Origin of the sequence: Sphingobacterium thermophilum (assembly GCF_039541675.1) — a bacterium.
In the GTDB taxonomy this organism is placed as follows: Bacteria; Bacteroidota; Bacteroidia; order Sphingobacteriales; family Sphingobacteriaceae; genus Sphingobacterium; species Sphingobacterium thermophilum.
The window spans coordinates 230,687-288,357 of sequence record NZ_BAABGR010000006.1; the positions used below are offsets into that span (position 1 = coordinate 230,687).

A 57,671-nucleotide genomic window follows, 5' to 3' on the forward strand; every position below is an offset into this window, starting at 1 on the left:
GCCCATCAAGTTATTGTCCTTGCTGACTCTAGTAAATTTGGGCGTAAAAGTTTCGGAAAGATAACGGATTATTCGCAGATAGATGTCATCATCAGCGACGACATACCGAAGCCTTATTTGGACCGATTTGATTCTTTAGGGATTCAGACTATCATTTGTGGAAAAGGATAATGCGGCACTTCATAAACACAAAAAGTGAAGGAATTTCCTTCGCTTTTTGTGTTTATATCTTTATGGATATTAGAATTTTGTTCCTATGGTAATTAAAGCGTTTGTTTTATTGTGCTTTAAGTTGGCGATAGGCTCATAAATTCCTCTGTCTATCCAGAAATTACTTAAAGTATAAGGAGCCACACTATAAGAATTATAGTTGTGAACCACTGCGAAATCCAGATAAGCCGAATTACTCAACTTAATTCCTAGTCCCAAGCTTGCATTAAGGTTGGTCTCTTCGGAGCCTTTGAATGCGTTGCCGAAGTAGTTGAATCCGGCGCGGCCACTAAGGATATTATTAAATAGATATTCTCCTCCGAGTCTAAGATTCCAAGTACCTTTCAACGATTCTTTAATGCCATTATTAATTTCTCCATACACATCCGCTCCATATTTTACAGAATAAGTGGTGGTATTATATGCCACGTATTCTATTTCTGCAGTTAAAAGGCCTCTGCTGTGAAATTTGGTAGCTCCCACAGAAAATTTCCACGGAGTATTCATGTAATATTCGCTTTGGCTTGAATACAGGTTGGATTCATAAGAACTTAAAGGTGTGGAAGAGGTGGCATCTTCGTAAAAATCCACATCAGTAAAAGCTTCCGTTGACTCATTAATGGTAAGCCAAGTAGGTGTTGTAACTGTCAAACCAAAATTGATGTCCGCGGTAGGTTTATAGATTAAGCCTAATTTGAAATCTATACCTTTGCCTTCTGTGTTTTGCCAATACTCGTCGTATAGCTCATAATTCTTGTCACCAAAACGTTTGTAAGTGTTCGAATTAGGATCTGCAAATGGTGAGTCCGGATTGTCTTGGGCTACTTCATTAGCACGTTTAGTCCATCCGTATTCTTCGAAAACTTTTGTTTTATCGTATTGAAAGAAGGAAGTACGAATACTCGCACCTATATACAGATTATTGTTGTAATTGGCTCCTAAACTAATAGCTATATTGCTGTGTGCTCCTTTTGTGAAAAGATCATTGTATTGATCTTTATTGTCTCTTTCCACCGCAAGAGGGAAATACCCATTTTCTGGATTTGCAAAAAGTTCTACCAGATTAGAATTTTTAAAGTCTGAACGGAAGGTGGCGTCGTTTTCCATTAGGTCCGTAAGGCTATTCACATAGGAAGATTCATTGTTTACCCCGGAGTATTGTAACGTATTGTTGAAATTTTGCTTTCTGTTATAGCTAATGCCGAAACCAAAGCTTTGCCAGCCTCTATAGTTCTTGATTTGATTAATGGTAGGTAGTGCGAGGACGACCCCAGCCTGGGAGATGCCGAAATGACTCTTTTTACTGGTTGAATTAGAGCCTAGGAAGCTTGTTCCGTTACTGTTGTGCATATAATCGAATGTGATACTAGCATCCGACCGCGAAAAGAAGCCAAGACCTGCCGGGTTACCGTTGATGGAAGAAATGTCTCCACCAAGTGCGGTCTGGGCATTTCCTAACGCTTTAAAACGTGCTGAACCCGAGTTGTCATCTCGAGAAAAGGTAAAAGCATCGTCTACTGATTGTGCCCAAGAGGTCTGATAACCGGCCCCTAAAGATAAGGCTAGCAAAACAACGTTTTTGATGTTCATATTTTTTTTACGTAGATATAATGAAGTATTTAACAGCCAGATGCAATAGATCTGGCTGTCTTTATCATATAGTAGATTATTATCTTCTTGTCGATCTAGACGAAGAGCCCGATGAAGAAGAGCTTGAGGAGCTTCTTCCGGAACTAGAAGAGGTAGAGCTAGACGAACCTCCTGTAGAGCGTGATGTAGGGGTGTAGGTAGGTCTGCTATCCGAGCCATTGCTTGAACGGCTTGGAGGTGTCGTAGGTCTTACACTTCTGTCTGGCGTAGTGCTTCTTGAGCTACCTGACGTCGTAGATCTGTTTGAACTGCTTCTGTCCGAAGTGGTACTTCTTGGTGTAGTCGTACTTCTATCCGATACTGTTCTGGAAGTCGTCGAACGACCTTCTGAACTTCTGGACGATACGCTTCTGTTTACAGTACCCTCGTTACGGCGTGTAGAGCGTGAGGTAGTGACGATACGACCGTTTTGATCTCTATTCACACTGCGTGATACGGTAGCACGATTAGAGGACGTTGTGCCACGACGATTGTTGACAGTCAAACGAGTGTCGTAATTTCCTCTGTTGAGCGATCGTGTAGAATGGTAGGTAGGTCTTGTTACTACATGGCTATATCCAGGTCCGTAACCATAGCCATAATACGGATGTCCCCAATAGTTATAGTAGGAGTTATATCCCCAGTAAGAACCATAATAGTAAGGGTATCCCCAATTCCAATAGAACGAATAGTAAGGATAAGACCATCCGAAGCCATACCATCCCGCATTCCATCTCCAGGAATTCCATGAATACCATCCTAATCCATAGCCCGGATATCCAAACCAAGGATCAAAAAAGGGGTCGAAATAAGTAAAACCAGGAGCGGCATAGTAAAATCTGTTGATACGGTTAGCGTATTCCAGCTCTTCATATCCGTCCTCATACTCTTCGTCAGAATATTCGTCAGCGTAATAGCTACTGTTATTTTGGTTATTGTATTCCTCATCCGAATAATAATAATCCGGACTTTGGTATACTGTTGGACGTTCAGTATTAGCTTGACGGTTATTATACACGTCATCCTTATAGGCAATCTGTCTGCTTGTAGAACAAGAGCTGATTGCCAAGGCTGCTGTTATCGCTAAACAACTTATTATGGTTCTCTTCGTTTTCATGACACTTTATGGCTATGTGTATGGATAATCCAATGTCTTTTTATTAACTTAGACGCGTATTTTTGAAAAGGTTTAATCCTCGTTCAAAAATATAAATATTTTTTTCACTACCGCACTTTTTTGGTTGCATAGTGACCTTTTTTCTGAAATACAGTCATTAAATAAGCAAATAAGGAAATGAGTAAAGGAATAACAAGCAGAAGTGAGGATTACTCACAGTGGTACAACGACTTGGTAATTAAGGCTGATTTGGCAGAATATTCAGCTGTACGGGGATGTATGGTCATCAAGCCTTATGGATACGCTATTTGGGAGAGAATGCAGTCCATCTTGGATAAGCGTTTTAAGGAGACGGGACATAGCAATGCTTATTTTCCTTTATTTATTCCTAAATCCTTTTTTTCTAAAGAGGCTTCCCACGTAGAAGGTTTTGCTACAGAGTGTGCTGTGGTGACACACTACCGTCTTAAGAATGACGGCACCGGTAATATCGTGGTGGATGAAGATGCCAAGCTGGAAGAAGAACTTATCGTGCGCCCAACATCAGAGACTATCATCTGGAATACCTATAAAGGGTGGATAGAGTCCTACCGTGACCTTCCTATTCTAGTGAACCAATGGGCCAATGTGGTGCGTTGGGAGATGCGTACGCGATTATTCTTGCGTACAGCCGAGTTTCTATGGCAGGAGGGACATACAGCACATGCTACCGCGGAAGAAGCTATAGCTGAAGCCAAACAGATGTTGGAAGTATATGCCGAGTTTGCCGAAAAAACATTGGCAGTACCTGTTATCCGTGGTCGCAAGACTGAAAACGAACGTTTTGCCGGAGCGTTGGAAACGTTCACTATCGAGGCATTGATGCAGGACGGTAAAGCCTTACAGGCCGGAACATCCCACTTCTTGGGGCAAAATTTTGCCAAAGCTTTCGACGTAAAATTCACTTCTAAAGAAGGCAAACAAGAGTATGTATGGGCAACCTCATGGGGTGTTTCTACGCGTCTGATGGGAGCTTTGATTATGGCGCATTCGGACGACAAAGGGTTGGTATTGCCTCCACGTCTGGCTCCAATACAAGTGGTTATTGTGCCTATTTACAAAACTGACGAAGAGAAGGCTAATATTGACGCTTATGTAGAAAAGTTGTCGGCAGAACTGAAGGCCAACGATATTTCGGTTAAGTATGATGACCGTGATACACAACGTCCTGGATTTAAGTTTGCCGAATGGGAGCTTAAAGGGGTGCCTCTGCGTGTGGCTATCGGTGCTCGCGATATGCAGAATGGTACGGTAGAACTAGCACGTCGTGACACGCAAACCAAGGAAACGGTGTCGCAGGAAGGTCTGAGCACACGAATCGTGGCTCTTCTTCAGGAAATCCAAGAAACGATTTACCAAAAGGCTCTTAAGTTCCGTGATGAGCATATCACAGAAGTAAACTCTTACGAAGAGTTTAAGGAAGTGTTGGAAACCAAAGGGGGCTTTATCTCTTGTCATTGGGATGGTACAGTAGAAACGGAAAAACGTGTAAAAGAAGAAACCAAAGCTACCACCCGATGTATTCCTTTAGACTTCCAAGAGGAAGAGGGAGTATGTATTTTCACTGGCAAGCCTTCGAAAGGTCGTGTGTTATTCGCCAAAGCTTATTAATAAATATATCTTTACGATATTGGGAAGAGCAAAGAATTTTTCTTTGCTCTTTTTGTTTAACTTCGTCATATGAAAATTCTGATATTAGGTTGCGGATGGGTAGGAGAAGAGGTTGCCAAAAGCTATAAGAAAGACGGGGTGGATGTTTATGTGACATGCACTTCCGAAGAGAAGAGACAGCGTCTTGCCGCTATGGGGTGGAACACTGCTGTGGTCGACTTCGACCAAGAGGAAAGAATTCCTCATTTTCCGGCAAAATTTGATTTCGTATTAAATAGTATTCCCGCGAGTTCCAGAAGTTCGGAAGAAAAGGTGTTTGCCCGATTTCGAAGAGTAAGGAAGTTTTTGGAGGCTATTTCATTTCGCAAGCAGATTTTTCTGAGTTCGGTAGGTATTTATCCGGATGAGGATGGCGTTTTTGAGGAATCCTATTCCGAAAAATTAAACTTGCGTTTACTTGGCGCGGAGCAGTTTGTATCCTTAAACAATACAGTGATTTATAGGTTGGGAGGGCTGTTTGGCAAAGAGCGCATTTTTGCCAAATACTTTCAGCACAAGATATGTACGACGGGAGAGCAACCGGCCAACTTTGTACACGTGGATGACGTGGTCGGGCTTATTTTATCAGGTTTTGAGAGCGAGTTGAAATCTACCCTTTATAATATCGTGGCCCCCGAACATCCGAAGAAAAAGGAAGTCATCCTGGCTTCAGCGAAAAAATATGGATTTGCTTTGCCTTCTTCTTTGGTGGCGGACCCATCTTTTCAGAAGATAGTCGATGGTTCTGCTATAGTACGTGATTTGAATTACAGTTATCTCTTTCCGTCTCCTTTAAATTTTTAGTGTCATGTTGGATTTTAACCTCAAAGAGTTTTTGGATAAGAAGGTCCTCCAGTACAATCGTCCAGGCTTTATAGACCATGATCCGGTTTGTATTCCTCATCTGTTTGAGAGAAAGCAGGATATAGAGATTATGGGTTTTTTTGCCGCGGTGTTGGCTTGGGGACAGCGCAAGACCATTATCAATAAGTGTAGAGAGCTTGTGGAGCGTATGGAAGGGCAACCTTATGAATTTATTCTTACCCACAGAGAAGAAGATCTTAAGAGGCTTTTAGGGTTCAAACATCGTACGTTCAATGATACAGACTTGCTATATTTCGTTTCTTTCTTTCGTTATCATTATAGTCGTTTTGAGTCATTGGAAGATGCTTTTCTCATAGGTCAGGAAGATGTGGCGCCAGACGCTATTTCAATTGAAAAGGCTTTGAACGAATTTAAAAATTACTTTTTCTCCTTGCCGGATTATCCTTTGCGTACCAAGAAACATATCAGTTCTCCAGCACAGAAATCTACCTGCAAGCGATTGAACATGTTTTTGCGCTGGATGGTCAGACATGACGAGCAGGGAGTGGATTTCGGTATTTGGAAAAGGATATCTCCTTCGCGGCTTATATGTCCATGTGATGTTCATGTGGAGCGTGTTGCACGAAAATTTCATCTCATAACCATGGATAAGGTAACATGGAAGACCGCTGTAGAGCTCACGGACAACTTGTTACAGCTGGATGCCCAAGATCCGGTGAAATATGATTTTGCATTGTTTGGTCTGGGGGTAGAAGGAGAGATGTAGTGAATGTATTCCTATAAATTAGAATAAGTGAGAAGAGCAGGCTTTTGTTGAAAATGCCTGCTCTTTTATAATAATTTAAACATTTCTCTATGAGGGCCTATACCTGGGATATCGAATTCGTCCGACATGTATTCGAATCCCAGCGATTCGTAAAAAGGAAAAGCGACCGTTCGGGCGTTGAACCAAAGATAGTCTATGTCCAGTTGTTTTTTCAGGTGGTCTATGGCTGCGTTTAGCAATTCGGCAGCATAACCTTTCCTTCGGTGGTCAGGATGTGTGGCCATACCGCGGAGTCTGTATGCCGGTTTTGGCAGCTTTCCGTGGTCCTCCTTCATGCAGGTTAGAATACATACTAACTGATTGTTGTCATCGAAGTATCCGAGATGGAAGGTGGTAGGCAAGAGGTCGTGTTCGAAAAGGCATTGTTCCTCCGGCAGTCCGTTTCGGAGTACCAAGGAACGTAGAGGTAAAGTTTGCTCGGGACGTATAAAACGTATCATCTGGTGCTTAATATAGCTAAAATGTCAACTAATCTGTTAGAGTACCCAAATTCATTGTCATACCAGCCTACAACTTTCACTAGCCCACCTACTATAGAGGTAAGCTTGGCATCAAAGATGCAGGAGTAAGGGTTATTGATGATATCCACCGACACTATAGGGTCTTCGGTATAGAATAACACACTTTTCAGGTCATTGGCGGCGGCCTGTTTAAAGGTGTTGTTTATTTCCTCTACTGTAGTCTTTTTTTTCAGCGTACAGGTAAAATCCGTCAAGGATCCGTTGAGTACAGGGACGCGAATGCCCGCACCACCCAGCTTGCCTTCCAGATGGGGGAAGACGTTGGTGATAGCTTTGGCAGCTCCTGTGGTGGTAGGAATGATGGAGGAAGAGGCTGCTCTTGCCCTACGCAGGTCGCGGTGAGGAGCGTCGTGCAAATTCTGATCTCCCGTCATGGAATGTACTGTGGTGATATAGCCATCCTTAATTCCCCAGTTTTCATCCAGAATTTTCACGAGTGGAGCTACATTGTTGGTTGTACAGGATGCATTCGAAAATAAAGGGGCAGACCAATCGAATTCTTTGTCGTTGATTCCTAGTACTACTGTGGGTATATCCTTATCTGGTGATGGGGCGGAAACGACCACTTGGTTGGCGCCGGCAGCAAGATGTAATTCTGCCTTATCTTTGGCTGTAAAACGTCCTGTGGACTCTATTACCACGTCTATGTCGAGTTCTTGCCATGGTAGCTTTTCCGGATCTTTTTCTTTCAGCACCAGAATCTTGTTTCCGTTGATGATGATATGCTGTTCGTCGCAGCCTACCTCACCCTGGAAGGGGCCGTGTACGGAATCATATTTAAAAAGATGGGCTAGGGTTGTGGTATCCGTTAAATCATTAATAGCAATGACGTCGATATCGCGCAATCTTCTGTTGAACAAATTGCGGAGCGTATGTCTTCCAATTCGTCCAAAACCGTTAATTGCTATTCTCATTTCTTTGTCTTATTATTTAGTATAGTCTGCTATTATTTTATCAATACTTCTGCTACCATCCCAATAGGTTTGCAGTTTACCTTCTGCCGTATAAATGTAGTTGGCAGGAAACTGCTTTGGTATGTGTATCTTCTGAATGAATTCTTGGTTTCTGTCGTACAAGACTTCCACATTAGGTTTACCAACCAACTCTTTGGCAAAGGTTTCAAGGAAGTTGGCCATCAATGCAGGGTCATTCATAGACACAAAATAGATGTTTATGTTTTTTATTTTGCTATAGTTCTTTGCTAGTTGTCCCGCTTCGACCTGACAGTGACTACATCCCGGATCAAAAAGGATAAAAGCAGTCTTCTTTCCTTTAGGAATATCTTGTTTGGTGAATGAGATACCTGATTTTACTTTATAAAATTTGAACTCAGGAATACTCTGTGCCGGTTCTTTTTGGGGAAGCTCTGGTGCTTGTTGTGGCTGCGTTGAAGGTGCTTCCTGAGAATATGCTGATTCCTGATATGTAGCAGTATCTTGGTTTTCTGTGTTTTGACTGTTTCCCGAATTTGAACAGTTGGTCAATCCTACCAGTGCACTTAAGAAAAGTGTAGAGATAAACATTTTTTTCATTCTAAAAAGTTGTGTTTACACAAATCTATAAAAAATTATTATCCATAAAGGTATGGCTTTTATTTATGATGAAATTGTGATAAAAAAATGGCTGCCCTCAGGGCAGCCATTTTTTTTATAACTTTTACAGTGTTGAAGTATTATGGCGTTACAACTTTTGGTTGTGCTGCTTTAGGTTTAGCGATGTCGCTATTGTTTTTCGCAAGATCGTAAACGGTAGGAGCTGCCAAGATAATAGAAGAATATGTACCCACTATGATACCTACTAAGATAGCGAATGCAAATCCTCTGATTACCTCACCACCAAAGATGAACAATACTACTAACACAAAGATGATTGTCAAAGATGTGATGATAGTACGGCTTAGGGTAGTGTTGATAGCGTGGTTTACCACATCTCCGAAATTTTTGTGTGTGCCGACAGCTTTGTTGATATCTTCACGGATACGGTCGAACACCACCACAGTATCGTTTACGGAGTAACCCAATACCGTTAAGAATGCTGCCACAAAGTGTTGGTCAATATCCAATGAGAAAGGAACGATACCATCCAAGATTGAGAACAATCCTAGAAGGATGATAGCATCGTGCAGTGTAGATACTGCGGCTCCAACAGAATATTGCCATTTGTGGAAGCGCACTAAGATATAGATAGCGATAATAATCAATGAAAGAATACCGGACCATATTGCTCTTTTAGAAATGTCTGAAGCGATCGAAGGACCCACTTTTTGCTGAGACATGATTTCATGGCTGTTGCCCGAAATTTTTGAAAGACCTTCGTTTAGTTTTGCCAATACTTCAGCATCTGCTTCATCCGAAGTTTCGTGGATATGGTAAGTGGTTGTCACACGTACTTGGTTAGAGCTACCGAACGTTTTAACCTCAGTATTGGTTTGGAATACGTCGTTCAAGTTTTTACGCACTTCTTCCAAATCTACAGGTTTTTCATAGCGTACGGTGTAAGTACGTCCACCTTGGAAATCTACTCCTAAGCTGAACCCTTTAGTGAAGATAGAGATCAAGGAGATCGCTACAGCAACTAAAGAGACAATGTAGAAGGCTTTACGTTTCTTAATGAACTGGAAGTTGGCACCTACAAGGGTGTTTGCCGACCAAGGGAAAGAAACGTTGATCTTCATATCTCTTTCTAACATGAACTCGAAAACAAGGCGAGAGATGAAGATAGAGGTGAACAGTGAGGTGATGATACCGATCATCAAGGTCGTTGCGAAACCTAAGATAGGTCCTGAACCGAAGAAGAATAAAACTACACCTACTAAGAAGGTAGTAATCTGTGAGTCAAGGATAGAAGGCAAAGCGTGTTTGTAACCGTCTGCAATTGCCTGACGTATAGACTTGCCGTTACGCAACTCCTCACGTACACGTTCGTAGATAAGCACGTTGGCATCCACGGCGGTACCCATGGTCAATACGATACCCGCAATACCAGGAAGGGTTAATACCGCATTCAGTGATGCTAAGATACCCATCAAGAAGAACACGTTGAAGATTACGGCGATATTTGCTGCCCAACCGGCTCTGTTGTAATAAGCCACCATGAAGACCATCACCACGATGAATGCGATGATCGACGAGCTGATACCGGCGTCTATAGCTGCCTGACCTAAGGAAGGACCCACGATAGCTTCTTCTACGATTTTCGCCGTAGTAGGAAGACGACCAGACTTCAATACGTTTGCTAGGTCCTTGGTATCTTCGATAGTGAAGTTTCCTGAGATTGAAGAGTTACCTCCTGCGATTTCAGACTGTACAGTAGGTGCTGAATACACTACGTTATCCAATACGATGGCGATAGCTTCTTTGTTTTGAGATGCTTTTGCAGTGATTCTACGCCACTCCTTAGCACCGTATGAGTTCATACGCATAGTAACTTCTGGTGCGTTGGTTTGTGGGTTGAAGTCATCTTTAGCGTCTGTGATTACGTCTCCCGCCAAAGCGGCGCCCCCATCAGGAGTGCTAGGTTTGATAGCGTATAAAGCTAAGAAATTTTGTGTGCGGGTTTCCGGTTTTACGGCCCACAACAATTTTACGTTAGCAGGGATTAAAGCTTTGATTTCAGGTCTTGCCAAGTAAGCGTTTACCTTAGCCGTATCTTTCAAGGCGGCGATACCTACTTGAGGACCTGGAGCCAACTGTTGTTGACCGTCAGCAGTCTGATAGATTGAAGGCATCAAAACGCTGAACAATGGGTTTTGTGCAGCAAGGTTGGCCACGGCGGCAGCCGAATCAGACTTCGCTTTGTTGCCTGCTAAGTTTGCCAACAAGTTGTCCTTCTTTGTAGAATCCGCTTTTGTTGAATCTTTAGTTGCAGCATTGTTGTCTTTCAATGAAGCTGCCAACGTTCTGTTGATTGTCTCTAAAAGAGGATAGATTTGAAGGTTATCATGAGTTTCGTAGAATTCTAATTTTGCCGACCCTTGTAAAAGTTTTCTTACACGTTCAGCATCATTTACTCCAGGCAATTCGATTAAGATACGGTTAGTACCTTGTTGGATTTGAATGTTAGGAGATGCTACACCGAACTTGTCAATACGTGTGCGAAGTACTTTGAAAGAGTTCTGAATAGCGTTATCCGCCTCTACTTGCAAGAATTTTTTTACTTCGTCGTTTGTACTGTTGTTTTTGATAAAGTTAGCGTTGTCTTTAGTTGCGAAAAACGAAGCTAGGGTAGCAGTAGCGCCTGAGGCTTTATACTCTTCGATAAACAAATCCACAACGTATTTGTTGCTGGTTTTGCTTTTCTTTACTGCTGCATCCAATGCGGCGTTGAATTTCTCATCCTGTGGATTGTTTGCCAGGTTACGGATAAGCTCTTCCAGTGATATTTCCATGGTAACGTTCATACCACCTTTTAGGTCAAGACCTAATGGAAGTTCCTGTGCTTTACATTCTCTGTACGTGTATTTGGCAAAACCCAAATTGTACACGACTTCTCCGGCGATGGAATCCAAATACGCCTTTTCTTTCGCAATGTCGCCACCGGCATATGCGGCAGCTTCTCTTTCTACCTTTCGTGTAACAAACGTAAATGATAGTGCGTACAGACAGGCTAGTGTCAATACGGCTACCAAAAATTTAATCAGCCCTTTACTCTGCATTTTTTTAGTCTTCTATTAGTTTGATATAGTTTATGATTTTATTGCAACGTAATGATAAAAATATTTAACAAGTTTCGCAAAGGTATAAAAAAAATGTAGAAAGAAAACAAATACGTTTTTAGAAGAGAAGGAGTTTGTAAATGGCTGAAAATATTGGGATAATAAAAAAGGGAATCCTCAAGATTCCCTTCTAAAAAAAATAATTTTTTTTATTTCAATACATATTTAATACCGAATGTGAAGCCATCACCTGTAAAACCACTATGGTTGATTAAGCCTAAATATGGTTTATAGTCTAAGTGAAGGGCAAACGGAATAGTAGGAATTTTGTATTCTAAACCTACTTGAGGGCGTAACCCTACGAAAGTTTTGTCTCCAGGTACATCTTCTGTAATGAAACCTACCTGAGCACCCACACCAGCATACCAGTGTAGACCTTCAGCACCGCTGATTGGTCTTTCATATTGCCAGTCTGCACCTAATGACACCCAGCTGTTACGGAAAGCTGCTTGCAATTGTAAGGCTTGAGGACCGTTTAAAGCCGTTTTGTATTGGATACCTACGTTGGCTCCATCGTTACCGTCAAATACTACACCCAATGCAGATCTGAAAGGGGCTTGTGCTTTAGCTTCCGACGCGCCGAATGTTAAAGCGGCAACTGCGATTAATGGTAGAAATAATTTTTTCATATACTATTAATTTAAGTGTTAATAGAACCTTCATATATTCGGGTTCGGTTTCCGTTACAGCAGCAAATATGTTGCCAATTCTATATTTATATATTTTTTACGGTTATATAAAATTGTTACGATTGCTTTAAAAGTTTATATTATAGCGTTTTAGCTCAATTTTATTTTGTTAAATTTTTTATGAATCAATAAGAATAACAGCATAGTATTATAGAGGTGGAGAGGAGAGAATAGCATATCAGGATTAACTTTTTTTGCTTTTGTTTTCGGGTAAAGTCAAAATTTATTATCATAAATTGAAAAAAATGTATTATCTTTGTCCGGCAAATAGAAAACCCATTTAAGGTATTTGCCATGCAATTAGATCCACAAAAATTCATAGCTGAAGGTCTTACATACGACGATGTATTATTAATACCAGCTTACTCTGAAATCTTACCTAGAGACGTAGATACGAGTACTTATCTTACTAAAAAAATCAAACTAAATATTCCTTTGGTGTCTGCCGCAATGGATACGGTTACCGAATCCGATTTAGCTATCGCTATTGCGCAGGCCGGAGGTATTGGAATGTTGCATAAGAATATGACGATAGAGCAACAGGCTGCCGAAGTGCGCAAAGTAAAGCGTTCGGAAAGCGGCATGATTCAGGATCCTGTGACTCTATCGGAAAATGCTACGGTAGGTGATGCGTTCAGCATCATGCGCGAACACAAAATTGGTGGGATTCCGGTGATAGATAACAACGGAAAATTGGTAGGTATAGTAACCAACCGGGATTTACGTTTCCAAAAAGATATGAGCAGACCTATAAATGAGCTTATGACCAAGGACAATTTGGTAGTAGCTCCTATGGGTACTAACTTATTAAAAGCAGAAGAAATTCTTCAAAATTATAAAATCGAAAAGCTTCCTGTTGTCGATGAGAACTATATATTAAAAGGGCTTATCACCTTCAAGGATATCCAAAAATATAAACACTATCCTAACGCTGCGAAAGACGAGCACGGTCGTCTGTTGGTAGGTGCTGCCGTAGGTGTTACGGTAGATACTATCGAGCGTGTTGATGCCTTGGTAGCTGCAGGGGTGGATGTCATAACCATTGATACGGCGCACGGACATTCTTTAGGCGTTATCAATAAGCTTAAAGAGGTGAAAGCCAAATATCCAGACCTACAGGTTATCGTAGGTAATATTGCCACAGCAGAGGCGGCAAAGGCGTTGGCTGAAGCGGGAGCTGATGCCGTAAAAGTGGGTATAGGTCCTGGTTCTATCTGTACTACACGTATTATTGCCGGAGTGGGAGTTCCACAGCTATATGCTGTTTACCAAGTTTCACAAGCTTTGAAAGGTAGCGGCGTTCCGGTGATTGCTGACGGAGGTATCAAGCAGACCGGTGACATTGCCAAAGCTATAGCTGCCGGTGCGGATACTATTATGGCAGGATCATTGTTTGCCGGTGTGGAGGAAGCTCCTGGAGAAACTATCCTGTTGGAAGGACGTAAGTTCAAGTCTTATCGTGGTATGGGATCTGTTGAAGCTATGGAAAAAGGTTCTAAAGACCGTTATTTCCAAGATGTGGAGGCGGATATCAAAAAATTGGTACCAGAAGGTATTGTGGGACGCGTACCTTATAAAGGAACCTTAGCGGAAGTGGTTTATCAATACATTGGAGGATTGAGAGCTTCGATGGGTTATTGTGGAGCTCCGACCATTGCTAAACTGAAAGAAGCGAAATTTATCCGCATCACTGGTGCCGGGTTGAGAGAGTCGCATCCTCACAATATCCAAATCACTAAAGAAGCACCAAACTACAACAGTAGAGGATAATATTCATACTATATTACTTTTAAAACGTATAGAACAGGTTTCTATGCGTTTTTTTATGAGTCAAAGCCAAAAATTATTACCTTAGTGGGTCTGAAATTTTTTGTTAACAATATACTGCTAAACTTTAATTATTTATTATGGGAAAAGGAGATATTAAAACAAAAAGGGGTAAGCTAACCAAGGGTACTTACGGAAAAACAAGACCATCAAAAAACGCTAGAAAGAAAAAAAAGGCAGAAGCTAAACAAGAGCAATAAGAAAGTACAAAAGCAGTCTGATAAGGCTGCTTTTGTTGTTTTTTGGATTATATTTTTTTATCAAAACAGTTGTTTTGATTTTGTTTTGATAAAATATAGCTTGTATTATTGCAATTATTGTATATTTTTGAGCTAGATAATATTAAGAGTATTAAAATATAATCCTTTCTGATGAAATTAAGTCAAAAGCAAGTAGTCTTCGAAAATGAAGTTTTGACACGTTTTGAGCTGTTTAAAAGTTTATTTTTGACGCTACCTTTTCAACGTGTAAAACATACGGGAACCTTACTGCCTTTTTTTGCTTCGCATTGTGAGCAAGGAGTAGAGCAGCACTTGGCCCCAGAAGAAATTATAGATTCCTTCTTCGGGCAGTATGAACAATATGTTCAGGAAGAAGATCGTATAGACCTGTTGTTCCGTATAGTACAATATATTGAGCGTCAGGTGGTATTGTTCGATGCGGTGGAGGATTCTTCTTTCCAAGCTTTAGAGAAGACTGACGAAACCGCTGGTTTGGATTCGCTTTTCAAGTTGGCGCAGTCCGACAAGAAGTTGAAGAATCAGATCGTGGAGAAGCTGAAGGACTTCTCCGTACGATTGGTGCTTACCGCTCACCCTACACAATTTTATCCGGGGCCTGTGTTAGGGATTATCAATGACTTAATTGAAGCTATCAAAAAGAACGATATTCAAAATATCCATCTGTTGTTACAGCAGCTTGGAAAAACTCCTTTTATCAATAAGAACAAACCTACTCCGGTAGATGAGGCGGTAAGTCTAGCTTGGTATCTGGAAAACGTATTCTATAAAGTCACTTCCAACATACATTCGAAGATTGACAGCGAGCTGGAATTGCCTTCGGATGATGTAAAGCAGCTTATCGAGCTGGGATTCTGGCCGGGTGGTGACCGCGACGGTAATCCTAACGTTACAGTGGAGAGCACCAAAAGGGTAGCTACCATGTTGCGTACTATTCTGTTCAGATGTTATTACCGCGATTTCCGTTTGGTGAAACGCAGGATAACGTTCCGTGGAGTAGAACAGTATCTTGAGAATCTTCAAGAGCTGTTTTACAACAACAGTTTCAATCCGGTGGAATGTCCAGTGGATGAGACTGCCAAGATTTTAGAAAATCTACATAATATTAAAGAAGTATTGCTGACCAGTCATAATGGTCTTTTTGTGGAACTGGTAGAAGATCTTATTCGTAAGGTCAACACTTTCGGATGTTATTTCACCACGTTGGACATACGTCAGGACAGTTCAGTGCTGCGTAATACGCTACAATATGTGGTTGAGAAATATGCAGACAAAACCGGTATTCAGGCTGCAGATCTAGAGAAAGAAGAAGCTGAAAAACAGAAGGCCTTTATCTTCAACGAAGAACTTTTGGACTATGAAGAGGATGCCGACCCTCTGGTGAAAGATACTTTAGGAGTCATTCGCCTTATTAAAGATATTCAGAAGGCGGGTAGTGAGCGTGCGGCGCAGCGCTTTATCATTTCGAACTGTCAGCAGGCGTCGGATATTTTAGGGTTGATGCAGCTGTTTTTATGGCAGGGATGGAAAAAAGAGACGTTGACAATAGATTTTGTTCCTCTCTTTGAGACGGTGGATGACTTGGCACGTGCCCGTAATGTGATGTACACCTTGTATAATAATGAGGCCTATGCGGAGCATCTGAAGCGTAGAGGAAAGCGTCAGACTATCATGTTGGGGTTTTCGGATAGCACGAAAGATGGTGGTTATCTGATGGCTAACTGGTCTATTTATAAGGCAAAGGTAGAGCTTACGGCTCTGGCAAGACAATATGATATTGATCTTGTGTTTTTTGACGGGCGTGGAGGACCTCCAGCACGTGGAGGTGGCAAGACGCAGCGTTTCTATGCGGCTATGGGCTCTGAAATTGCCAACAAGCATATTCAGCTTACGATTCAAGGACAGACAATCAGTAGTCAGTATGGCTCTTTGGATACAGCACAGTACAACATCGAGCAGCTGTTGCATGCCGGTCTGATATCCGAAATTAAGCCCAACAGCAGCGACACACTGACCGAAAAGCAGAAGAGTGTAATCGACGATCTAGCTTCCGAGAGTCATCGCAAGTTCATGGAGTTGCGTAATCATCCTAAGTTCCTGAAATACTTGGAAAAACTTAGTCCGCTGAAAGCGCTGTCGTCGATCAATATCAGCAGCCGGCCGGTAAAGAGAAATTCGGATAAGGAGCTGCGTCTGAAAGATTTGCGTGCCATTTCTTTTGTGACGGCGTGGAGCCAGCTCAAACAGAATATTCCTGGCTTCTATGGCGTAGGAACGGCTTTGGAATGGGCTGAAGAAAACAACCTTTGGTCATATGTCAAACAGCTGTACCAGAATTCAGGATTTTTCAATACCCTGATCGACAACTGTATGATGTCTATGACCAAATCCAACTTCGATATAACTTCTTATATGAAAGAAGATAAGGAATTTGGAGATTTTTGGACTATGCTGTATGAGGAGTACGAAAAGACAAAAAAATATCTGTTAAAGCTAAGCAATGCTGAAACCTTGATGGAAAATTATCCTATAGAGCGGGCCTCCATCTTGGCTAGAGAGAAGATCGTATTGCCATTGCTCATTATTCAGCATTATGCTATCCGCGGAATAGAATCCAAAAGATTCAGTGAGGAGCATCAAGAAGTGTACAGAAAGTTGATAAGTCGCACAATCTATGGAGTAGTAAATGCAGGAAGAAATTTAGCATAATACTCTTTGGAAAGAATTAACAACTTTAGCATTTATTTTATATTTTTGTGGTCGATAAATTGATAAATCATGAAATTAAATACATTATTCGTTGCGGCTTTATGTGCAGGTTCAATGATGACTTCATGCGTTCATGACACTGCAAAGCAAAATCAATTGAAATACACTCATACTACATTAGTAGACGGCGATGCTTACTCTTTCTTTCAGATAGTAGGAGAGACAGCTCTAGTAGGTGTAAAATCTGCGGAAGAAGCTGAAAAATCTGGAGATGCTAAAGCGGCAGAGGTGGCCGGAAAGGTAAAAGCTTATTATAGTGAATTGATTCCTGTGTTGGATTCTATCGCTACGGCATATCAAATTGATTTCCCTATCAAGGGTATTCCTCAATTGCATGAATCAGCGCATGCGGATTCTGCTGCTGTAGATTCATCAGCACATGCTGCACATGCACATGCTGCTCACGGCCATGGCGACTATATTCACCACGCACAGCATGAGTTAGCAACAGTAAAATTCAAATTGACTCAGCTTACCCGCAATACAAATGCTGAGTTGCAAAAATTTGCTGAAGCGCAATTGGAAAAAGTTTCTGCATTGTACAAAGAAATTGGCGGAAAAGAGGAAGAGCACGCTCATCATTAATCTGATTTGAGCTCTAAATATTTGAGGCGTCACTAGAGTGACGCCTTTTTTGTTTTTGATAATTTCATATTTCACATGCTTTTCCTAAGTGTTTTGTTATATTTTTATAAAAATGATTTATATTTTATTAAAATTTCAATAAAAATTAAAAAATGTTATGAATTTGTTTTTTAAGACTATAACTTTGTTGTGTTAAATAATAAAAGGAAGAACTAAAAAGCGTATAATTTATGTGTGGTATTATTGGAGCATTTGATTTAGTGCAAGAAGAGGCTAAGATTAGACCTCAGGTATTGGAAATGTCAAAAAGGATCAGACACCGTGGTCCAGACTGGTCCGGTATATTCAGCTCTTCAAAAGCTATTCTTGCGCACGAACGTTTAGCCATTGTGGATCCAAAGTCAGGAAGTCAGCCTTTATATAGCCCTGACGGAAATGTAGTATTGGCTGTAAACGGAGAGATCTATAATCATCAGGAACTGCGAAAATCATTACCACAATATAATTTTGCGACAAATTCGGATTCGGAAGTGATACTTGCCTTGTACTTGGAAAAAGGCGTTGATTTTATTGAAGAATTGAACGGTATTTTTGCTTTTGCATTGTACGATGCACGTAACGATTCTTTCCTTGTAGCACGAGATCATATGGGCATCATTCCGTTGTACTACGGCAAGGATGCCTTGGGGCAATTTTTTGTTGCATCAGAGCTAAAATCTTTGGAAGGATTCTGCACTAATATGGATCAATTTCCTCCGGGCCATTATATTTACAGTAAGGAAGGTCTTACACCTAAAAAATGGTATGAAAGAGATTGGGAGTCCTATGATGTCGTAAAGGATAACCATACCAGCATTGATGAGTTACGTGCAGCCTTGGAGGCTGCTGTTCATAGACAGCTGATGTCTGATGTGCCTTATGGCGTACTGCTGTCCGGAGGCTTAGACTCTTCGGTAGTGGCAGCCGTAACGAAAAAGTTTGCTGCCAAGCGTATCGAGTCTGGCGACAAGGAGGATGCTTGGTATCCGCAGCTTCACTCTTTTGCCGTAGGACTTAAGGGAGCTCCGGATTTGTTAGCAGCTAAGAAGGCTGCCGAGCATATAGGAACTATACACCATGAAGTGAACTTCACCATACAGGAAGGTCTTGACGCTATACGCGATGTGATTTATCACTTGGAGACCTATGATGTCACTACAGTACGTGCTTCAACACCCATGTATATGTTGGCACGTGTCATCAAATCTATGGGCATAAAGATGGTGCTTTCGGGAGAAGGGTCAGACGAATTGTTTGGAGGGTATCTCTATTTTCATAAGGCACCAAATGCTAAGGAATTTCATGAGGAGACTGTACGAAAGCTGAAAAAGCTGTATCTATACGATTGTTTGCGCGCCAATAAAGCTTTGGCGGCATGGGGTGTGGAAGGAAGGGTTCCTTTCTTGGATAAAGAGTTTATTGATGTGGCCATGCGTCTGAATCCTGAAGATAAGATGATCAAAGACGGTCGCATGGAGAAATGGGTGGTTCGTAAAGCTTTTGAAGATTATCTCCCTGAAAGTATTGTATGGCGCCAGAAGGAGCAGTTTTCCGATGGGGTAGGCTACAGCTGGATAGATACCCTAAAAGCTCAGGCAGAGTCTTTGGTGTCGGATGAAGAATTTGCTAGTGCTGCCGAGCGTTTCCCTGTAAATACGCCTAAAAACAAGGAAGAGTACTATTATCGTTCGATTTTTGAGTCGCATTTCCCTTCGGAGGCGGCGGCCAAGACTGTACCTTCGGTGAAGTCCGTAGCATGTAGCACACCGGAAGCTTTGTTGTGGGATGCTTCTTTCCAAAACTTGAATGATCCTTCAGGCCGTGCTGTGGCGAATGTGCACCACGAAAGCTATGAAAAAGCAAAAATAGAGATTATATAGGACAGAAGAATAATCATAAAGATTGTAGGTTTGAGTGTGTTACGAAGAATTTTACTTTAGGTCTTGTAAAGAATATTTTAAAGTATTATCTTTGTGGCGTAGAAAAACCTACAAGAGACTCCTGAATAGCTCAGCTGGTTAGAGCATCTGACTGTTAATCAGAGGGTCGCTGGTTCGAGCCCAGCTTCAGGAGCATAATAAAGTCCGATTTTCATTTGAAAGTCGGACTTTTTTTATGGTGTAGAGAAGCGTTAACTTTCTTAGTTTTATCTTCATGCAGAAATATCTTTTTCTGAATTACCATTCATTAGCGTAGCTACCATGACATCCCCTGTTACATTGGTTGCGGTGCGCAACATGTCTAAAGGTCTGTCTATGGCAAAGATCAATGCTATTCCTGCAGGATTTACACCAATAGATTCTAAGACAATAACCAGCATCAATATGCCTGCTCCTGGTACTGCTGCAGCTCCTATGGATGCTAATGTTGCGGTAAGTACTATGCTTAATTGCTGGGCAAGAGTAAGATCATAGCCCATCACCTGCGCGATGAAGACGGCGGCTATCCCTTGATAAAGACAGGTACCGTCCATATTTATAGTTGCGCCTATGGGTAAGACAAAGCTTATTACATCTTTCCGTAGTTTCAGGTTTTCTTCGGCACATTCCATGGTAACGGGAAGGGTGGCCGCACTGGAGCTTGTAGAGATGGCTAGTAGTTGTGCCGGTAGTATGGCTCGGAAAAAATCAAGCGGATTCCTTTTTCCAAATAGGAAAATAATAGAGCCATAAATGCCATACACGATAATCAGTAACCCTAAGATTACGGTAACAGCATACATACTGAGTGCTTTAAACATATCGGTAGATGGGGATTCCACGATAAGGGTGGCTATAAGAGCAAATACGCCGTAAGGTGCAAAGAGCATCATGATATCCACCACTTTTAAAACTACAAGGTTGGCAGCATCAGTAATCTTCTTGAGTGGTTCAATTTCGGAAAAAGGAAGAGAAACCATGGCTATGCCAATCAAAAGGCTAAAGAAAATTACTTGAAGCATATTGCTGTTGGACGACATGGCACTGAAAATATTTTCAGGAACAATATCTACAAGGACCTGTAAGGGGCCTCTTTTTTCTTGTATTTCATTGACCTGATCAACCTTTTGTTGTATTTCTCCGCCAAAAGAGGAAAGCATCTCCTGCCTTGTATTTTCATTTAAAAAGGTGCCCGGTTGGATGAGGTTAACCAATATAAGTCCGATGGATACGGCAATGACGGTAGTTGTGATGTAGATAGCAAAGGTTTTAATACCCATACGGGACAGCTGGGTTACATCTTTCAAGTCCGAAATACCCTTGATAAGGGAAACAATGATTAGCGGTATGGCTATTAATTTTAGGAGGTTGATGAAGATTGTTCCAAAGGGCTTTATCCAATCCAGAACAAACGATTTTCCTTCGTTGAACTGAAGGCATAGGATACCTATTGCTATACCTGCTACAATACCAATTAATATTTGCCAGTGTAGAGCTAGTTTTTGTTTCATTGATAAATTATGCTGAATTTGTTAAAGATATATTTTATTACAATTCAAACGGTATATTGTTTTGGAAAAAGAATAGGACTTTGATTAAGTGTCTCTTAATTTGGGTAATCGTGATTAAATGATTAATTTTACGCGCTAAAAAAGCTATACCTCCAGAGGAATGAGGAAGGAGAATAAGGGAGGATTGAATCCTTTGTAGCTCAGTAGGGTAGAGCATCTGATATTATTCAGAAGACGCTGGTTCGATTCCGGCTTTAGGATCCAAAAAATTCGGCGGTGGTGCCGTTTTTTTGTTTTGCAAAACCATATAATCGATTGAAAAATGAGTTTAGTTATAGTTGGTACGGTAGCTTTTGATGCTATTGAGACACCATTTGGAAAGACAGATAAGATTGTTGGAGGGGCCGCTACCTTCGCCGGGCTGTCGGCGTCTTATTTGTATGATAAGGTAAAGTTGGTCAGTGTGATTGGCGAAGATTTCGGCGACAATATCAACATCATCAAATCCAGAGGTATCGACGTGGAAGGAGTGGAAGTGGTAAAGGGTGGTAAGTCGTTTTTCTGGTCTGGTAAATATCACAATGATATGAACAGCCGAGACACTTTGATTACCGAGCTTAACGTATTGGCTGACTTCGATCCGAAAATTCCGATATCGTACCAAGATTGTGAATACTTGTTATTAGGAAACCTTACTCCGTTAGTTCAACTTCATACCTTGGAGCGTCTTCAAAATAAACCGAAGCTGGTGGTGTTGGATACGATGAACTTCTGGATGGATGTGGCACTGGAAGATTTGAAGAAGGTATTGCAAAAGGTGGACGTACTAACTATTAACGACGAAGAGGCTCGTCAGCTTTCAGGAGAATATTCATTGGTGAGGGCAGCAGATAAGATTTTGGCTATGGGCCCCCGCTATTTGATTATCAAAAAAGGTGAACATGGCGCCTTGTTATTTGGAGATGGACAAATATTCTCGGCTCCTGCATTGCCTTTGGCTGATGTCTTTGACCCCACGGGGGCTGGTGACACCTTTGCCGGAGGATTTATAGGCTATCTGGCGAAAGTGAAGTCCATTAATTTTTCTAATATGAAAAATGCTATTATCTATGGTTCGGCCATGGCATCATTCTGTGTCGAAAAATTCGGTACAGAAAGGTTGCAGAATTTACAGCAAGAAGAAATTGCTGACCGTATTCAGCAGTTTGTAGCACTTTCAAAGTTTGAAATAGCAAGATAGATTCTTATAACGATAAAAAAATAGGAGGACTTTAAAGCAGTCTCCCTATTTTTTTGAATTTTTCGAACACAGTATGTGTATGTGGTGCATCTTTCAGCTCCTCTGTAAGATCTTGGCCTGCCCAATGTTCGTAATGCATGCCTTTACGCCAAAGCCTGCTTTCACTCACGTCATAGATAATACCGTCATAACAAACCCATATTTCCGGCTTGTCTTGTCCATTTCTTAATGCTAGCTGAGATCGGGTGTACGTAGGGAGGTATTCTTCGTTCATACCTCCTAAATTACATATTCTTTAGAATTTATAGGCAGATAGTGTTTTTTTCATGGTTTTTCGGGCTACGTGAATTCTCGTTTTCACCGTTCCGATAGGAATGTTGAGGTGTTCGGAGATTTCATGATACTTATAGCCCTCATAATACATGGTGAAAGGAGTATAGTAATCTTCGGCCAGCGAAGATAGCGCCGAATTGATGTCCTCCATAATGAACCTATTTTCACCTTGGTTTTTTGTCGCTGAATGCACCAAATTTACAGGCGAAATTTCCTCTTCTTTGGTGATGAAGCTGTTGGATTTGGTATTACGTCGATAGTTGTTTATGAAGGTGTTCTTCATGATGGTGTACAGCCATCCTTTTAAATTGGTTCCTTCCCTGAAATTTTTAAAATAGGTTACTGCCTTCAACAAGGTGTCCTGAACCAAATCGTTTGCGTCATCATGATCTTTAGTAAAGTTGCGAGCGTACAATCTCAACGAGTCCGCCTGTTGAATTACTAAAGCATTAAATTTTGTTCTATTCATAGCACTACGGTTTGTAATTTTCGAATTAGTAGTTTTAATGAATAGTTATTTATCGAAATAAAATGTCTATTCACGATAGTCAAACTACCTTGCCCGAATTACAATGCAAAGACTGTGCTAAAAATTATTGCGAATTGTTAAAATTTTGTTATTTATAAATAAAAATAATAAAGTTCGCGCTTTATGGAGGTATTAAGCGCGATTGGAAAATTTTATTAAGATAAGTTTTTAAGAATTGTGGAAAACTTTTTTATAGTATGTTTACCTCTCTTTCCAGTGTTATGCCAAATTTTTCCTTTACATCATCAATAATGAGTGACGACACCTCAAAAATTTCTTTTCCTGTGGCTTTGTTTTTATTGGTAATCACAAGGGCTTGATTTTTCCATATTGCTACTTCTCCTACTTCTTTACCTTTCCATCCACACTGTTCGATAAGCCAGCCTGCCGCTACTTTGGTGTGTGTGTCGTCCATAGGAAAGCATACGATGTTCGGATAGACTTCTTTTAGTTTTTCAAGCTGGAAATTTGGGATGATAGGATTTTTGAAGAAGCTACCTGCATTGCCAATGGTGCTTGGGTCGGGAAGTTTTTCTACACGGATATGGGAAACGACCTCTGCTATGTCTTTTATAGTGGGATTTGATATTCCTCTTTTTGCTAGTTCGGCTTCAATAGCGCCGTATGAGGTGTTGAGTTTACTATGAAGGTTTAGTTTATAGGTTACCGACACAATGATGAAGCGACCTTTGTATTTGGATTTGAAGATGCTGTCCCGGTAGGAAAAACCACAATCCTGATTGCTGAAAGTTTTGAACTCGCCGGTCATTGTATCGAAAGCTCGACAGGTGTACATGATATCCATCAGTTCGATACCGTAAGCACCGATATTCTGGATAGGAGAGGCCCCTACTGTTCCAGGAATCAAGGCCATGTTTTCCAAACCCGGAAAACCATGGTCAACGCAATACCATACGAGGTCATTCCATATTTCACCTCCTGCGGCAGTGACGTAAATATTGTTGCCTTCGATAAAATGTTGAATACCTTTATTGGCGATTTTAATGATGGTTCCTTCAAAATCTTGCGTAAAAAGTATGTTACTTCCGCCACCTAGGACGAAAAATTTATTTTTGAAAATACCAGAATTATAAAGCTCAATTAGCTGATTTTCATGGTTAATTTCGATAAACTGATTTGCGAGCGCATGGACGCCAAAAGTATTGTATGGCTTTAAATCAATGTTATTCTGTATTTTCACGGTGTCAAATTTGTTTTACGCAATAATTGAAATTAAAAATAGTATCTTTAGATAAAGAATTCTTGCGTGTAAAGATAAGATAAAGACAGTAAAAACAGCTAAAGATTTTATTAAACAATATGGCAGTAAATGCAGACGAGAAGAGAAGTAGAATAATAGAAATTGCAAAGAGAAGATTTGCTCATTATGGTATGGCGAAAACCACCATGGCGGAGATTGCCAAGGACTTATCTTTTTCCAAAGCCTTGTTATACTATTATTTTCCTGATAAGAATAGTCTGTATTCGGCTGTTTTAGAAAATCTTATTGAAGAGTCCTTAGAAACTACGAAGGAAGCAGTAGAGAAGACTAGCACAGTGTTGGAGGGCATTCATACTATCTTGGAAGTAAATATGGACTTCAAGAAAAAATACTTCAACCTTATGGAGTACACTATCGTTATGCGTAAGGAACTTCCCGCCGAGCTGGAGGCTATTCTTATAAGATCCTTTGAACGCCAGCAGAAAATCGTAGAGCAGGTCTTTAGGCGAGGAATAGAACGTGGAGAACTCAAAAAGGTGGATACGACGGAAGCTGCACGTATTTTCTTGTTCGGAACGATAGGGATGCGCATTTCGCTGCTCAAGGATTTTAAAAACGATTTTATCCCGGATAAGTCGGAATTCGATGCTATCCTTTCTATGCAAAAAAAACTCGCTGACATTTTTGTTGCCGGACTTAAAGTCTAGCTCCTTTTCTTAAAATATCATCTATAATTATCTTGGCGTGGATACGAGAGTTTTCTATAAACCACAGATGGGTGTTCAATCCGCCGCAGACTACCCCTGCTAGATACATTCCTTCCACGTTGGTTTCCATAGTTTCAGGATTATGATGCGGAATCATAGGGCTCTCTTCAGGTATGGAGATATTAAATCGGCGTAGCAGCTCAAAGTTAGGTCGGTAGCCGGTGAGGGCCAGTACAAAGTCGTTAGGAATGATTTTTTCGCCGCTTTTGGTTTGTATGACTACTTCATTTTCCCGGATTTCGGTGAGGTTGCTTTCGAAATATGCCGTGATAGACCCTTCGGCGATACGGTTCAAGATATCGGGACGTACCCAATACTTCACACGAGGGCTTATTTCCGTACCTCGGATGACTAGAGTCACATTGGCGCCCTTACGGTAGGTCTCCAAAGCAGCGTCTATGGAAGAGTTGCTAGCGCCTACGACCACCACATTTTGTCCGGCATAATAGTGTGGGTCGTTGTAATAATGGCTTACCTTCGGCAGATCTTCTCCCGGAATGTTCAGAAGCATAGGGATGTCGTAAAAACCGGTGGCAACAATGACATGTTGAGCTTGGTAGCTGCCCTTTGTCGTAGTGACATGGAAGATATTTCCTTTCTTCTCACAGCTTAACACTTCTTCGAAGAGCTTAGTGTTAAGCGAAAATTTATTGTGTATTCGACGGTAATATTCTAGAGCTTCTGCACGTTTGGGCTTCGGATTTGTCGTTACAAAAGGAATATCTTCAATCTCCAGCTTTTCGGAAGTAGAGAAGAAGGTCATATTGATTGGATAATTGTACAATGAATTTACAAGACAGCCTTTTTCTATGATGATATGGCTTAGATTATTCTTTTTAGCATTAATACCACAAGCTATGCCAATAGGACCGGCACCAATAATCAAAACATCGTATATATTATCCATTTCCTGTTAAATTTCTTTGGTCGCTATGTCGGCGACGTTTTTTTGCAAATCTCCTGAAATTTTAGCCAAAAATTGTAATTGTTCGGTAATTATAATTGTGTCTTCATTGCTGGTGTCCGTAAATTGCTTGTCGAAGGACTTTATAAACTCTATCTGTTGACTTTCGTGCAGGTTTAATGCACGGATAGCTTGTTCAAGATTAGAGAGAGATTTGAGTACGAGCCGTACATGCTCTTTTGTGAAATATTGATTTTCGGTATTGAACATTTGGGTTAGTACGGTCGCTGTATAAGAGGAAAAAATATGGTTTAGGATGACGAAACGGTTGACTTCTTTGGTGTGTTTTTGTCTCCATTTAGGCTCAGTCAGAAGTCGTTGGAAGGTGGAGCCCATGTTGGCGGAAGCAATATACACTTCCTTACGTGCCAGCTTATATTCTGTAGCGGATATTTTTCTGTCCGATAGCATGAGGATGGCCTGTGCCAAATATTTATAGTTGGCTACTAAGAGGTGGTACATATTCTTCTTAATCTGTAAACTTTCCCAATTGGGGAATATTACATAACTAGACAAGAAGGCTATGGTACCTCCGATGAAGGTATCGATAATACGCTCTTTGGCCATCTCAAAGGTATTCATACCTGTAAAGCTAAGCATGATAAGCACATAGGGAGTCATAAACATGACCGCCATGATATAATTGATACGGAATAGGCTGTATGCTATGAGGAAAAATATGATGAGAATGGCGAAGCGCAAGGTGGTGTCCGGTACAGTTAATAGGATGATACCTCCAATGATACCTCCTAAGGTTGTCCCTATAAGCCGCTGTACGTTTCTTTCTTTGGTTAATCCAAATCCCGGCTTAAGAATCACCATGATGGTCAATAGTATCCAATACGTGGTGAATGTTGAATAGTTAAAGATCTGGAATAAAAAGAATGTCGCGGACAATACGATAGACATGCGCATGGCGTGCCTGAAAACGCTGGATTGCAGGCTGAGGTTGTCCTTAAACTTCTGCCAATTCAGGATGTCCGTTTCAACGAATTTTTTGGTTTGTATATTATCGTATTTAGGCATCTCGGAAGCTTTAAGCTGGCTGTATCTGTATATTTCGGCAATATGTTTGACGATGGAGCGTATATTGATTGCCAGCTTTTTGAGAGGGATAGAATTGCTATTGTTTTGTTTATCGTACTGGTCAATGGCCATACGCAATTTGTCTATTTCCTTGCTGAAATCGTAGATGGGAGTAGGACGTTTTCCTGCATTCAGTCGATAAGCAATGTTGTCGAGTTCATGGGCAATTTTATCTATAGTGTTTTTTAGTTTTTCGAGGAGTCCCGAATCGGCATATTTGTTACGTATGGCACTATAGTCATAGTGTGTGGTCATACTCTGTTCGAACAGGTCCACGATATCCGTGAAAATGAGTGTCAGGTAACGGCCTTCTAGTGTGGTGTCTTTGATGGACCGTTTACTTTGGAAGAGTATGTCACGAACATTTTCGAGGTGTTGATTTATGCTAATATGTTTTTCTACGAGTTTAAGGTAGTTTTCATCCGGGTTTATTTTGAGGTCATAGAAGTTGGCCTTCAAACGGATAAAGTCAGCTACCTGTACGATAGTTTCGGAAAGTTCCTGTTGTGCCAGACGGTACGGCTTCACCTGCATCAAGGAGAAGCTTATGACCATATACCATAGGGCTCCAATGATGAAAAGGCCAAGATAGACGAGTTCTTGTTGGAAGCTGTATTTTCCGTCGATGTTGATGAGCATGACCAAAATGCCCATCATGCCTACGGTGGCAGCACGGGAGTTGAATACAGCCAGCATGGCAAAAAAGAAGGAGGCCACCGCCAATATTACGGTCATGATGTAAAGGTAGTCGTTGGCTATGGCTGTGATGAGTATGGTTATGGCCGACAGCAGGAGGCAGTAGTACATGCCCAGCTTGCGATGTTGCGGCGCACCTGGGGTGTCCGACAATCCAATGATCAATGCACCAAGAGATATTAAGGTTCCTTTTTCAAATTCTCCCAACAAGGCACAGACGATAATGGGGATAATAGAGCCCAATGTGATCCGTATACCTTCCGCGAAGTATTGACTATAAAAGAAACTGCTTATTTCTTGCGCTTTTTTCATTGTAGATTAGGTTGAACGATCTAGGGTACAATTTAATCTTTTCTTGTATTTAGTGGAAATATATAATGCAAAAAAGCCATTAAGAAGAACTTAATGGCTTTCAATATTTTGATAGGTAGGAGATTAATTTTTTACTAACTCTACGTTAATGGTAAGCTCCACTTCCGGAGCTACAGCCATTACACCAGTAGGAAGTTTATCTGCGTATTGGATGCCGAAATCAAAGCGGTTAATACGTCCTGTAGCGGTGAATCCAGCTCTCGTTTTTCCCCAAGGATCGGTAATGATACCGTTGTTTTGTTTTACGGTGAAAGTGACTTTTTTGGTTATATCACGGATAGTGAGATCTCCTGTCAATGTGTAATTACCATCTTTTCCATTCAATACCGCATTTTCCAGCTTCATCGTAGGATATTTTTGTGCGCTGAAAAAATCATCTGATTTAAGGTGGTTGTCACGCATTTCCACACGAGTGTCTATGCTGTTTACGTCGATGATAAAATTGATTTTTGCACCGTTGAAATCTTTGTCACTTTTAGTTTCAACGCTACCTTCTAATTTTTTGAATTGCCCGTCCACAAAAGCAATACCTAGGTGGTTAACTTCAAATCGGACGTTGGTATGTGCCGGGTCTACCTCCCATTTCACCTGACCATAAGCGCAGTTGCATATTATCAACAGGGCTGCAAGAACTTTAAATATTGTTTTCATAACTTCTTCTTTTTTGTTTGGTGCAAAATTGTGTCTATTGGAACGAATAAAACTTAATCTATATTAATAAATACAATTTTGCTAGCGGCTTGTTTGTGTTAGTCCACATCTTCCCACCAATACGGGAGTGGGCGGTATTCTTTTAAAGGTACTATTTCTCCGATGCGAGGTGTTACAAGAGAGATGTTATGCTGTTGTGCAGCGTTGGCGATACGTATCATAGGTTCATCCCAAGGATGCATTGCCAAAGCAAATTTGGAGTTGTGAACAGGGATGGTATATTGACTGTTGAGGTCTTTGGCGGCGAGAATTACTTCTTCGGGCATCATGTGTATGTATTTCCACATGGGATTGTATTGTCCGTTTTCGAGGATGGCGTAGTCAAAAGGTCCATATTGTTCGCCTATCTGTTTGAAATGCTTACCGTATCCGCTATCCCCTCCGATAAAGATTTTTAAGGTAGTGCTTTGCACCACAAAAGAGGACCAAAGGGTGGTGTTGCGTTTGAATGTACGTCCGGAGAAGTGACGTGAGGTGGTGGCCGTAAAGGTAAAGGACCCAATCTGTGCCGATTCTCCCCAGCAAAGTTCGGAAATCTGTTGGGAAGGATATCCCCATTTTTCCAGATGAGCGGCAACCCCCAACGAAGTCACTATATGATTTACGCGACTTTTTATGGCCATGAAGGTGTTGTAGTCCAGATGATCCCAATGGTCGTGGGTAATTACTAAGATGTCGATCTCGGGAATATCTTCCGGTGTGTATTTATATTGCATAGGAAATGCTTTGGCACTGATACGGACAGGAGAAGCATAGGTGCTGAACACAGGATCTACAAGAATCTTTTTTCCGTCCAGTTGAAGTAGATAGGAAGAGTGTCCAAACCACACATATAAATCGCTGTCGGAAGGGAGAGCTTTCAGGTCCGTTTTTACAACCGGAAGAGGAGAGGATGGAATGTTACGTTCTTTCTTCGAAAAGAAAAAACTACGGATCATGTCCGAATAGGTGGTACCTTCTGCCAATGGAGGGGTATGTTCCAGATTTTCGAACACTCCATCTTTATAGTTGCTCTGTTGCTGCATTTTCAGGAGCCTTTCTCCTTCGGCAGAAGCGCCAAAACGTTCGGAACGCATATATATTAATCCTCCAAGAAGGATTACAGCAAGAAGTATGAGTATGATCTGCATAAAAAATTTCAATACTTTAAGTGCCATAATCTCTAAAAATAGGAATTTTCGAAGGAAATGAAGGAAAGGAGGCTTAAAGCTAATTTTTTACTATTAGCTTTAAGCCAAAAGAAGAGTAAGCTGTTATGCTAAAATTCGGGCGAAATGGTTGTTCAGGTGAATGCGTATTGCTTTGCGGTAGGCGTCGGCATCTCTTTTCTTCAGTACTTCCACCAGCTCTTTGTGGGATATAAAATCTCCCTCTACGATAGGTTTTTCAAGGATTCCGGACTGGTGAACGTATTGAAAGATAGGGATGAGCATTTCCTGTAGTTCCAACAGCATGCCGTTGCCAGAGATTTCGTAAAGTTTGCCATGAAATTTCTTTTCGTCTTCGATGTTCCAAGGTAAGGCTGTATCTCCAGAAACTATTTTTTCTGTCATCTCTTCGAGTTCACGAATATCTTTTTCCGTGATTCTGTTGATGATAAAATCCGCAATACCGATTTCCAATGCCAGACGCATTTCGAAAAGGTCTTTGAGTGTGTTTTTATCCAGAAGAGAGGGATGAAAGATCTTTTTAAAAGATCCCAACACATCAGGGTTTGTGATGACAGCACCTTTATGTTTTTTGGATTCTATCAGTCCTATACTTTTTAGTCTTAGCAAAGCCTCTCTTACGACAGTACGGCTTACTCCCAACATTTCAGATAAATCCAACTCTTTGGGAAGGCTGTCGCCTACCTTGAGTTGGTTGACTTGAATATATTCCAAAATTTTCTTCTCTGCTTTATCTACGAGGCTGGAAGTATCTATGGTGGATAATACGTCCTCGGTGGTGCTCAAAGATTTACTCATAATAAGTTCATTACGCAACAAATATAGAAAAATAAAAAAGATTTGTAAAGAATTGTTTTATGTTATACATTTGCTGTATTATGTAATACATAATAAAATTTTCTACCAACTTATAAACTGAATAAACCTAAGATTATGCGAAAGATTCTTTTATTGTTTTCTATGTGTATGTTGCAGTTAGCTGCTTATGCACAGAGTATTTTAAAGGGCTTGGTCAGGTCTGATCAGGGCACTGCTTTAGTAGGAGTTAGTGTCTCTAATGAAACACAGAAAGTTACCGCGCAGACCGACAAGGACGGTGCTTTTGCATTGCAGGCCAAGGTCGGTGATGTAATTACATTTACTTCCGTAGGCTATGAAAGCAGCACCGTTACATTACAAAATCTGAGCTCTCTTCTTGTCACGTTGCGAGCGTTGAATGAAGAGCTGGAAGAGGTAGTAGTGTTGGGATATGGTTCAATCAAGAAGTCAAACTTGACGGGGTCTGTATCGCGTTTGGATAAGCGAGTGTTAGAAACCGGTGTGCGTTCGAATCCTGCTTCAGCTTTAGCCGGTACTATTCCGGGACTTCGTGTGCAGCAGGTGTCAGGGCGTCCTGGTGCGGTACCCAATATTGTTTTGCGTGGAGGTACTTCTTACGATGGAAGTGGTTCGCCACTTATTATTGTAGACGGTGTAGTGCGAGGAGGATTCCAAGATATTAATCCGGCGGATATAGAATCTATTGATGTCCTTAAAGATGCATCAGCCACAGCTATTTATGGTGCGCGTGCTTCCAACGGTGTAATATTAATTACTACTAAGCGAGGAAAAGAGGGTGTTTCTTCTATAGATGCTCGCGCAAAGGTAGGGGTGAATACCATCAATTTACCTTTCGAATTTCTCAATGCTGAAGATTACTTATATTGGACTAGGAAGTCGGTTCAGGTTTCGGGACAATATCAGCCTAGTCAGCTTAACCAGCTGACGGCCGTAGGACCTTTCGGTACTGGAAACCGGTATTATGATGATGGCGGAAATATTTTGGACGGAAACCAAAACAGTGCGGCGGTATGGAGTACGATGTTTTTGGACGATACGAACCGTCATCTTTTGAATGAGGGGTGGAAAACTATGATAGATCCTGTGACAGGTAGAGAGCTGATCTTCACGGAATTTGTTTATGCCGACTATGCTTTGCGTAATGCCAGCACTACACAAGACTATAATGTATCTATGCAGGGAGGCAATAATAAAGGTCAATATTATGCTAGCCTCGGAAAATACGATGAAAAAGGTCTACCCATTAATACTTATTACGATAGGCTGACTTTCATCCTTAACGGTGATTATAAAATAAAGCCTTTTATCACTTCTAATTCTACATTCAATTTTGCTCACACAAAATGGAGAGATCCTATCAACTCGGAAGGTAACTATATGAGCCGTGCGTTGGGAGCTCCTCCGACCATGCGGGGTAGAAATCACTTGGGAGAATTGCTATTGGGGCGTGATTGGGCAGATGGCAACCCTCAGGTAAATGACGATAAATTCATTCGTCGTAATCTAAACCAAAAGTTTACGATGGGTCAGGCCTTTACAATAAACTTCTTCGACAATCTAAGCTTACGGACAAATGGAACCTGGTTTTTGAATCAAACACATTATGAAGGATTCAATAAGGATTATCTATCAAGCCCTGGTAGCTGGGTGCGTACAAGGAGTTCTTCGGCCTCCTATGATAAGACATTAAGCCAGACATACAATGCAGTTCTGAACTATAATGAGAAATTTGCAGACCGCCATTCGGTGGATGCTATGGCAGGATGGGAGTTTTACGATTCCTACAATAATGGTCTGTCTGCGTCCGGCAGTGGAGCTCCGACGGATGACTTCATGGATTTGGGGTTGACTAGCAATGAAGCTAACCGTAGATCTATAGATTCATATCACTCGCGCCAGCGTATCATGTCTTATTTTGGCCGATTGAATTACGATTATGACCAGCGTTATCTAATGACGCTAACGGTAAGACGTGATGGATATTCTACACTTTTGGATAATCGTTGGGGTACTTTTCCGGGCATCTCGTTAGGATGGAATATTAGCAACGAAAGTTTTTACCGTGAGAAATTGGGAAGCTTCAGCGATTACGTGAACAACCTGAAGTTGAGAGCAAGTTTGGGAGCTAATGGTAACGTGGGGGGAATAGGAACCTATACACTGCAAGGAGCTTACGGCACCGCCAATTATGATGGCCAGGTAGGTTATAATATGACCAGTCTAAGTATTCCTGGATTAAAATGGGAAAGTCTAATCACCAAAGAAGTAGGGCTGGAAGCAAAGTTGCTTAATCGAATAGACCTATCACTAGCTTATTACCATCGCACTACATCGGATAAAATCGCCACATTAGTGTTGCCTTCTTCTGCTGGATTCACTTCTATCACCACCAACAATGGTGATATGGAAAATAAAGGGTTGGAAATAGATCTAAACTACCAAATTGTCCGTAAGCAGGACTGGAGCTTGTCGTTCAATTGGAACACGGCCTACAATCGAAACAAGATCTTGAAGTTGCCATATAACGGTGTGGAAAATAACCGTCAGGGAGGGTTTCAGGTGTATGACCCTAACACGAAAGAATTGGTGTGGGTAGGTGGTTATCAGGAAGGGCAAGATCCCAATGTCGCTTATGCTTATGAAGCTATAGGCATCATTCGAACACAGGAAGATTTGGATAGATATGCGACAGGGCTGATAGACTATATGGGTAACCGTCCGTTGGTACACCCGGATGCCTATGCAGCTTTAAGTGCAGCAGATAAAGAGCGGTACTATCCAATAGCTTTGGGCGATGTGATGTGGAGGGATGTCAATGGTGATGGCGTGATCAACACTTACGATAGAGTTTATGTAGGAAATACCAAACCACGCTGGACGGGAGGCTTCGGATTTTATTCTAGCTGGAAAAACTTGAGTCTTAGTGCACGTTTCGATTATGCATTGGGCTTTGTAGCCTACGATGGTCCGCGTGCATGGTTCTTGGGCATGATGCAAGGAACGTTTAACACAACAAAAGAGGTCTTTGATACTTGGACTCCAGACAATCCGAATGCAAAATATCCTACCTACTATTGGGCAGATCAGCTGTTTAAAAATAACACAAGTAGAGAAAGTACAATGTTCTATAATAAAGGAGATTATCTTTCTTTTCGTGAAGTGACACTTTCGTACCGTTTGCCTACTTCTATAGCACAAAAGGCTAGGATGGAAGGTATGACATTTTCTTTGACAGGACAAAATCTGCACTATTGGACTAAAAACACATTGTTTTCTGCAGAGAGTGGTAGTGTAGGACAAGGAGGTGGGGGGTATCCTTTGCCACGTACAGTAATTTTCGGTTTACAATTAACTTTCTAACAGGATTATATCATGAAAAAGATATTCATCGCTATATTGGCCGCTGCATCCATGCAGATCGTTACTTCGTGTGATCACTTGGATTTAGACTTAGCTCCGGAAGATTACTTCTCCAGCGGCAGCTTCTGGAAAAATGAATCCCAGGTGAACGGCGCCATGTTGGGGATTCACAACTTGGTCAGAGGCCAGCAGCAGACATTTTGGGGCTTGGGAGAGCTAAGAGGAGGTACACTGCGCACAGGTACAAGCTTCACCGGAACAGCATCGCTGAACTCACCTTCCGTAATATCACAAGATATTCGCGAGAGTGCTCCGGGATATAGCTCTTGGGCAGGACTGTATTCCACAATATTCCAGATTAACAATTTCATTTATCAGGTGGAGCAGGCTACTTTTCTGAGTGAGCGGAAAAAGGGATATTACCTTGGCCAAGCTTACGGGCTACGTGCGTTCTACTATTTCTACCTTTATCGTACCTATGGACGAGTGCCTATAGTTACAGAGCCAAAGGCTGCGATAAAGACACCTTCATCTGCGGAAGAAGGATATACCCCACGCAGTCAGACTGAGAAGGAAACTCTAGATTTTATCAAAGCGGACATAGAAAAGTCTATTCAGAATTTTAATGGAGATTATACCATTCAATCACAAAAAGGGCAGTGGAGCTTAGCAGCTACGCAGATGCTGAAGACGGAGGTATACCTATGGTCTGCTAAAGTGCTTATCGATGGACAACAGCCACAAAGTGTTCAGGCGGACCTGCAGACAGCTAAGCAAGCTGTGGAAACGGTAATTCCACGTTTTACCTTACAGGTGGACTTTGCACGTGTGTTTTCAAGTGCTAGCGTTCCAGCTTCAAAAGGTAATAGTGAGATTATTTTTACCATACGCTACCAACAAGGAGAGGCAACCAACTTTTTCAATAACTTCTTATATGCACAGTCGGACGACATAAGCGGCTATGTAGATGATGCAGGTAACCCTATTCCTTCGGATCCTCTACAGGTGGCTTCTAGTGGGTCTATTATCCGCTATGAATACAAGATAGATCTATATGACTTATACGATAAAGAAGATAAAAGAGCAAATGCTACTTTCCTTAACTTTAATAAAGGGAGTGTTCGTGCAGTAGTGATGCGCAAGTTCTTGGGAACTATAGTAGATGGTGTGCGTAACTACTCTGACGATTATCCGATTTACAGGTTGGCGGAGGCATACCTGTTGCTGGCAGAAATAAAAAACAAGTTAGGAGAAGATCCTACGGAGGAGATTATGGCCGTACGTCGTCGTGCGATGGGCACTGCAGCACCTCAGTTTGTGCGTAGTGATTTTGAGGCTAATGAATTGGCGATTTTCTATGAGCGCACTAAAGAGTTTGTCTCGGAAGGTAAACGGTGGTTTGACCTTCGTAGAATGCAGGACGCAAACGGAAAACCACTGGTATTTCGTGTAGATTTACCACTGGTAGGTGTGTTGGAAGATGTAGAAGGGCAGCGTCATAAGTTGTTATGGCCAATAGATTTGGGAACTATGTCGGCAGATCCGACCCTTCAAGGAGACCAGAATCCGGGATATTCCGGCACATAATAGGTGATTGATTTAGGGGAAAGCCGTCACATGTTCGGTGTGACGGCTTATTTATCAAGTTTTAATGTTTATTAAGGATGAAGAAAATAGATGGATTGATTGCAGCTCCTTTTACACCTTTTGACAAGGAGGGAGCATTAAACTTAGAAATTATTCCGAGATATTTTAAGCTCTTGAAAGATAATGGTGTTAGAGGGGCTTTTATCTGTGGATCTACCGGCGAAGGAGTATCTCTTACATTTGAAGAAAAGGTGGAGGTTCTTAAGGCTTGGACCTCTATTACTAAAGAAGATAAGGAGTTCTCGTTGATTATGTTTTTGGGAGGCACAAATATCAAGGAATGTAAGATGCTAGCCACTATTTCAGAAGAGGAAGGAGCTGATGCGGTAGCCTTTACGGCCCCTTTTTATTTCAAGCCGGCAAATGTAAAACAACTGGCTGCCTGTTGTGCCGAAGTTGCGGGTTCTTCTCCAAACATTCCATTCTATTATTACCATATTCCGGTGTTGACTGGATGTTATATTGCCATGTATGATTTGCTTCGGGAGGTGAACAATCGAATTCCGAATTTTGAAGGAATAAAATTTACGCACGAAGATTTTATGGATTTTCTTTCCTGCATGAATTATGAAGATGGAAAGTATAACATGCTGTGGGGCAGAGACGAAAATATGCTTTCCGCATTGGTTTTAGGATGTACAGGAGCCGTAGGAAGTACCTATAATTATGCGGCACCACTGTACCACGATTTGATAGCTCAGTATAATTGCGGTAATTTAGAAAAGGCTAATCAATTGCAGCAGAAGTCCATCGATATGATCCGTCTTTTGGGTAAATATGGAGGTATAGCTACCGGCAAGGCTTATATGAAACTTGTAGGTGTTGATTGTGGTGAGTTTAGGCTGCCGGTATCCAATATGGGTGAGGCAGAGTTTGAAGCTTTTAAGGATGAGGTTGCTTCTCTCGGATTTGATACGTTTAAATCGAAATGATGTTTTCAGAGAAAGTATCACTATTAGGATTGTGGTTTTGTATTACATTAGGTTCATGTACGATGGATTCATCGCCTAATTACATTGATTGGAAGATTGTTACAACTCTCCCACAGGAGGCTGGCACATTGCATTTGGGGCTTGCTGGACCGGTGGCAGGCATCTTGGATGACAAGCTTATTATTGCGGGAGGAGCCAACTTTCCTGAGGCTATGCCGTGGGAAGGAGGTGAGAAGCGATACCAGAAGAAGCTTTACATCTATCAGTTAAGGGATAAGGAAGGGGTACATCTTTTAAGTACGGAGGAATTTACCGACAGCCTAGCTTATTGTGCAAATGCAGGAGACTCTAAAGTCTTTTATTCCTTTGGGGGAGAGAGAAATGGTAAGGCCACGGCAGACGTATTCCGTTATTCTTTACAGAGGGATAAAGTAATAAGAGAAGCGTTGCAGCCACTTCCTTTTCCACTCACAAATGCTGCCGCAGCCTTAATAGGAAAACATCTGTATGTGGTGGGAGGAGAAAATGAGCAGGAAGTGTCCAATAAAATCTTCCGTCTCAATCGAGAAAAGAAGAATGCTTCATGGGAAGAGATTGCAGTGCTGCCAAATCCGGTGAGCCATAGTATAGTAGTGGGAGATGGGTATCAGCGTCTGTATGTAGTCGGAGGTAGGCGAAAAAATAGTATGGCCGTCACCACTTTTTACGATATTGTCTATGAAGTAGATCTTCCTAATAGAAAGGTAAAGCAGATTGCTTCCTTACCTCAAGCTTTGGCTGCAGGTACAGGTATCTATTACAAAGGCAACCTGATTATTGTGGGAGGAGATAATGCACAAACCTATCATAAGGTAGAGGAACTCATTATGGCGGCTCAGCAAACTGACCATAGGGAAGAAAGAGAAAAAATTATTGAAAAAAAGAACGATATACAACGTAATCATCCGGGCTTCACACGTAGGGTATGGTGTTATAGTATAAAGGAAAAAAAGTGGGATGCTCTAAATGATCTGGAGGGTGAAAGTCCTGTTACCACCATAGCCTTGCTGTATAAAAACACTGTCATCATTCCAAGCGGCGAAATAAGAGCGGGCGTGCGTACCCCTCAAATATTGCTGGGGGAGATTCGTTGACATTCTGATAAACCTAACTTATGAGAAACAGTAAAATATATCCGTGGCTTGTCGTCGCCTTGTTGTGGGGCGTAGCCTTACTTAACTATATGGACAGGCAGATACTATCCACCATGCGGCCGGCAATGTCTGTGGATATCACCTCATTGCAAAGTGCTGCCGTTTTCGGTAACCTGATGGCCGTATTCCTTTGGATTTATGGATTTATGAGTCCTGTGGCAGGTATGTTGGCAGACAAGCTAAGCCGAAAGTGGCTTATCGTGGGGAGTCTTTTCGTGTGGTCTGCTGTAACCCTAGGTATGGGCTATGCTTCCACATATGAGCAGCTCTACGTATTACGGGCTGTGATGGGAATCAGTGAGGCTCTTTACATTCCAGCAGGATTGTCTTTGATTGCCGACTACCATAGCGATAAGACTAGATCTCTAGCCGTAGGGATACATATGACAGGTCTATATATGGGGCAGGCTTTGGGTGGTTTTGGAGCGACGGTGTCGTCTCATCTGACGTGGCAGTCTACCTTTGCACTTTTCGGTAGTATAGGGATTATTTATGCGGTGATTTTAATTTTTACACTTTTCGAAATAAAACATCGTGCTGTAAAGCAGGATAAGGAAAGAGGGCTTTCGGCCTTCAAAGTGCTTCCTGTTCTATTTAGCAATATGGCTTTCTGGGTAATTCTATTGTATTTTGCGGTACCCAGCCTGCCGGGATGGGCAACGAAAAACTGGCTTCCTACGCTGTTTGCCGAAAATCTGCAGATACCGATGGAAGAAGCAGGTCCTTTGTCGACCATTACCATTGCCTTGTCTTCATTCTTGGGCGTAATTTTCGGAGGTATTTTATCCGACCGTTGGATTCAACATCATGTGAAGGGCCGTATATATACCAGTGCTATAGGCTTAGGCTTAACTATTCCGGCTGTCTTTTTGATCGGCTACGGGACATCTGTTGGAGCTATTGTGGGAGCAGGACTGATGTTTGGCTTCGGCTTCGGTATGTTCGATGCCAACAATATGCCTATCCTTTGTCAGTTTGTAGCTCCACAATATAGGGCTACAGCCTATGGTATTATGAATATGGTGGGGGTGTTTGCGGGAGCTTTCATCACCAACTTCCTTGGAGCTTCGGCCGACGAAGGAAAGCTTGGCTCTGACTTCGCTATGTTAGCAGGGATAGTATTTGTAGTTTTATTAATCCAACTCACTGTTTTAAAACCTAAAGCTCATGAACAGCTTGCATAAGATGTTGTTGCTTCTTTTTTGTCTTTTGCAGTGGCTTTTTAGTGTTCAAGCACAAAAAAGGGTGGCCTGTATCGGGGATTCGGTAACCGAAGGTTATGGGTTGACGGACTCTGCCGACACCTATCCGGCGCAGCTTCAACAGATACTGGGAGAAGACTTTCTGGTGGGTAATTTCGGTCATTCGGGGGCAACCTTATTACGTAAAGGACATAATCCATATCATAAGACGCAAGCCTATCAGAAAGCTTTACAATTTCGTCCCGACATTATTGTCATAGCATTGGGTCTGAATGATACAGATCCACGAAATTGGCCTAACTATAGGTATGAATTTATAGGAGATTATACCGCATTGATTGAGGATTTTCGGAAGGTGAATTCTCAAGTGGAGGTATATGTATGTCTGTTGACGCCGATATTTAGTGGGCATAGACGATTCCTGTCCGGCACCAGAGCTTGGTTTGATGAGATTCAAAATCTTATACCATATATTTCTAAAGTCAATAATGCGGAGCTTATCGACAACCATACAATTTTAGCGAGCCGTATAGACTTGTTTGACGATTATTTACACCCTAATGCCCGTGGAGCTGCCCTGCTGGCTGAGAATGTCGCCAAATATCTCCAACCTATAAAACAAGATCTTGCAGTGGAGTACCCTTTTGGAAGCCATATGGTATTGCAGCGCGATGAAATTAATAAGCTGTATGGACGAGCTTCCGCTTTTGAACAAGTGTATGTTTCTTTTAATGGTAAAAAGATAAAGACCCGGGCTAATAAGTTGGGGCAATGGCAGGTTGAGTTGCCCGCTCAACCTGCAGGAGGTCCTTATATTATAACTTTAAATACACAATCACAAAAGATTGTTTTAGAGGATGTTTTGTTTGGGGATGTCTTTTTGTCTTCAGGACAGTCCAATATGGCTTTCCCCCTTAAAGCTGCATTAGGTGCAGATTCCATATTAAGGGAGGCACAAGGATATTCTCAAGTACGAATTTTTAAAAATAAGCCTCTTGTGGAAACGGCGCACGTAGCGTGGCCCCCAGAGATATTGAAAGAGGTGAACGAGCTAAACTATTTTTCTGGCAGCTGGCAGGTGAGCTCACGCGAAAATATTGGCGACTTTTCGGCTATAGCTTATATGGCAGCTTTGGAAGTTCATAAGAAGCAAAATATTCCTGTAGGCATTGTGGATATTTCTGTAGGAGGATCGAATACAGAATCCTGGATTCCGCGTCCTGTTTTGGAGCATGACAACCTGCTAGCTTCTTATATTCATTCGTGGCGATATTCCGATTTCATTCAAGATTTTTGTAGAGAAAGGGCGGCTAAAAATTTGGAGTTAAGTAAAGTGAGGCACCAACGACACCCTTATGAACCTGCGTATAACTATGAGGCGGGTATCAGTAGATGGAAAGATGTGCACTTTAAAGCCGTCCTTTGGTATCAAGGAGAAAGCAATGCTCACAATGTAGAGCACCACGAGTATTTGTTTCGGATCTTGGTACACTCATGGCGCAAGATATGGGGTGAGGAGCTGCCCTTTTATTTTGTGCAGCTTTCAAGCATCAACAGACCTTCATGGCCCGATTTCAGAGATTCGCAGCGACGCCTTTCCAATGAACTTCCTAGAGTATATATGGCCGTATCTAGCGATCTGGGACACCCTACCGATGTGCATCCCCGTAATAAACTTGTTTTAGGACAGCGTTTGGCTAATCTACTGCTACAATTTACTTATGGTCACAGCATCGAAACACGGTCCCCGCAACCCGTGCATTATGAGCTTAAAGAGGATCAACTCGTAGTCACATTCAATCCTTGCAAGGTGTTGAGCCTTCAGCATGGTCCAATCATACGCGATTTACGTTACTTAAATACCAAAGGTCATATAGTTGAAGTAAAAGATGTGGTTATTGTGGGTAATTCTTTGGTAATTAAAAATATAAAAGATATTAATTGTTTGCAGTATGGTTATTCACCTTATTCTGAGGGAAATCTAATTGGAGATAACGGAATACCCGTTTCCACCTTCAGTTTAAAGATTCGTTAGTTAATTAAAAAGAGAAAACAGCATGCGTAATATCATATATCTGTTTGTTTTGTTCCTAAGTGCTGCGCCCTCATCCCTATTGTGGGGGCAGCAGGCACTTATTCCCTTACCGGTTGAAGTGCAATGGCACGACAAAAATTTATCATTAAAAAATGGCGTGGTAATTGAAAAAACTTCCTCCCACCTGCAAAGGGAAGCTACAGTGCTTCATAGCATTCTTCAAGGGTGGGGAGTTACAGTACATAGTACGAGCAAGAAAAAGCTACCTACTATTACCTTGCAAATAGATAAAGGATTAGGTGTGAGAGAGGAAGGGTACGTATTGGATATCAATCAGCAGGGTATAACGGTAAAATCGCCTTCCGCTAAAGGTGTTTTTTATGCTTTGCAAACCTTGCGGCAGTTTAAGCTCAATCGGGGAGGCATACAATATGTCTCTATAAAAGACGAGCCCGCCTTTTCGTGGAGAGCTTTTCTGATCGATGTTGGCCGTAATTTCCAACCATTGGAGATGATTAAAGAGCAAGTAGACATCATGGCTCGCTATAAACTTAATGTCTTGCATTTTCATTTTACGGAAGATATAGCATGGCGCCTGCAAAGTGACAAGTATCCGGGGCTGACGGATGCATCGGTCATGACAAGATGGAAAGGACTTTATTATACAAAAGAAGACCTTAAAGAATTAATCCGTTATTGTAGCGATAGATATATCACTCTATTACCTGAAATAGATATGCCGGGGCATAGTGCAGCCTTTCGTCGCTATTTTGGTGTAGATATGCAATCGGACTCCGGCATGATGTATATCAAAGAATTGCTGTCCGAGTTTAGGACGAATTTCCCTGAATTGGAATATTTACATATCGGAGGCGATGAGGTTAAGATTACCAATATGAACTTTATGCCGGAGATCACCAAATATGTAGAGCAGATTGGTTATAAGAAAACTATAGGATGGGAGCCCGGCAGTAATCTGTCACCTCAGACCATACGTCAACTTTGGATGGGAGGCCCAAAACTTATTGAGGAAAAGGGAGATAAGGTCTATATTGAATCCAAACATCTGTATATAAATCATATGGATCCTTTGGAATCCGTAACTACGATTTTCCACCGAAAGATTGGAGAAGTAGATAGAGAACATGCTAACCTATTAGGGGCCACATTATGCCCTTGGCCCGACAGAGCTGTGGCTCAACCTCGAGATATGTTTTTCCAAAGTGCCATATACCCTTCAATATTGGCTTTTGCGGAGCGTATATGGCGTGGAGGAGGGCGTGCCGGGTGGATAAGCAATATTCTTTCAAAGGATGACCCACACTATTCAGATTTTGTGGATTTTGAAAGAAGGCTTCTGCTACATAAAGAGTTATATTTTGAATCCCTGCCTTTCCCGTATGTAAAACAGACTGGGATAGAGTGGGAGCTTATAGGTCCATATGACAATGGAGGAGATATTCATAAAGCATTTGAAATAGAGAAGGAGCCATTTGCAGACGGATTGAGAGTGTACAAAGTGGTGGAAGGGGGAACTGTTATTCTACGTCATTGGTTCGGTTCTATTATAGAGACAGCTATCCCTGATCCTAAACCTAACACGACGTGGTATGCCAGAACCAAACTATGGTCTGCAAAGAAGGGGCTAAAGCCGTTTTGGATAGGCTTCAATGATTTGTCGAGATCCTATAAGACGGATTCTCCACAATTGAATACATGGGACAACAAGGGTAGTGAGGTCTATGTCAATGGTCAGCGCATCAATCCACCATCTTGGAAGCAGGCAGGACAGGAAGGTGACCTAGAGATACCTTTGGTAGATGAGGGCTACGCCTTCCGTGAACCTACCTATGTCCAATTGGAAAGGGGATGGAATGAGGTGCTTATAAAAATTCCTGTTGCTGAATTTCGAGGCAGAACTTGGGAAAATCCTGTGAAGTGGATGTTTACATTTATTCCGGTGGAACAAAAAAAATAATAATTTAAATAGTATAACATGAAGAGACTTTTTCTAGGTATTTGTTTGATTACTTCTGTCCTATTTGTCAAGGGGCAGGAAGTTACGGTATTCCGCTCCGGAGATGATGGGTATGCTTCCTATCGTATTCCGGCCATTGTGAAAGGTAAGGCTGGAGAGCTGATAGCTTTTGCAGAAGGAAGAGTTGAACACGCCGGCGACTTTGGGAACGTGGATATTGTTTGCAAGATAAGTAAAGACGGTGGAAAGACATGGGGGCCTTTGCAAGTAGTGGTAGATTATGACAAATTGCAGGCCGGTAATCCTGCACCGGTAGTGGATATGCTGGATCCATCATATCCACAGGGGCGCTTGTTTTTATTTTATAACACAGGGAATAACCATGAAGGAGAAGTACGAAAAGGTAAGGGCTTACGTGAAGCTTGGTATAAGACTTCCATAGATGGAGGGCAAACATGGTCAGAACCTGTTAACATCACTTTACAGGTTCATCGTCCTAAACAGCCTCAGGTTAATGCTTCCTACAATTTTTCAGAAGACTGGCGTACATATGCCAACACGCCGGGACATGCTTTTCAGTTTATAACAGGCCCGAAGAAGGGAAGAATCTATGTAGCAGCTAATCATAATGCCGGGGATCCACAGCCGCAAAACAGAGATTGGAATGCACATGCCTACTATTCGGATGATCATGGTAAGACCTTTAGGCTTAGCGAAAACATCCCTTATCCCGGATCTAATGAGTCTATGGCAGCACAGGTTGGTGATAATACTGTCTATATGACTTCTCGTAATCAAGGACTCACGCCGAAACAGCGGATAATCTCCATATCGCATGATGGAGGTCATTCTTGGGCATCGTCGGGGACGGACCCTAATCTTCCGGATCCCATCAATCAGGGGGCAGTACTTTCATGGAAGAAGGGAAAAAATTTTATCCTAGCCCACCTCAATGCTGCAGATGAAAACAAGCGTGATAACCTGACTCTACGACTTTCCAAAGATCAAGGGAAAAGCTGGTATTTCAATAAGGTAGTAGCGAAAAGTCCTGAAGGATACAAAGGAAGTGCGTATGCTGCCTACAGTGATATGGTATTGGTCAAGAAAAATAAGCTTGGAGTACTTTATGAAAAAGACGGATATAAGCAAATCGTATTCACGACAGTAGATGTGAAATAATATTGCCGAAACCAAAAAACGCTGAACAGAATGTTCAGCGTTTTTTGGTTATTTTTTAGGACCATTAGTAATAGCCTAATAATTTCATTACTTGTTTTGAGTTTTGCTCTTCACCAAAAACTTCAAAGTTGAATGTTTCATCTCTGTTGCGACGGATAATTACATGTTTAGGAGAAGGCAGCAAGCAGTGGTGTATACCGCCGTACCCTGATAGTACATCCTGATAAGCTCCTGTATGGAAGAAACCTAAGTATTGTACTTTTCTGGTCTTAGGCATGAACACCGAGTTGATGTGCGCTTCCTGGTTGTAATAATCTTGACCGTCACAGGTAATACCTCCCAAGTTTACTTTTTCGTATTCGGAATCCCAGTTGTTTATCGGTAATAAGATATACTTCTGGTTTAACGCCCATACGTCCGGAAGGTTGGTGATAAACGAACCATCGATCATGAACCATTTCTCACGGTCATTCTGTTGCTTGCGACCCAACACCTTGTAAAGGATACCGGAAGCTTCTGCAACAGTGTATTTACCGAATTCGGTAATAATGTCCGGTTCTACAACGTCATGGTGGTTACAGATTTGTTTGATACGGTAAACGATCTCATTTACCATGTACTCATAGTCGAAGTCGTGAACCAACGAGTCTTTGAAAGGCATACCTCCACCGATATCCAACGTATCTAGATCCGGATTTACTTTTTTGAACTTACAATACAGGGTTACGTATTTCTCCAGCTCGTTCCAGTAGTACGGCGTATCCGAAATACCTGAATTGATAAAGAAGTGCAACAACTTGACTTTAAAGTTAGGGTTGTTGGCAATTTTGTGATTGTAAAAATCAATCACGTCTTCAATACGGATTCCCAATCTGGAAGTGTAGAATTGAGAATCAGGTTGTTCTTCAGCAGCTACCCTAATACCTAAGTTGCATGGCTCATCCAGTTCGATCTCGTCATCATACAGGTTGAACTCCTCTTTGTTGTCCAACACAGGAATGATGTTTTTGAAGCCATCATGCAACATGTCGATGATGTACTGCTTATACTGGTACGTTTTGAAACCATTACAGATTACTGTAATGTCTTTGGTCACCGTACCAGCCCTCTCCAAATAATCGATCATCGGCATATCGAATGCAGACGACGTCTCCAAATGGATGTCATTTTTCAACGCCTCTTCCACGATATGTTTGAAGTGAGACGATTTGGTACAATAGCAATACTTATATGATCCCCTATAATTGTTTTTCAGTATGGCCGTCTGAAACAGAATCTTGGCCTGCTGAATCTTTTTACTAACTATAGGGAGATAAGTAAAACGTAAAGGTGTACCATACGTCTCAATCATCTCCATGAGATTGAGATCGTGAAAATACAACTCGTCGTTAATGACTTCGAATCCTTCTTGTGGAAAACCAACACTTAAGTCAAGAAATTCCTGATAGCTCTGCATTTTTTATTATTTTTGCAAAGATATACTTTCGTAATGAATACCTAAATACCTAGGTTGTTATTTTTCTCGTTCATTATCAGAAAGATAAAATTTTACGTTTTAATTACATGGCTAATACGATACAACAAACGTTAGTTGAACAAACAGTTGCCGCTGTAAAAGCGCTGTATGGTGCAGACATTCCGGAATCCCAAATCTCTTTACAAGATACACGCAAAGAATTTGAAGGGCAGATCACTATAGTGACCTTTCCGGTAACCCGTTTTTCCAAAAAATCTCCTGAGCAGACAGGTACTGAAATAGGTGAATATCTCAAAGCTAATGTGGAAGCTATTTCGGCCTTCAATGTCATTAAGGGCTTTTTGAATATATCGCTGTCTGATAGCTATTGGATAGCCTTACTAAACAATACCATTGCTGCTGCCGACTTCGGTAAATTTCCGGCAAACGGCAAAAAGCTCATGGTGGAGTACTCTTCACCGAATACCAATAAGCCTTTGCATTTAGGACATATACGCAATAACCTCTTAGGTTATTCGGTGGCAGAAATCCTAAAAGCCTATGGCTATGATATTATCAAAGCCAACTTAGTGAATGACCGAGGTATACACATCTGCAAATCTATGTTGGCATGGCAAAAGTTTGGCAACGGCGAAACACCGGAATCTACAGGGATGAAAGGAGACCACCTTGTCGGAAAATATTATGTGGTATTCGATAAGGAGTATAAAAAGGAGATAGATGCTCTAAAGGCGCAAGGTTTATCAGAAGAAGAAGCCAAGAAGAATGCTCCATTGATGTTGGAAGCACAGGAGATGCTCCGCAAATGGGAAGCAGGGGACGAAGAAGTTATCTCCCTCTGGAAGACCATGAACAACTGGGTGTACGAAGGTTTTGAAACGACCTACAAACAGCTTGGCGTGGACTTCGATAAATATTATTATGAGTCGAATACATACCTTTTAGGAAAAGACATCATCCAGGAAGGACTAGACAAAGGTGTTTTCTTCAAGAAAGAGGACAATTCGGTATGGATTGACCTTAGCGATGAAGGATTGGACCAAAAGCTGGTATTGCGTGGTGACGGCACCTCTGTTTACATTACACAAGATTTAGGGACAGCTCAGCTGAAATTCGATGAGTTCGGCATGGATGAGTCTATATATGTTGTAGGTAACGAGCAGGACTATCATTTCAAAGTTTTATTCTCCATCCTTAAAAAGCTGGGAAGACCTTGGGCTGACGGTTTGTTTCACCTGTCGTATGGCATGGTTGACCTTCCTTCCGGCAAGATGAAGTCGCGTGAAGGTACGGTGGTAGATGCGGACGACCTTATGGCAGAAATGATCGAGACGGCGAAGACCCGCACCGAAGAGCTGGGAAAAACGGAAGATTTTACAGAGGAAGAAAAGGCAGAGCTTTATCATACTATAGGTATGGGGGCGCTGAAATATTTCCTTTTGAAGGTAGATCCTAAAAAACGTTTGTTGTTCGACCCTAACGAGTCTGTAGACTTCCAAGGACATACGGGACCTTTTATACAATATACACACGCCCGTATCAAGTCCGTGCTTCGTAAAGCTGGGTATGTTGAAAATGAGACAAAAGTAAATCCTGGAAGGCTGTCATCTTATGAATTGGATCTTATCAAGGCACTCTCGGAATATCCGTCTATAGTGGAAGCTTCAGCAAAAGAGTTTAGTCCTGCACAATTGGCAAATTATGCTTATGAAGTGGCTAAGCTATATAACAAATTTTACCATGAGGAAAGTATCCTTAAAGCCGAAGATGAGGATGTGAAGGCTTTCCGTCTTACTTTGTCGGCCTCAGCAGCAAGAATAATAGCGGAATCTATGCGTCTTTTGGGAATTAAAGTTCCAGAGCGGATGTAATATATATTTTTTAAATCGTATATTTAAAAGCATAAAATAATCTAACCGCCGTAGCGGTTAGATTATTTTTTTATATCGACGTAATTATATTTGGCATCTTATATGCACCTAAACTTTGACGTAATTATATTTGGCATCTTATATGCACCTAAACTTTTATGAAAAGATATAAAATTGGATTGATAGGGTTTTCTATAGGAGGACATGTTTTTCATGCTCCTTTTATTGCTGGTAACTCTGATTTGGAGCTCTATAAAGTCACGGCCCGTCGTGAGGAACACCAAAAACTGCTGGCGGAACGTTATCCTGACGCTATTGGTGTGCTGTCGGCAGATGAAATCATCAATGACCCGGAGGTGGACATTGTGGTGGTAGCCACCTCAAACGATGTGCATTTCAGTTTGGCCAAGCAGGCATTGGAGGCAGGAAAACATGTAGTCGTAGAAAAGCCTTTTACTAATACCAGCCGCGAGGCTGACGAGCTGATCGCCTTAGCGAAACAAAAAGGTTTGTTACTGTCTGTTCATCATAATGCTCGCTTTCATTCCGACTTTAAGACGGTGAAGCGCGTGCTTGCTGAAGGTCGGCTAGGACGTGTGGTAAGTTATGAAGCGCGTTTTGATCGTTTTCGGAACTTTTTGAGGCCTGGAGCGTGGCGTGAGGAAAACCTACCGGGCTCAGGTATTCATTACGATTTGGGGGCGCATCTTATTGATCAGGCTTTGCAGCTCTTTGGCGCTCCGGAATCCGTATTTGCCGACTTGAGAATACAAAGGGACGGGGCAAAGGCTGTTGACGACTTTGAATATATTTTATCTTATCCTCGACTCAAGGTCACGTTGAAAGGACAAATGTTGGCTAAAGAGCCTACACCGCGCTTTGCGATATATGGCATGAACGGTTCTTTCGTTAAGCGTGGCGTAGATCCGCAGGAAAACCTATTGCGCGCTGGGGTACGCCCCGAAGAAAGGCCGGATTGGGGAGTAGAATCGGCAGATATTCAAGGGTCGTTGTCGCTTTTGGAAAATGGACAGGATATACATGAATATGTGTTGAGTGAGATAGGGAGCGGACAGGATTTCTATAAAAATATAGTGGCGACCTTGCGTGGAGAAGAAGCCTTATATATCACTGCAGAACAGGCTCGGGACGTGATTCGCATCTTGGAGCTGGGCGATCTTTCATGGAAAGAGAAAAGAGTAGTGCCGGCAGCGGGCGAGTTAATCGCTTACTAAATGGAGTTGTCAATTATCGTTAGAGCACTTATCTTTGCCCGCATAAATTTAGGAAGTGAAAAACTACGACGCTATAATTATCGGTGGAGGGGCTTGCGGATTGATGTGTGCTGCCCACGCCGGTTTGTTGGGGAAGCAGACGCTGATTTTGGAGAGGAATGACAAACCGGGAGCTAAAATATTGATCTCTGGAGGAGGAAGATGTAACTACACCAACCTAGGCACTTCCATAGACAATTTTGTGTCACAGAATCCTAAGTTTTTAAATGCTGTCTTTGCACAATGGACTGTAGAAGATTCCATTCGCTTTTTTCAGGATTTCGGAGGTATTGAACCTCAGGAAAAAACTTTGGGACAGCTGTTTCCTTCTTCCAATAAGGCTAAAGATATTGTAGCCACATTTACCAAACTACTCTATGAGACAGGTCAGGATATTTGGCTCAACACGTTGGTGACGCAAGTACAAAAGACGAAACAAGGAGAATACCGTATTACTTTAGAAAGAGAAGGTATAGAACAGCAGCTTACGGCCAAGAAGGTTGTCCTTGCTTCCGGAGGTTTACCGGTATACAAATTGGGGGCATCAGACTTCGCCTTGCGTATAGCGCGGCAACTGGATATTGAGGTCGTCACTACGGCACCGGCCTTGGTGCCTTTGACTATTACAGGAAAAGATGCCGAGTGGTATGCTTCCTTGGCAGGAAATACAGTGTTTGCTAAGGTATATAACGATAAGATTTCTTTCGAGGAAAATATCTTGTTTACCCATTGGGGACTTAGTGGTCCTGCCATTCTTCAGATTTCATCATATTGGCGGCCCGGAGAGACCATTACCATAGATCTGTTACCAAACTTTCGCTTGGAAGAGTTGATTAAGCAGGAAAGAAATAAAGGGGGACGAAGGCTTGTAGGGCAGTTGCTGAACGACTACTTTTCCAGAAAGATGGTGGACGCATTGGGAAAATATCTTCCTATAGATATAAAAATTGCTTCTCTAAGTAAGGGAGATGCCCAAACCATAGTCGATACAATCCATAGGTTCAGAGTGAAGCCGGCAGGAGACAAAGGCTACGATAAGGCGGAAGTTATGCGTGGTGGTGTAAGCACTTCCGAGCTTAATCCGCGCACTTTGGAATCCAAGAAATATCCCGGACTGTATTTCGGAGGAGAAGCAGTGGATGTTACAGGCTGGCTTGGCGGCTATAACTTTCAGTGGGCCTGGGCTTCCGGTTTTGCTATAGCTCAGGATATCTAATATTCTTACACTTTTAATATAGCACGGAAGCCACGAGCAGCGTAATAGGATTCTGCTCCATTGTGATATATAAATACTCTTCCATATCGGCGGTCACCAAAGATTGCTCCTCCGCGTTGCCGGATGTCGGCAGGCGTCTTAAGCCAGCTGGAGGTTTTAAGGTCAAATTCTCCAATTTTTTGTAGTTCGATATATTGCTGCTCATCCATGATTTCGACCCCCATCATTTGTGCAAGGTGAAGAGCAGAATCTTCAGGTTTATGTAGCTTGCGCGACTCCAAAGCTTCTTCGTCGTAGCAAAGGCTACGTCTTCCTTTGGGACTTTCTGCCGAACAGTCTGCAAAGATAATAGTGTCCGTCTCTGAATCATAGCTTATGACGTCCGGTTCTCCTTCGGTTTCTTCCATTTGACGAAGGCTCTCAAGTTTTGAAGGATTGTCCACTAGTTTTCGTTCGACGACATCCCAACCTATATCCGGATGCCTATGTTTATATTTAGTAAACCGCTCTTTAAGTGTTTTTAGTAGTTCTGGATGTTGCATGAGTAAATTTAGTATTGGTTTTATTAGATAAAATTAGAAATTTTTATTTAATAAAATTAATCAATAACAAAATCCATCCTGTAATCATCAACAATCCCCCCAAGGGAGTGATAGGACCTAGAAATTTTAAGTTCTTTTTCCAATACTCTGCAAATGATAGGAGATAGATGCTAAAGGAAAATAATATGGTGCCACAAATAAGACAATATACAGCTAGTTTTGTGATATGCTCCTGAAAATTCAACTGCAAGCCTAAGATTAGTAAACTTAGTGCAGAATACATCTGATAGCGTACACCGACTTCGAAGGAGGCCAGTTTTTCAGTGGAGATAAGTTTCTTGAGGGCATGCGCTCCGAATGCTCCCAAAATTATCGCTAAAATTCCGAAAAGAGTTGCAGCAACTAGGGTGATTTTTTCCATGATTTTATAGCTGTTTAATTATGTTTTTGAGTTTTATGTATCCTCTATAGTTCCAAGTCTGCTGACCATGTTTATAAATTACTAAATAAGGAATGCTGCTTATTTGTAGCTGTTGCATCAACTGTTTGTTTTGGTCTATGTCGATTCTGAGGACCTTTACTTTTCCTTTGTAGTTTTTCTGTATAAAGTCAATATGAGGTTCGATTTTTTTGCAGGGGAGGCACCAGGTCGCATAGAAGTCTATCAGGACAACATCGTTGCTGGCTATTTCTTTGGAATATGCTTCCCATGTCATGTTGGTAATCGGTTTTTCTTTTTCGACAAGAGGAAGACTTTTGCTTTCCCAATTCAAAATACCGCCTTCGATTTCCACGACGTTGAATCCTTGAGCTGTAAGAACTTGAGCTGCTTTGGCACTGCGGGCGCCTGATCGGCAGTACACATATACAGGCTTTTTCTTGTTTAAGGTCTTTGCGACCTCTTCAAAGATTGCACTGTTGTTCCAATCGACCGAAAGTGCTCTTTCTAGATGTTTCTCTTCAAACTCTGTTGGTGTGCGTACATCCAACAGTTGGATTTTACTGGCTTTCTTTGTTATAATATGATACGCCTCTTCCGGGCTGATTTTTGTCTGTGCCGAAAGGCTGTGAAAGACTAAGACGAATAAGCAAAGTATAATTTGTTTCATATGGTGATTCTAAACTATAAAAAACAAGGAGCCTTAGGCTCCTTGCTGTTAAATTCCCATTTCTTTCAGGATGAAGTGTGCCTTGTCAATTTTGTCGGCAATCCATAAGATATAACGTATATCCACACCTATAGAGCGGCTATAGCTTTCATTCCACGCGAAGTCGTTGATGGTGGCGTCGTACGAGCGGTCGAAGTTGACACCTACCAGCTCGCCATAGGCATTCATGATTGGTGAGCCTGAGTTTCCTCCCGTAGTATCCATATTGTATAGCATGTTTACAGGCACTTCATTGGTTTTCTTACTTACGTAAGGGCCGAAGTCTTTTTTCTCCCACGCTTCTTTGATTGCCTGCGGGTATCTGAATTCAGGTAATCCTGAATTTCCTTTTTCGATTAAGCCTTTGATGGAGGTGAAGGGAGCCATATAGGTAGCATCGGCAGGGCTATAGCCTTTGATGTTACCGAATGTAAGGCGTAGTGTAGAATTGGCGTCAGGAATAAAATTTTTTGCCTGATAAATTTCCTTTACAGCAACATAATCTCCCATGAGGCGGTTAAGAATGCCTTCCCGTCGTGTAAGCTCTTTTCTGAAGACAGCAAGCTCATTTACTAAATCTTTGTGGATTTTGAGCACTTCGTCCGAATACGATGCAAGCGTATTATAGTCTTTCAATACTGAAGACTTGATATTTTCCAAAGATGTAAGCTTAGAAAGCTGGATAGCTTGCTGTATATATGTCGACGCAGCCTCAGCATTGGTGAAGCCTTTAGTTTTGATAGCTTCTATTGTGTTTTTGTCTTGGAAGGTGTACGCTTGCGCAAACATATGTCCTGCGATATTTTTATCTACAGTAAGGTGATAGCTTTCGAAAATATTGGACAGCTGTTTCAGCACATTTTCTTTGTTACTTTCAAAAATACGTTTTTTATCCGCATCTTTCGATTGGTTTGCAACAGCCTGTTGGAGGTCCTGAATGACTCTTGCAATCTGGAAGGTTCGTATTCCTGTGTACATATTATTGAACCACAGCTCACGCATAGCATCCGAGAATACCAGTTGGTAATGTTTGTCTATCTCTTCCATCAGGGTGCCATATTTACTTTTTAGCTCAGGTTTGGATTGAATGAATGTGGCCAATTCGGTATCTTCTTTCTTTTTAGAGCCTATAAGGTCTATGTTACGCAAGCCCTTTAATTTTCCTCTATAGTTTTTGAGTACGTTGGCATTACGTTTTACGCGTGTGGCCAAGGCTAATTCTATGGCTTTGTCCTCCTTTCCAGCCTGCAACATCTGTTGGTTTTGGAAGTCGTAAAGTTCCGAAACGTAAGGCAGTAAAAACTGCTGTTGGTATTCGATGAATTGTGCCGGTCTATGACGGAATGTTCTTCCCGGATATCCGAGGATGAACACGAAATCGTTTTCTTCTACTCCTTTAGGATTTACTTTTAAGTGTTTCTTAGGCTTATAAGGCACGTTGTTTTTCGAGTACTTTGCCGGTTTTCCGTCCGGTCCTACATACGCACGAAGAAAAGAGAAGTCTCCGGTATGTCTCGGCCATACCCAATTGTCGGTTTCACCACCAAATTCTCCTATATCTTGTCTAGGAACATACACTAAGCGCACATCTTCTATAGTCTTATAACGGAAAAGCACATACGACTTACCGATAAACATTTCCGAAACTTCGGCTTTGATGCTCGGGTCTTTCGCTTCCGCTTCTTTTGCTATTTCGTTGCATACTTTTTTGATAGTATTGATACGCTCTATAGGGTCAGTTATGTTGGCTACAGCGTTTAACACGCGGACAGAAACGTCTTCGTAAGAGTCTGTTATACGGATGGTAAGACCTTTTGCTTCAATTTCCTGTTCCAAGGTAGAGGCAATAAAACCGTTTTCTAGGTAGTTGTGTTCCGGTGTTGAAGCAAGCTGTACGGCACTGAAAGCACAGTGGTGGTTGGTAATGATCAATCCGTTAGGGGAGACGAAAGACCCTGTACAGCCGGAAACTTGCACCAAGGCATCCACCAAACCTATCTGTCCTGGATTGTAGATATCTTTTTCACTTATTTTCAGTCCTGCTTTTTTCAATCCTGCACGGCTTAACTCACTCAGAGGAAACATTCCCTCATCCGGAATGGATGCGGTAAAAATCGGTGCTGCACCGAGCAGCAAACCTGCTAACACTAATGATTTTACTTTCATTTTCTGCTCATCTATATTTTATCAAAAGTAAGAAATCTTTTGTTTATGTGGCAGTAGGGAAAATTAAGACGTCTTGAAAAGTCATTTTTTAGTCATGGATACACATAGTTATAAGTCAATGTATATAATTTTCTATTTTTGTATAAATACTATCTATAATATGACCTTAGTTCAATTGGAATATATCGTTGCGGTCGATACCTATAGAAGTTTTGTCGCTGCAGCAGAGAAGTGCTATGTCACCCAACCTACGCTGAGTATGCAGATACAAAAGCTGGAAGAGTCCTTAGGGGTGAAAATATTCGATCGAAGCCGCCAGCCGATTGTTCCTACAGAGATAGGGATGAAAATTATTGAACAGGCAAGAGTAGTGTTGATGGAAAGTAAGAAAATCCAAGAGATACTCTTGGAAAAGAAAGGAGAATTGGAAGGGGAGCTGCGTATAGGTGTTATCCCTACGGTGGCGCCTTATCTATTGCCTGATGTGATTACAGCCTTTCTAAATAAATATCCTAAGGTAAAGCTTCAGATCTGGGAATATACCACTGAGAGGATTGTACAGGAGTTGAAGCAAGGTATTTTGGATTGTGGTATTTTGTCTACGCCGCTAGGAGACAATAATATTATGGAAACACCTTTGTTTTATGAACCTTTTGTAGCGTATGTTTCGGATCAGAGTGCACTTTATCAAAAGAAAGTTTTGAGTACGGACGACATAGCACAGGAGAAGTTGTGGCTACTTAATGAGGGACATTGTATGCGAGGGCAAGTATTAAATATTTGTAACTTCAAGCATAATTATGGTTTGGATGGTACTTTCGACTACAATACGGGGTCTGTAGAGACCCTGAAACGCATGGTGGATATCAATTCGGGAGTGACTATACTTCCTGAGATGAGCATCATGAATTATGACGAAGATCAGCTTGCGCATGTGCGTTATTTCAAGGCGCCGGAGCCTGTACGTGAAATTTCACTTGTCACTACGCAAAATTATGTAAAGAAACAGGCGGTAAATACGTTGAAAAATGAGATATTGGCTATAGTGCCAGAAAAGTTTAAGTCTAAGAAGAAAAAAGAAGTAATGGGTTTTGATTTATAAAAACTGTGGGAATAATAGCAAACAAGATACATCAGCTGAATAAATGGAGGATGCACAAGGTTTCCAATCGTAACTTTGTGATATTCTTAGCATTTGTTGTAGGTATTGTAGGAGGAATTGCAGCCTCTTTGCTAAAAGGCCTAACTCATTCTATAGCTTCTTTTCTGCAGGATGATATAGACTGGCACTACAAATATTCTATCTATCTGATTTTTCCTCTTATAGGTATATTGCTATCCGTATTATATATACGGAAAATCCTGAAAGGAAAAAAGTTTGAACACGGCATTACGCCCATCATTTACGCTATTTCACGGAAATCTAGCCGTATTGAGCCACACAATATTTATTCTCAGATTATTACGGCGGCGTTTACGGTAGGTTTCGGAGGATCCTCGGGTTTAGAGGCTCCTATAGCCCATAGTGGAGCGGCTATAGGATCGAATATGGGGCGGCTCTTTGGATTGAGTTATAAAGAGGTGACTATGCTTTTAGCGTGTGGGGCCTCTGCCGGTATTTCGGGCGCATTCAACAGCCCTATAGCGGGAATGATCTTTTCGATAGAGATTCTGCTTACGGATTTCTCTATTCCGGTGCTAATTCCATTACTTATATCTTCGGCATTGGCGGCAGTAGTGTCCAAGATTTTTTATAGTGAGCCTTTGTTTTATACTAATACTACCCATTGGGAGTTAGAAGCTTTATTTTTCTATTTTTTATTGGCAGCTATAGTTGGAGTTTATACAATTTATTTTTCAAAGCTCAGCCAAACTATCAAGTCTTGGTTTTCAAGGATTCATAGTCCTTATATTAAGGTGTGGGTAAGTGGGGTGTTATTAGGGATATTTATTTTCATCTTTCCCGCTCTGTATGGGGAAGGGTATCTTACCATACAGCAACTGCTAGACGGACACTTTAATGCTGTCGTAAAAAATAGTTTGTTTTCGGATTTTAAGAATGTGACGTGGGTGGTGTTGGCTTATACGGTCCTTACATTATTTGCCAAATCCTTTGCTTCGTTGATTACCGTCAATAGTGGTGGAAATGGAGGTGTGTTTGGTCCTAGTTTGGTGATGGGAGGATTGCTAGGCTTTGCTTTTGCTTATGGAGTCAATATGACTGGTATCATACAGCTGAATGTTCCTAATTTCGTCATGGCAGGAATGGCAGGAGCCTTGAGCGGTATCATGCATGCCCCATTGACCGGCCTTTTCCTCATAGCGGAGGTGACGGGCAGTTATGCCTTGATGGTGCCCTTGATGATTGTTTGTTCCATATCGTATTTGATTAACCGTTATGGGATGAAACATTCCATTTATACTAAAGTGCTTGCCGATTCGGGAGACCTCATTTCGTATGAGGATAAGGATCGGACGGTATTGAGCATGATGAAATTGCGGTATGTTATAGAGCACAATTTTGTAGTGCTTTATCCTGAAGAGACGCCCAACATGCGTAAAACGGATATTATACATTCCAAACGGAATATTTTTCCCGTAGTAGATAGGAAGGGTAAGTTTCTGGGGATTATTTATAGTGAGCGTTTATTTTCTATTCTTCTTGGTGAGGAAAAAGGAGCTGACCTGCCGTTTGAAGTACTGGCACAGAAACCTAACGATACAGTGTTGCTCGATGAGAATATGGAAGTTGTAATGCAAAAGATGAATAGGGATGATGTGTGGATACTGCCCGTGCTGGATAAGGATGGAACCTATTTAGGGTTTATTTCTAAGTCAGCCGTATTCAATAAATACAGAGCATTGCTCATGCGGCAGAGCAGCTATTTGGAATAAAGATGGCTCTTAATCTCTAAGAGCCATTATTTTTGAAACATATTTTCCTACAATATCGAACTCCAAGTTTACAATATCACCCTCTTCTACAAATTTAAGGTTGGTATGTTCGATGGTGTAAGGGATAATCGCTACGGAGAATTTATCTTTTTGTGAATTTACGACCGTGAGGCTGATTCCATTTACGGTTATAGAACCTTTTTCTACCGTAATGTTATTTGTTGATGTGTCATATTGAAATGTGAAGAGCCAACTTCCTTGCTGGTCAGTTTTTTCAATACATGTTGCCGTCTGATCTACATGTCCTTGAACGATATGTCCGTCAAACCGGCCATTGGCGGGCATGCAACGCTCCAAATTAACTATATCGCCTATTTGTAGAAAGCCTAGGTTGGTTTTACGCAAGGTTTCATCGATGGCGGTAACCTTATGTACATTGTTGGCTACTTCTACCACGGTAAGACATACACCATTATGTGCAACGCTTTGATCAATCTTAAGTTCATTCGAAATGGGCG

At 41.6% G+C, this 57,671-nt stretch carries 45 protein-coding genes and 2 tRNA genes (2 of these 47 running past the window's edge); 26 read left to right on the forward strand and 21 right to left on the reverse strand.

Features of this window, described 5'->3' with window-relative positions; translation table 11 throughout:
• A protein-coding gene (locus ABD873_RS03065) for a DeoR/GlpR family DNA-binding transcription regulator (protein ID WP_345064495.1) crosses the window boundary here: on the forward strand, positions 1–171 show its final stretch. It extends 597 nt beyond the left edge of the window; only the last 171 of its 768 coding nucleotides appear in the window; the start codon falls outside the window, past its left edge; it ends in the stop codon at positions 169–171.
• Between the two features lie 1,708 nt (positions 172–1,879).
• On the opposite strand, the gene ABD873_RS13825 is transcribed toward ABD873_RS03065, so the two are convergent.
• Positions 1,880–2,956, reverse strand: coding sequence for a hypothetical protein (locus ABD873_RS13825; protein ID WP_425568670.1), 1,077 nt, complete (start codon positions 2,954–2,956; stop codon positions 1,880–1,882).
• 177 nt (positions 2,957–3,133) lie between these two features.
• On the opposite strand from ABD873_RS13825, the gene proS reads away from it, so the two are divergent.
• The 3 genes from proS to ABD873_RS03085 all read left to right on the forward strand — a co-directional run bounded on the left by proS (position 3,134) and on the right by ABD873_RS03085 (position 6,236).
• A complete protein-coding gene (gene proS, locus ABD873_RS03075; RefSeq protein ID WP_039052924.1) occupies positions 3,134–4,606 on the forward strand; it encodes a proline--tRNA ligase in 1,473 nt (490 codons plus the stop codon).
• 69 nt (positions 4,607–4,675) lie between these two features.
• A complete protein-coding gene (locus ABD873_RS03080) occupies positions 4,676–5,449 on the forward strand; it encodes an NAD-dependent epimerase/dehydratase family protein (protein WP_345064500.1) in 774 nt (257 codons plus the stop codon).
• A gap of 4 nt (positions 5,450–5,453) precedes the next feature.
• Positions 5,454–6,236, forward strand: coding sequence for a TIGR02757 family protein (locus ABD873_RS03085; RefSeq protein ID WP_345064503.1), 783 nt, complete (start codon positions 5,454–5,456; stop codon positions 6,234–6,236).
• Positions 6,237–6,301: 65 nt separating this feature from the next.
• Here the strand turns inward: ABD873_RS03085 and ABD873_RS03090 are convergent, their stop codons facing one another.
• From ABD873_RS03090 to ABD873_RS03110, 5 genes are all read right to left on the reverse strand, one after another.
• Positions 6,302–6,736, reverse strand: coding sequence for a GNAT family N-acetyltransferase (locus ABD873_RS03090; RefSeq protein ID WP_345064506.1), 435 nt, complete (start codon positions 6,734–6,736; stop codon positions 6,302–6,304).
• Positions 6,733–7,731 carry a type I glyceraldehyde-3-phosphate dehydrogenase gene (gene gap, locus ABD873_RS03095; protein WP_345064509.1) on the reverse strand — a complete coding sequence of 333 codons (999 nt, stop codon included), beginning with the start codon at positions 7,729–7,731 and terminating at the stop codon, positions 6,733–6,735. Before gap ends, ABD873_RS03090 begins: the two co-directional genes overlap by 4 nt.
• A 12-nt stretch (positions 7,732–7,743) precedes the next feature.
• Positions 7,744–8,349 carry a peroxiredoxin family protein gene (locus ABD873_RS03100; protein ID WP_345064512.1) on the reverse strand — a complete coding sequence of 202 codons (606 nt, stop codon included), beginning with the start codon at positions 8,347–8,349 and terminating at the stop codon, positions 7,744–7,746.
• A 140-nt stretch (positions 8,350–8,489) separates the two neighbouring features.
• Positions 8,490–11,471 (reverse strand): protein translocase subunit SecDF, encoded by a 2,982-nt coding sequence (gene secDF, locus ABD873_RS03105; protein ID WP_345064515.1) that lies wholly within the window; start codon positions 11,469–11,471, stop codon positions 8,490–8,492.
• A 209-nt stretch (positions 11,472–11,680) separates the two neighbouring features.
• Positions 11,681–12,160, reverse strand: coding sequence for a hypothetical protein (locus ABD873_RS03110; protein ID WP_345064518.1), 480 nt, complete (start codon positions 12,158–12,160; stop codon positions 11,681–11,683).
• 354 nt (positions 12,161–12,514) lie between these two features.
• On the opposite strand from ABD873_RS03110, the gene guaB reads away from it, so the two are divergent.
• From guaB to ABD873_RS03140, 6 genes are all read left to right on the forward strand, one after another.
• Positions 12,515–13,990: an IMP dehydrogenase gene (gene guaB / locus ABD873_RS03115; protein ID WP_345064521.1), complete on the forward strand. Its 1,476-nt coding sequence runs from the start codon at positions 12,515–12,517 to the stop codon at positions 13,988–13,990.
• A 137-nt stretch (positions 13,991–14,127) separates the two neighbouring features.
• Positions 14,128–14,247, forward strand: a complete 120-nt coding sequence (locus tag ABD873_RS03120) for a 30S ribosomal protein THX (RefSeq protein WP_345064524.1) — start codon at positions 14,128–14,130, stop codon at positions 14,245–14,247.
• A gap of 171 nt (positions 14,248–14,418) precedes the next feature.
• A complete protein-coding gene (locus ABD873_RS03125; RefSeq protein WP_345064527.1) occupies positions 14,419–16,995 on the forward strand; it encodes a phosphoenolpyruvate carboxylase in 2,577 nt (858 codons plus the stop codon).
• A 69-nt stretch (positions 16,996–17,064) separates the two neighbouring features.
• Positions 17,065–17,640 carry a hypothetical protein gene (locus ABD873_RS03130; RefSeq protein WP_039053676.1) on the forward strand — a complete coding sequence of 192 codons (576 nt, stop codon included), beginning with the start codon at positions 17,065–17,067 and terminating at the stop codon, positions 17,638–17,640.
• A gap of 230 nt (positions 17,641–17,870) precedes the next feature.
• Positions 17,871–19,559: an asparagine synthase B gene (gene asnB, locus ABD873_RS03135; RefSeq protein ID WP_345064532.1), complete on the forward strand. Its 1,689-nt coding sequence runs from the start codon at positions 17,871–17,873 to the stop codon at positions 19,557–19,559.
• A 119-nt stretch (positions 19,560–19,678) separates the two neighbouring features.
• Positions 19,679–19,752: transfer RNA gene (locus ABD873_RS03140), tRNA-Asn, on the forward strand.
• A gap of 79 nt (positions 19,753–19,831) precedes the next feature.
• Here ABD873_RS03140 and ABD873_RS03145 read toward each other — a convergent pair.
• Positions 19,832–21,109 (reverse strand): dicarboxylate/amino acid:cation symporter, encoded by a 1,278-nt coding sequence (locus tag ABD873_RS03145; RefSeq protein WP_345064535.1) that lies wholly within the window; start codon positions 21,107–21,109, stop codon positions 19,832–19,834.
• A gap of 189 nt (positions 21,110–21,298) precedes the next feature.
• On the opposite strand from ABD873_RS03145, the gene ABD873_RS03150 reads away from it, so the two are divergent.
• Positions 21,299–21,373: transfer RNA gene (locus tag ABD873_RS03150), tRNA-OTHER, on the forward strand.
• Between the two features lie 58 nt (positions 21,374–21,431).
• Positions 21,432–22,349: a PfkB family carbohydrate kinase gene (locus tag ABD873_RS03155; RefSeq protein WP_039054592.1), complete on the forward strand. Its 918-nt coding sequence runs from the start codon at positions 21,432–21,434 to the stop codon at positions 22,347–22,349.
• Between the two features lie 31 nt (positions 22,350–22,380).
• Here ABD873_RS03155 and ABD873_RS03160 read toward each other — a convergent pair whose 3' ends face one another.
• The 3 genes from ABD873_RS03160 to murB all read right to left on the reverse strand — a co-directional run bounded on the left by ABD873_RS03160 (position 22,381) and on the right by murB (position 24,412).
• Positions 22,381–22,623, reverse strand: coding sequence for a cytochrome b5 domain-containing protein (locus tag ABD873_RS03160; RefSeq protein ID WP_345064539.1), 243 nt, complete (start codon positions 22,621–22,623; stop codon positions 22,381–22,383).
• A 21-nt stretch (positions 22,624–22,644) separates the two neighbouring features.
• Positions 22,645–23,151: an RNA polymerase sigma factor gene (locus ABD873_RS03165; RefSeq protein ID WP_345064543.1), complete on the reverse strand. Its 507-nt coding sequence runs from the start codon at positions 23,149–23,151 to the stop codon at positions 22,645–22,647.
• Positions 23,152–23,401: 250 nt separating this feature from the next.
• Entirely contained in the window at positions 23,402–24,412 is a 1,011-nt protein-coding gene (gene murB, locus ABD873_RS03170) for a UDP-N-acetylmuramate dehydrogenase (RefSeq protein ID WP_345064546.1), read from the reverse strand.
• A gap of 119 nt (positions 24,413–24,531) precedes the next feature.
• Here murB and ABD873_RS03175 point away from each other — a divergent pair, with 119 nt between their 5' ends.
• Positions 24,532–25,140 carry a TetR/AcrR family transcriptional regulator gene (locus tag ABD873_RS03175; RefSeq protein ID WP_345064549.1) on the forward strand — a complete coding sequence of 203 codons (609 nt, stop codon included), beginning with the start codon at positions 24,532–24,534 and terminating at the stop codon, positions 25,138–25,140.
• On the opposite strand, the gene ABD873_RS03180 is transcribed toward ABD873_RS03175, so the two are convergent.
• The 5 genes from ABD873_RS03180 to ABD873_RS03200 form a co-directional block, all read right to left on the reverse strand.
• Positions 25,130–26,107 (reverse strand): YpdA family putative bacillithiol disulfide reductase, encoded by a 978-nt coding sequence (locus ABD873_RS03180; protein WP_345064552.1) that lies wholly within the window; start codon positions 26,105–26,107, stop codon positions 25,130–25,132. The two genes, ABD873_RS03175 and ABD873_RS03180, sit on opposite strands and share 11 nt — an antisense overlap.
• 6 nt (positions 26,108–26,113) lie before the next feature.
• Complete coding sequence (locus ABD873_RS03185; protein ID WP_345064555.1) at positions 26,114–28,258, reverse strand: FUSC family protein; 2,145 nt, start codon at positions 28,256–28,258, stop codon at positions 26,114–26,116.
• A 123-nt stretch (positions 28,259–28,381) separates the two neighbouring features.
• Positions 28,382–28,969 (reverse strand): YceI family protein, encoded by a 588-nt coding sequence (locus ABD873_RS03190; protein WP_345064558.1) that lies wholly within the window; start codon positions 28,967–28,969, stop codon positions 28,382–28,384.
• Positions 28,970–29,067: 98 nt separating this feature from the next.
• On the reverse strand, positions 29,068–30,186 hold the full coding sequence (locus ABD873_RS03195; RefSeq protein ID WP_345064561.1) for an MBL fold metallo-hydrolase: 1,119 nt from the start codon (positions 30,184–30,186) through the stop codon (positions 29,068–29,070).
• Positions 30,187–30,282: 96 nt separating this feature from the next.
• The gene (locus tag ABD873_RS03200) at positions 30,283–30,996 is read right to left on the reverse strand and encodes a FadR/GntR family transcriptional regulator (protein ID WP_345064564.1); all 714 of its coding nucleotides are present in this window, start codon (positions 30,994–30,996) and stop codon (positions 30,283–30,285) included.
• A 135-nt stretch (positions 30,997–31,131) separates the two neighbouring features.
• On the opposite strand from ABD873_RS03200, the gene ABD873_RS03205 reads away from it, so the two are divergent.
• The 8 genes from ABD873_RS03205 (at position 31,132) to ABD873_RS03240 (ending at position 44,564) form a co-directional block, all read left to right on the forward strand.
• Positions 31,132–34,398, forward strand: coding sequence for a SusC/RagA family TonB-linked outer membrane protein (locus ABD873_RS03205; protein ID WP_345064567.1), 3,267 nt, complete (start codon positions 31,132–31,134; stop codon positions 34,396–34,398).
• Positions 34,399–34,410: 12 nt separating this feature from the next.
• Positions 34,411–35,985 carry a RagB/SusD family nutrient uptake outer membrane protein gene (locus ABD873_RS03210; protein WP_345064570.1) on the forward strand — a complete coding sequence of 525 codons (1,575 nt, stop codon included), beginning with the start codon at positions 34,411–34,413 and terminating at the stop codon, positions 35,983–35,985.
• A gap of 77 nt (positions 35,986–36,062) precedes the next feature.
• Positions 36,063–36,977 carry a dihydrodipicolinate synthase family protein gene (locus tag ABD873_RS03215; protein ID WP_345064573.1) on the forward strand — a complete coding sequence of 305 codons (915 nt, stop codon included), beginning with the start codon at positions 36,063–36,065 and terminating at the stop codon, positions 36,975–36,977.
• The gene (locus ABD873_RS03220; protein WP_345064576.1) at positions 36,974–38,110 is read left to right on the forward strand and encodes a Kelch repeat-containing protein; all 1,137 of its coding nucleotides are present in this window, start codon (positions 36,974–36,976) and stop codon (positions 38,108–38,110) included. The genes ABD873_RS03215 and ABD873_RS03220 overlap by 4 nt, the downstream gene beginning before the upstream one ends.
• A gap of 20 nt (positions 38,111–38,130) precedes the next feature.
• Positions 38,131–39,354 (forward strand): MFS transporter, encoded by a 1,224-nt coding sequence (locus ABD873_RS03225; protein WP_345064579.1) that lies wholly within the window; start codon positions 38,131–38,133, stop codon positions 39,352–39,354.
• Positions 39,338–41,407: a GDSL-type esterase/lipase family protein gene (locus ABD873_RS03230; protein WP_345064582.1), complete on the forward strand. Its 2,070-nt coding sequence runs from the start codon at positions 39,338–39,340 to the stop codon at positions 41,405–41,407. The genes ABD873_RS03225 and ABD873_RS03230 overlap by 17 nt, the downstream gene beginning before the upstream one ends.
• 22 nt (positions 41,408–41,429) lie before the next feature.
• Positions 41,430–43,385, forward strand: a complete 1,956-nt coding sequence (locus ABD873_RS03235; protein ID WP_345064585.1) for a family 20 glycosylhydrolase — start codon at positions 41,430–41,432, stop codon at positions 43,383–43,385.
• Between the two features lie 18 nt (positions 43,386–43,403).
• Positions 43,404–44,564, forward strand: coding sequence for a sialidase family protein (locus ABD873_RS03240; protein WP_345064587.1), 1,161 nt, complete (start codon positions 43,404–43,406; stop codon positions 44,562–44,564).
• Between the two features lie 64 nt (positions 44,565–44,628).
• Here ABD873_RS03240 and ABD873_RS03245 read toward each other — a convergent pair whose 3' ends face one another.
• The gene (locus ABD873_RS03245; RefSeq protein WP_039053329.1) at positions 44,629–46,020 is read right to left on the reverse strand and encodes an arginine decarboxylase; all 1,392 of its coding nucleotides are present in this window, start codon (positions 46,018–46,020) and stop codon (positions 44,629–44,631) included.
• A gap of 107 nt (positions 46,021–46,127) precedes the next feature.
• Between ABD873_RS03245 and argS the strand changes: the two genes are divergently transcribed.
• The 3 genes from argS (at position 46,128) to ABD873_RS03260 (ending at position 50,402) form a co-directional block, all read left to right on the forward strand.
• A complete protein-coding gene (gene argS / locus ABD873_RS03250; RefSeq protein ID WP_345064590.1) occupies positions 46,128–47,912 on the forward strand; it encodes an arginine--tRNA ligase in 1,785 nt (594 codons plus the stop codon).
• A 158-nt stretch (positions 47,913–48,070) separates the two neighbouring features.
• Positions 48,071–49,147: an oxidoreductase gene (locus ABD873_RS03255; protein ID WP_345064592.1), complete on the forward strand. Its 1,077-nt coding sequence runs from the start codon at positions 48,071–48,073 to the stop codon at positions 49,145–49,147.
• Positions 49,148–49,250: 103 nt separating this feature from the next.
• Positions 49,251–50,402: a BaiN/RdsA family NAD(P)/FAD-dependent oxidoreductase gene (locus ABD873_RS03260; protein ID WP_425568686.1), complete on the forward strand. Its 1,152-nt coding sequence runs from the start codon at positions 49,251–49,253 to the stop codon at positions 50,400–50,402.
• Between the two features lie 5 nt (positions 50,403–50,407).
• Here the strand turns inward: ABD873_RS03260 and ABD873_RS03265 are convergent, their stop codons facing one another.
• Genes ABD873_RS03265 through ABD873_RS03280 form a run of 4 tightly spaced genes read right to left on the reverse strand, consistent with a single transcriptional unit; the run spans position 50,408 to position 54,258 of the window.
• Positions 50,408–50,944 (reverse strand): DUF4256 domain-containing protein, encoded by a 537-nt coding sequence (locus ABD873_RS03265; protein WP_052258837.1) that lies wholly within the window; start codon positions 50,942–50,944, stop codon positions 50,408–50,410.
• Positions 50,945–50,987: 43 nt separating this feature from the next.
• Positions 50,988–51,365 carry a DUF423 domain-containing protein gene (locus ABD873_RS03270; RefSeq protein ID WP_345064597.1) on the reverse strand — a complete coding sequence of 126 codons (378 nt, stop codon included), beginning with the start codon at positions 51,363–51,365 and terminating at the stop codon, positions 50,988–50,990.
• A 4-nt stretch (positions 51,366–51,369) separates the two neighbouring features.
• Positions 51,370–52,053 carry a thioredoxin domain-containing protein gene (locus ABD873_RS03275; protein ID WP_039053817.1) on the reverse strand — a complete coding sequence of 228 codons (684 nt, stop codon included), beginning with the start codon at positions 52,051–52,053 and terminating at the stop codon, positions 51,370–51,372.
• Positions 52,054–52,101: 48 nt separating this feature from the next.
• Positions 52,102–54,258, reverse strand: a complete 2,157-nt coding sequence (locus ABD873_RS03280) for a S46 family peptidase (RefSeq protein ID WP_345064599.1) — start codon at positions 54,256–54,258, stop codon at positions 52,102–52,104.
• A 160-nt stretch (positions 54,259–54,418) separates the two neighbouring features.
• Between ABD873_RS03280 and ABD873_RS03285 the strand changes: the two genes are divergently transcribed.
• Together ABD873_RS03285 and ABD873_RS03290 are read left to right on the forward strand one after the other, a co-directional pair.
• Positions 54,419–55,360 carry a hydrogen peroxide-inducible genes activator gene (locus tag ABD873_RS03285; RefSeq protein ID WP_345064600.1) on the forward strand — a complete coding sequence of 314 codons (942 nt, stop codon included), beginning with the start codon at positions 54,419–54,421 and terminating at the stop codon, positions 55,358–55,360.
• Between the two features lie 5 nt (positions 55,361–55,365).
• Positions 55,366–57,153 carry a chloride channel protein gene (locus tag ABD873_RS03290; RefSeq protein ID WP_345064601.1) on the forward strand — a complete coding sequence of 596 codons (1,788 nt, stop codon included), beginning with the start codon at positions 55,366–55,368 and terminating at the stop codon, positions 57,151–57,153.
• A gap of 9 nt (positions 57,154–57,162) precedes the next feature.
• On the opposite strand, the gene ABD873_RS03295 is transcribed toward ABD873_RS03290, so the two are convergent.
• Positions 57,163–57,671, reverse strand: partial view of a riboflavin synthase gene (locus ABD873_RS03295; protein WP_345064602.1) — the 3' portion only. 82 nt of this gene lie beyond the right edge of the window; only the last 509 of its 591 coding nucleotides appear in the window; its start codon lies off the right edge, out of view; it ends in the stop codon at positions 57,163–57,165.

Coding starts and splice junctions, on each gene's coding strand:
- ABD873_RS03210 (WP_345064570.1), top strand. CDS start 34,411: ATGAAAAAGATATTCATCGCTATATTGGCCGCTGCATCCATGCAGATC.
- ABD873_RS03080 (WP_345064500.1), top strand. CDS start 4,676: ATGAAAATTCTGATATTAGGTTGCGGATGGGTAGGAGAAGAGGTTGCC.
- ABD873_RS03275 (WP_039053817.1), bottom strand. CDS start 52,053: ATGAAACAAATTATACTTTGCTTATTCGTCTTAGTCTTTCACAGCCTT.
- ABD873_RS03165 (WP_345064543.1), bottom strand. CDS start 23,151: ATGAATAGAACAAAATTTAATGCTTTAGTAATTCAACAGGCGGACTCG.
- ABD873_RS03145 (WP_345064535.1), bottom strand. CDS start 21,109: ATGAAACAAAAACTAGCTCTACACTGGCAAATATTAATTGGTATTGTA.
- proS (WP_039052924.1), top strand. CDS start 3,134: ATGAGTAAAGGAATAACAAGCAGAAGTGAGGATTACTCACAGTGGTAC.
- ABD873_RS03225 (WP_345064579.1), top strand. CDS start 38,131: ATGAGAAACAGTAAAATATATCCGTGGCTTGTCGTCGCCTTGTTGTGG.
- ABD873_RS03120 (WP_345064524.1), top strand. CDS start 14,128: ATGGGAAAAGGAGATATTAAAACAAAAAGGGGTAAGCTAACCAAGGGT.
- ABD873_RS03110 (WP_345064518.1), bottom strand. CDS start 12,160: ATGAAAAAATTATTTCTACCATTAATCGCAGTTGCCGCTTTAACATTC.
- ABD873_RS03240 (WP_345064587.1), top strand. CDS start 43,404: ATGAAGAGACTTTTTCTAGGTATTTGTTTGATTACTTCTGTCCTATTT.
- ABD873_RS03085 (WP_345064503.1), top strand. CDS start 5,454: ATGTTGGATTTTAACCTCAAAGAGTTTTTGGATAAGAAGGTCCTCCAG.
- ABD873_RS03090 (WP_345064506.1), bottom strand. CDS start 6,736: ATGATACGTTTTATACGTCCCGAGCAAACTTTACCTCTACGTTCCTTG.
- ABD873_RS03220 (WP_345064576.1), top strand. CDS start 36,974: ATGATGTTTTCAGAGAAAGTATCACTATTAGGATTGTGGTTTTGTATT.
- ABD873_RS03125 (WP_345064527.1), top strand. CDS start 14,419: ATGAAATTAAGTCAAAAGCAAGTAGTCTTCGAAAATGAAGTTTTGACA.
- ABD873_RS03195 (WP_345064561.1), bottom strand. CDS start 30,186: ATGGCACTTAAAGTATTGAAATTTTTTATGCAGATCATACTCATACTT.
- ABD873_RS03175 (WP_345064549.1), top strand. CDS start 24,532: ATGGCAGTAAATGCAGACGAGAAGAGAAGTAGAATAATAGAAATTGCA.
- ABD873_RS03200 (WP_345064564.1), bottom strand. CDS start 30,996: ATGAGTAAATCTTTGAGCACCACCGAGGACGTATTATCCACCATAGAT.
- ABD873_RS03260 (WP_425568686.1), top strand. CDS start 49,251: ATGTGTGCTGCCCACGCCGGTTTGTTGGGGAAGCAGACGCTGATTTTG.
- ABD873_RS03280 (WP_345064599.1), bottom strand. CDS start 54,258: ATGAAAGTAAAATCATTAGTGTTAGCAGGTTTGCTGCTCGGTGCAGCA.
- ABD873_RS03265 (WP_052258837.1), bottom strand. CDS start 50,944: ATGCAACATCCAGAACTACTAAAAACACTTAAAGAGCGGTTTACTAAA.
- ABD873_RS03255 (WP_345064592.1), top strand. CDS start 48,071: ATGAAAAGATATAAAATTGGATTGATAGGGTTTTCTATAGGAGGACAT.
- ABD873_RS03130 (WP_039053676.1), top strand. CDS start 17,065: ATGAAATTAAATACATTATTCGTTGCGGCTTTATGTGCAGGTTCAATG.
- ABD873_RS03285 (WP_345064600.1), top strand. CDS start 54,419: ATGACCTTAGTTCAATTGGAATATATCGTTGCGGTCGATACCTATAGA.
- ABD873_RS03160 (WP_345064539.1), bottom strand. CDS start 22,623: ATGAACGAAGAATACCTCCCTACGTACACCCGATCTCAGCTAGCATTA.
- asnB (WP_345064532.1), top strand. CDS start 17,871: ATGTGTGGTATTATTGGAGCATTTGATTTAGTGCAAGAAGAGGCTAAG.
- secDF (WP_345064515.1), bottom strand. CDS start 11,471: ATGCAGAGTAAAGGGCTGATTAAATTTTTGGTAGCCGTATTGACACTA.
- ABD873_RS03215 (WP_345064573.1), top strand. CDS start 36,063: ATGAAGAAAATAGATGGATTGATTGCAGCTCCTTTTACACCTTTTGAC.
- ABD873_RS03155 (WP_039054592.1), top strand. CDS start 21,432: ATGAGTTTAGTTATAGTTGGTACGGTAGCTTTTGATGCTATTGAGACA.
- argS (WP_345064590.1), top strand. CDS start 46,128: ATGGCTAATACGATACAACAAACGTTAGTTGAACAAACAGTTGCCGCT.
- ABD873_RS03245 (WP_039053329.1), bottom strand. CDS start 46,020: ATGCAGAGCTATCAGGAATTTCTTGACTTAAGTGTTGGTTTTCCACAA.
- ABD873_RS13825 (WP_425568670.1), bottom strand. CDS start 2,956: ATGAAAACGAAGAGAACCATAATAAGTTGTTTAGCGATAACAGCAGCC.
- ABD873_RS03185 (WP_345064555.1), bottom strand. CDS start 28,258: ATGAAAAAAGCGCAAGAAATAAGCAGTTTCTTTTATAGTCAATACTTC.
- ABD873_RS03270 (WP_345064597.1), bottom strand. CDS start 51,365: ATGGAAAAAATCACCCTAGTTGCTGCAACTCTTTTCGGAATTTTAGCG.
- gap (WP_345064509.1), bottom strand. CDS start 7,731: ATGAGAATAGCAATTAACGGTTTTGGACGAATTGGAAGACATACGCTC.
- guaB (WP_345064521.1), top strand. CDS start 12,515: ATGCAATTAGATCCACAAAAATTCATAGCTGAAGGTCTTACATACGAC.
- ABD873_RS03180 (WP_345064552.1), bottom strand. CDS start 26,107: ATGGATAATATATACGATGTTTTGATTATTGGTGCCGGTCCTATTGGC.
- ABD873_RS03230 (WP_345064582.1), top strand. CDS start 39,338: ATGAACAGCTTGCATAAGATGTTGTTGCTTCTTTTTTGTCTTTTGCAG.
- ABD873_RS03205 (WP_345064567.1), top strand. CDS start 31,132: ATGCGAAAGATTCTTTTATTGTTTTCTATGTGTATGTTGCAGTTAGCT.
- ABD873_RS03235 (WP_345064585.1), top strand. CDS start 41,430: ATGCGTAATATCATATATCTGTTTGTTTTGTTCCTAAGTGCTGCGCCC.
- ABD873_RS03100 (WP_345064512.1), bottom strand. CDS start 8,349: ATGAAAAAAATGTTTATCTCTACACTTTTCTTAAGTGCACTGGTAGGA.
- ABD873_RS03190 (WP_345064558.1), bottom strand. CDS start 28,969: ATGAAAACAATATTTAAAGTTCTTGCAGCCCTGTTGATAATATGCAAC.